General features: G+C 27.4%; 53 protein-coding genes and 1 riboswitch (1 of these 54 running past the window's edge). Of the genes, 37 read left to right on the forward strand and 16 right to left on the reverse strand.

Features of this window, described 5'->3' with window-relative positions; genetic code table 11:
• Together AC1XWJ_RS05445 and AC1XWJ_RS05450 are read right to left on the reverse strand one after the other, a co-directional pair.
• Positions 1-1,977, reverse strand: a 1,977-nt coding sequence (locus tag AC1XWJ_RS05445) for a YSIRK-type signal peptide-containing protein (RefSeq protein WP_483334874.1), incomplete at its 3' end; no start/stop codon positions are given.
• Between the two features lie 211 nt (positions 1,978-2,188).
• Entirely contained in the window at positions 2,189-3,229 is a 1,041-nt protein-coding gene (locus tag AC1XWJ_RS05450; RefSeq protein ID WP_483334875.1) for a LacI family DNA-binding transcriptional regulator, read from the reverse strand.
• Between the two features lie 314 nt (positions 3,230-3,543).
• Here AC1XWJ_RS05450 and AC1XWJ_RS05455 point away from each other — a divergent pair, with 314 nt between their 5' ends.
• On the forward strand, positions 3,544-4,500 hold the full coding sequence (locus AC1XWJ_RS05455; protein WP_483334876.1) for an L-lactate dehydrogenase: 957 nt from the start codon (positions 3,544-3,546) through the stop codon (positions 4,498-4,500).
• Positions 4,501-4,761: 261 nt separating this feature from the next.
• Here the strand turns inward: AC1XWJ_RS05455 and AC1XWJ_RS05460 are convergent, their stop codons facing one another.
• From AC1XWJ_RS05460 to dnaA, 3 genes are all read right to left on the reverse strand, one after another.
• Positions 4,762-5,961 carry an MFS transporter gene (locus AC1XWJ_RS05460; protein WP_483334877.1) on the reverse strand — a complete coding sequence of 400 codons (1,200 nt, stop codon included), beginning with the start codon at positions 5,959-5,961 and terminating at the stop codon, positions 4,762-4,764.
• Positions 5,962-5,993: 32 nt separating this feature from the next.
• Positions 5,994-7,133 (reverse strand): DNA polymerase III subunit beta, encoded by a 1,140-nt coding sequence (gene dnaN, locus AC1XWJ_RS05465; RefSeq protein WP_483334878.1) that lies wholly within the window; start codon positions 7,131-7,133, stop codon positions 5,994-5,996.
• A gap of 154 nt (positions 7,134-7,287) precedes the next feature.
• A complete protein-coding gene (gene dnaA, locus AC1XWJ_RS05470) occupies positions 7,288-8,769 on the reverse strand; it encodes a chromosomal replication initiator protein DnaA (protein ID WP_483334879.1) in 1,482 nt (493 codons plus the stop codon).
• A 671-nt stretch (positions 8,770-9,440) separates the two neighbouring features.
• On the opposite strand from dnaA, the gene rpmH reads away from it, so the two are divergent.
• The 10 genes from rpmH (at position 9,441) to AC1XWJ_RS05520 (ending at position 18,430) form a co-directional block, all read left to right on the forward strand.
• Positions 9,441-9,575: a 50S ribosomal protein L34 gene (gene rpmH / locus AC1XWJ_RS05475; protein WP_003144116.1), complete on the forward strand. Its 135-nt coding sequence runs from the start codon at positions 9,441-9,443 to the stop codon at positions 9,573-9,575.
• Between the two features lie 107 nt (positions 9,576-9,682).
• The gene (gene rnpA, locus AC1XWJ_RS05480) at positions 9,683-10,027 is read left to right on the forward strand and encodes a ribonuclease P protein component (protein ID WP_483334880.1); all 345 of its coding nucleotides are present in this window, start codon (positions 9,683-9,685) and stop codon (positions 10,025-10,027) included.
• Positions 10,027-10,803, forward strand: coding sequence for an RNA-binding cell elongation regulator Jag/EloR (gene jag, locus AC1XWJ_RS05485; protein WP_483334881.1), 777 nt, complete (start codon positions 10,027-10,029; stop codon positions 10,801-10,803). Before rnpA ends, jag begins: the two co-directional genes overlap by 1 nt.
• Positions 10,804-10,811: 8 nt before the next feature.
• The gene (locus AC1XWJ_RS05490; protein WP_483334882.1) at positions 10,812-11,180 is read left to right on the forward strand and encodes a response regulator; all 369 of its coding nucleotides are present in this window, start codon (positions 10,812-10,814) and stop codon (positions 11,178-11,180) included.
• Between the two features lie 91 nt (positions 11,181-11,271).
• Positions 11,272-12,654, forward strand: a complete 1,383-nt coding sequence (gene mnmE / locus AC1XWJ_RS05495; protein ID WP_483334883.1) for a tRNA uridine-5-carboxymethylaminomethyl(34) synthesis GTPase MnmE — start codon at positions 11,272-11,274, stop codon at positions 12,652-12,654.
• 42 nt (positions 12,655-12,696) lie between these two features.
• Complete coding sequence (locus AC1XWJ_RS05500; protein WP_483334884.1) at positions 12,697-13,365, forward strand: response regulator transcription factor; 669 nt, start codon at positions 12,697-12,699, stop codon at positions 13,363-13,365.
• Positions 13,362-14,363 carry an ATP-binding protein gene (locus tag AC1XWJ_RS05505; protein WP_483334885.1) on the forward strand — a complete coding sequence of 334 codons (1,002 nt, stop codon included), beginning with the start codon at positions 13,362-13,364 and terminating at the stop codon, positions 14,361-14,363. Before AC1XWJ_RS05500 ends, AC1XWJ_RS05505 begins: the two co-directional genes overlap by 4 nt.
• A gap of 214 nt (positions 14,364-14,577) precedes the next feature.
• Positions 14,578-15,342: an ABC transporter ATP-binding protein gene (locus AC1XWJ_RS05510; RefSeq protein ID WP_483334886.1), complete on the forward strand. Its 765-nt coding sequence runs from the start codon at positions 14,578-14,580 to the stop codon at positions 15,340-15,342.
• Positions 15,335-17,359: an FtsX-like permease family protein gene (locus AC1XWJ_RS05515; protein WP_483334887.1), complete on the forward strand. Its 2,025-nt coding sequence runs from the start codon at positions 15,335-15,337 to the stop codon at positions 17,357-17,359. Before AC1XWJ_RS05510 ends, AC1XWJ_RS05515 begins: the two co-directional genes overlap by 8 nt.
• A 138-nt stretch (positions 17,360-17,497) precedes the next feature.
• The gene (locus tag AC1XWJ_RS05520; RefSeq protein ID WP_483334888.1) at positions 17,498-18,430 is read left to right on the forward strand and encodes an NAD(P)H-dependent flavin oxidoreductase; all 933 of its coding nucleotides are present in this window, start codon (positions 17,498-17,500) and stop codon (positions 18,428-18,430) included.
• Positions 18,431-18,811: 381 nt separating this feature from the next.
• On the opposite strand, the gene AC1XWJ_RS05525 is transcribed toward AC1XWJ_RS05520, so the two are convergent.
• On the reverse strand, positions 18,812-18,958 hold the full coding sequence (locus tag AC1XWJ_RS05525) for a hypothetical protein (RefSeq protein ID WP_483334889.1): 147 nt from the start codon (positions 18,956-18,958) through the stop codon (positions 18,812-18,814).
• A 259-nt stretch (positions 18,959-19,217) separates the two neighbouring features.
• Between AC1XWJ_RS05525 and AC1XWJ_RS05530 the strand changes: the two genes are divergently transcribed.
• Positions 19,218-19,592: a MarR family winged helix-turn-helix transcriptional regulator gene (locus AC1XWJ_RS05530; protein WP_483334890.1), complete on the forward strand. Its 375-nt coding sequence runs from the start codon at positions 19,218-19,220 to the stop codon at positions 19,590-19,592.
• 58 nt (positions 19,593-19,650) lie between these two features.
• The gene (locus AC1XWJ_RS05535) at positions 19,651-21,072 is read left to right on the forward strand and encodes a cation:dicarboxylate symporter family transporter (protein ID WP_483334891.1); all 1,422 of its coding nucleotides are present in this window, start codon (positions 19,651-19,653) and stop codon (positions 21,070-21,072) included.
• A gap of 176 nt (positions 21,073-21,248) precedes the next feature.
• On the opposite strand, the gene AC1XWJ_RS05540 is transcribed toward AC1XWJ_RS05535, so the two are convergent.
• Positions 21,249-22,847 carry an ATP-binding cassette domain-containing protein gene (locus tag AC1XWJ_RS05540; protein ID WP_483334892.1) on the reverse strand — a complete coding sequence of 533 codons (1,599 nt, stop codon included), beginning with the start codon at positions 22,845-22,847 and terminating at the stop codon, positions 21,249-21,251.
• Positions 22,834-24,570, reverse strand: coding sequence for an ABC transporter ATP-binding protein/permease (locus AC1XWJ_RS05545; protein WP_483334893.1), 1,737 nt, complete (start codon positions 24,568-24,570; stop codon positions 22,834-22,836). Before AC1XWJ_RS05545 ends, AC1XWJ_RS05540 begins: the two co-directional genes overlap by 14 nt.
• Before the next feature lie 266 nt (positions 24,571-24,836).
• On the opposite strand from AC1XWJ_RS05545, the gene AC1XWJ_RS05550 reads away from it, so the two are divergent.
• The 4 genes from AC1XWJ_RS05550 (at position 24,837) to AC1XWJ_RS05565 (ending at position 27,593) form a co-directional block, all read left to right on the forward strand.
• Positions 24,837-25,292 carry a low molecular weight protein-tyrosine-phosphatase gene (locus AC1XWJ_RS05550; protein ID WP_483334894.1) on the forward strand — a complete coding sequence of 152 codons (456 nt, stop codon included), beginning with the start codon at positions 24,837-24,839 and terminating at the stop codon, positions 25,290-25,292.
• 53 nt (positions 25,293-25,345) lie between these two features.
• Positions 25,346-25,696 (forward strand): hypothetical protein, encoded by a 351-nt coding sequence (locus tag AC1XWJ_RS05555; protein ID WP_483334895.1) that lies wholly within the window; start codon positions 25,346-25,348, stop codon positions 25,694-25,696.
• Positions 25,697-25,972: 276 nt separating this feature from the next.
• The gene (locus AC1XWJ_RS05560) at positions 25,973-26,452 is read left to right on the forward strand and encodes a hypothetical protein (RefSeq protein ID WP_483334896.1); all 480 of its coding nucleotides are present in this window, start codon (positions 25,973-25,975) and stop codon (positions 26,450-26,452) included.
• Between the two features lie 487 nt (positions 26,453-26,939).
• Positions 26,940-27,593 carry a hypothetical protein gene (locus tag AC1XWJ_RS05565; protein ID WP_483334897.1) on the forward strand — a complete coding sequence of 218 codons (654 nt, stop codon included), beginning with the start codon at positions 26,940-26,942 and terminating at the stop codon, positions 27,591-27,593.
• Between the two features lie 266 nt (positions 27,594-27,859).
• Here AC1XWJ_RS05565 and yidD read toward each other — a convergent pair whose 3' ends face one another.
• Positions 27,860-28,144 carry a membrane protein insertion efficiency factor YidD gene (gene yidD / locus AC1XWJ_RS05570; protein ID WP_483334898.1) on the reverse strand — a complete coding sequence of 95 codons (285 nt, stop codon included), beginning with the start codon at positions 28,142-28,144 and terminating at the stop codon, positions 27,860-27,862.
• A gap of 157 nt (positions 28,145-28,301) precedes the next feature.
• Here yidD and AC1XWJ_RS05575 point away from each other — a divergent pair, with 157 nt between their 5' ends.
• Entirely contained in the window at positions 28,302-28,736 is a 435-nt protein-coding gene (locus AC1XWJ_RS05575; protein WP_483334899.1) for a Dps family protein, read from the forward strand.
• A gap of 61 nt (positions 28,737-28,797) precedes the next feature.
• On the opposite strand, the gene AC1XWJ_RS05580 is transcribed toward AC1XWJ_RS05575, so the two are convergent.
• Positions 28,798-29,085: a PspC domain-containing protein gene (locus AC1XWJ_RS05580; protein ID WP_483334900.1), complete on the reverse strand. Its 288-nt coding sequence runs from the start codon at positions 29,083-29,085 to the stop codon at positions 28,798-28,800.
• Between the two features lie 254 nt (positions 29,086-29,339).
• Here AC1XWJ_RS05580 and AC1XWJ_RS05585 point away from each other — a divergent pair, with 254 nt between their 5' ends.
• Positions 29,340-30,029: a YdjY domain-containing protein gene (locus AC1XWJ_RS05585; RefSeq protein WP_483334901.1), complete on the forward strand. Its 690-nt coding sequence runs from the start codon at positions 29,340-29,342 to the stop codon at positions 30,027-30,029.
• Positions 30,030-30,039: 10 nt separating this feature from the next.
• On the forward strand, positions 30,040-31,224 hold the full coding sequence (locus tag AC1XWJ_RS05590; protein ID WP_483334902.1) for a TVP38/TMEM64 family protein: 1,185 nt from the start codon (positions 30,040-30,042) through the stop codon (positions 31,222-31,224).
• An 87-nt stretch (positions 31,225-31,311) separates the two neighbouring features.
• Here the strand turns inward: AC1XWJ_RS05590 and AC1XWJ_RS05595 are convergent, their stop codons facing one another.
• Entirely contained in the window at positions 31,312-32,640 is a 1,329-nt protein-coding gene (locus AC1XWJ_RS05595; protein WP_483334903.1) for an MATE family efflux transporter, read from the reverse strand.
• A gap of 210 nt (positions 32,641-32,850) precedes the next feature.
• Here AC1XWJ_RS05595 and AC1XWJ_RS05600 point away from each other — a divergent pair, with 210 nt between their 5' ends.
• Positions 32,851-33,333, forward strand: coding sequence for a DUF4064 domain-containing protein (locus AC1XWJ_RS05600; protein WP_483334904.1), 483 nt, complete (start codon positions 32,851-32,853; stop codon positions 33,331-33,333).
• Positions 33,334-33,375: 42 nt separating this feature from the next.
• Here AC1XWJ_RS05600 and AC1XWJ_RS05605 read toward each other — a convergent pair whose 3' ends face one another.
• Positions 33,376-33,921 carry an ECF transporter S component gene (locus tag AC1XWJ_RS05605; protein WP_483335014.1) on the reverse strand — a complete coding sequence of 182 codons (546 nt, stop codon included), beginning with the start codon at positions 33,919-33,921 and terminating at the stop codon, positions 33,376-33,378.
• 124 nt (positions 33,922-34,045) lie between these two features.
• Positions 34,046-34,158: riboswitch (FMN riboswitch) on the reverse strand.
• A 134-nt stretch (positions 34,159-34,292) separates the two neighbouring features.
• Here AC1XWJ_RS05605 and AC1XWJ_RS05610 point away from each other — a divergent pair.
• The 5 genes from AC1XWJ_RS05610 (at position 34,293) to AC1XWJ_RS05630 (ending at position 38,623) form a co-directional block, all read left to right on the forward strand.
• Positions 34,293-36,068 (forward strand): glycerophosphoryl diester phosphodiesterase membrane domain-containing protein, encoded by a 1,776-nt coding sequence (locus tag AC1XWJ_RS05610; RefSeq protein ID WP_483334905.1) that lies wholly within the window; start codon positions 34,293-34,295, stop codon positions 36,066-36,068.
• A 170-nt stretch (positions 36,069-36,238) separates the two neighbouring features.
• Positions 36,239-36,466, forward strand: coding sequence for a hypothetical protein (locus tag AC1XWJ_RS05615; RefSeq protein ID WP_483334906.1), 228 nt, complete (start codon positions 36,239-36,241; stop codon positions 36,464-36,466).
• A gap of 81 nt (positions 36,467-36,547) precedes the next feature.
• A complete protein-coding gene (locus AC1XWJ_RS05620; protein WP_483334907.1) occupies positions 36,548-37,489 on the forward strand; it encodes an SAM-dependent methyltransferase in 942 nt (313 codons plus the stop codon).
• The gene (gene mnmM / locus AC1XWJ_RS05625) at positions 37,482-38,042 is read left to right on the forward strand and encodes a tRNA 5-(aminomethyl)-2-thiouridylate-methyltransferase MnmM (protein WP_483334908.1); all 561 of its coding nucleotides are present in this window, start codon (positions 37,482-37,484) and stop codon (positions 38,040-38,042) included. Before AC1XWJ_RS05620 ends, mnmM begins: the two co-directional genes overlap by 8 nt.
• On the forward strand, positions 38,042-38,623 hold the full coding sequence (locus AC1XWJ_RS05630) for a CYTH domain-containing protein (protein WP_483334909.1): 582 nt from the start codon (positions 38,042-38,044) through the stop codon (positions 38,621-38,623). The genes mnmM and AC1XWJ_RS05630 overlap by 1 nt, the downstream gene beginning before the upstream one ends.
• Before the next feature lie 69 nt (positions 38,624-38,692).
• Here the strand turns inward: AC1XWJ_RS05630 and AC1XWJ_RS05635 are convergent, their stop codons facing one another.
• Both AC1XWJ_RS05635 and AC1XWJ_RS05640 read right to left on the reverse strand, forming a co-directional pair.
• Positions 38,693-39,478, reverse strand: a complete 786-nt coding sequence (locus AC1XWJ_RS05635; RefSeq protein ID WP_483334910.1) for a ribonuclease H1 domain-containing protein — start codon at positions 39,476-39,478, stop codon at positions 38,693-38,695.
• 11 nt (positions 39,479-39,489) lie between these two features.
• Complete coding sequence (locus tag AC1XWJ_RS05640; protein ID WP_483334911.1) at positions 39,490-40,614, reverse strand: nucleotidyltransferase family protein; 1,125 nt, start codon at positions 40,612-40,614, stop codon at positions 39,490-39,492.
• Positions 40,615-40,878: 264 nt separating this feature from the next.
• Between AC1XWJ_RS05640 and AC1XWJ_RS05645 the strand changes: the two genes are divergently transcribed.
• The 10 genes from AC1XWJ_RS05645 (at position 40,879) to AC1XWJ_RS05690 (ending at position 52,328) form a co-directional block, all read left to right on the forward strand.
• Positions 40,879-42,069, forward strand: coding sequence for a CAP domain-containing protein (locus tag AC1XWJ_RS05645; RefSeq protein ID WP_483334912.1), 1,191 nt, complete (start codon positions 40,879-40,881; stop codon positions 42,067-42,069).
• 334 nt (positions 42,070-42,403) lie between these two features.
• Positions 42,404-43,108 (forward strand): response regulator YycF, encoded by a 705-nt coding sequence (gene yycF / locus AC1XWJ_RS05650; RefSeq protein ID WP_483334913.1) that lies wholly within the window; start codon positions 42,404-42,406, stop codon positions 43,106-43,108.
• A gap of 3 nt (positions 43,109-43,111) precedes the next feature.
• Positions 43,112-44,983, forward strand: a complete 1,872-nt coding sequence (locus AC1XWJ_RS05655) for an ATP-binding protein (protein WP_483334914.1) — start codon at positions 43,112-43,114, stop codon at positions 44,981-44,983.
• A 9-nt stretch (positions 44,984-44,992) separates the two neighbouring features.
• Complete coding sequence (gene yycH, locus AC1XWJ_RS05660) at positions 44,993-46,336, forward strand: two-component system activity regulator YycH (protein ID WP_483334915.1); 1,344 nt, start codon at positions 44,993-44,995, stop codon at positions 46,334-46,336.
• Positions 46,336-47,118: a two-component system regulatory protein YycI gene (gene yycI / locus AC1XWJ_RS05665; RefSeq protein ID WP_483334916.1), complete on the forward strand. Its 783-nt coding sequence runs from the start codon at positions 46,336-46,338 to the stop codon at positions 47,116-47,118. Before yycH ends, yycI begins: the two co-directional genes overlap by 1 nt.
• 232 nt (positions 47,119-47,350) lie before the next feature.
• Positions 47,351-48,133, forward strand: coding sequence for an MBL fold metallo-hydrolase (locus AC1XWJ_RS05670; protein ID WP_483334917.1), 783 nt, complete (start codon positions 47,351-47,353; stop codon positions 48,131-48,133).
• A gap of 384 nt (positions 48,134-48,517) precedes the next feature.
• Positions 48,518-49,513 carry an ABC transporter ATP-binding protein gene (locus AC1XWJ_RS05675; protein WP_483334918.1) on the forward strand — a complete coding sequence of 332 codons (996 nt, stop codon included), beginning with the start codon at positions 48,518-48,520 and terminating at the stop codon, positions 49,511-49,513.
• Complete coding sequence (locus AC1XWJ_RS05680; protein ID WP_483334919.1) at positions 49,513-50,445, forward strand: ATP-binding cassette domain-containing protein; 933 nt, start codon at positions 49,513-49,515, stop codon at positions 50,443-50,445. The genes AC1XWJ_RS05675 and AC1XWJ_RS05680 overlap by 1 nt, the downstream gene beginning before the upstream one ends.
• Positions 50,445-51,410 (forward strand): oligopeptide ABC transporter permease, encoded by a 966-nt coding sequence (gene opp4B / locus AC1XWJ_RS05685; RefSeq protein ID WP_483334920.1) that lies wholly within the window; start codon positions 50,445-50,447, stop codon positions 51,408-51,410. The genes AC1XWJ_RS05680 and opp4B overlap by 1 nt, the downstream gene beginning before the upstream one ends.
• 12 nt (positions 51,411-51,422) lie before the next feature.
• On the forward strand, positions 51,423-52,328 hold the full coding sequence (locus AC1XWJ_RS05690) for an ABC transporter permease (RefSeq protein WP_483334921.1): 906 nt from the start codon (positions 51,423-51,425) through the stop codon (positions 52,326-52,328).
• Positions 52,329-52,514: 186 nt separating this feature from the next.
• Here AC1XWJ_RS05690 and AC1XWJ_RS05695 read toward each other — a convergent pair whose 3' ends face one another.
• Both AC1XWJ_RS05695 and AC1XWJ_RS05700 read right to left on the reverse strand, forming a co-directional pair.
• Positions 52,515-52,874 carry a hypothetical protein gene (locus AC1XWJ_RS05695; protein WP_483334922.1) on the reverse strand — a complete coding sequence of 120 codons (360 nt, stop codon included), beginning with the start codon at positions 52,872-52,874 and terminating at the stop codon, positions 52,515-52,517.
• 437 nt (positions 52,875-53,311) lie between these two features.
• Entirely contained in the window at positions 53,312-53,467 is a 156-nt protein-coding gene (locus AC1XWJ_RS05700) for a hypothetical protein (protein WP_483334923.1), read from the reverse strand.
• A gap of 763 nt (positions 53,468-54,230) precedes the next feature.
• On the opposite strand from AC1XWJ_RS05700, the gene AC1XWJ_RS05705 reads away from it, so the two are divergent.
• Positions 54,231-57,671, forward strand: the 5' end (the start) of a protein-coding gene (locus AC1XWJ_RS05705; RefSeq protein ID WP_483334924.1) for a DUF1542 domain-containing protein. The gene runs 4,566 nt beyond the window's last position; the window shows 3,441 of its 8,007 coding nt (coding positions 1-3,441); it begins with the start codon at positions 54,231-54,233; its stop codon lies beyond the right edge, outside the window.

Genomic DNA, 57,671 nt, shown 5'->3' on the forward strand with positions numbered 1-57,671 from the left:
TAATCCAACCATTCCTGTATAAGTTGTTGAATTTGTTTTATAACCTGTATTAGACAGTTTCTTCTCTATTTTTTCTGGTTTATCTTTCTCTATATCTGCTTCCTTCAGTTCTTCTGATTTTTCCTCTAATTTTGGTTCTGGCTCCGGCTTTGGATTAATATCCTTATCCTTAGGTGCACATTCACAACTACATTCAATAGTTTCAGTTATTGTTGTAGTAGGTAATTTTATATCTTTAAATTTCCACGTTCCTTCAAATGTGTAAGAAGTTTTGTACGGATTATTTTTTAAATTCTCAGACGTTTCAAATGTCTTAGAAATAACTAATGCCATTGCTGTACGTGCAGGAATATCAGCTAAATCTACAATTACTTGTTTTCCTAAAATTGTTATTTTATCCAAAATATTAACTCCAGTAATTGTTCCATAATTAGAATAATATTTTTCTCCTGTTACTGCTGGATAATAACGATCAGTTAGCCATCCACTTGCATCAGATATGTCTGCTTTTGTTACCTCATAAGGTAAATTGATAATCCACTTACCATTTTCTGCTGCATAATCTAGTGCCAATACCGGACGCCAATATTGAGTTGTTGTTCCATTTGAAGTTGTTTGCCAATGTTGAATTTCAGCATTGGCTGGTCCTTCAATTGCAGAACCTTCCTTAATATTGGTATGATTATTTTGATTAGCAACTTTAACTAAATAACCATTGTTAGAATAATCTGGTAAGGTTGGATCCATAACTGACTCCGCATTAATTTTGAAGTTACTAGTTATCTCTTTTGTTGTAATTATCCTATCACAACCACATTGATCTGGATTAATACGAATAATTTCAGTCGTTGTTTTTATTTCATATTCATAACCATTTTTTGTTATTATCTCTTCTCCAGCAGCTGTTACATCTCCAGTTTTAATAACATCATCTGATTTTGAAGTCCAAGTTGATGAACTATTTATGCCAGCTTCTCTTTTATCTTCTTTATTCAATAAATCTGCAGTTTGTGTACTTGACGGTAAAACAATTCCTTTATCAAAAACGAAAGCCCCTTTTAATTTAGCAACTGGTCCAGCCTTATGCTCAACTTCTCCTAAAGAAACTTTATCACGAAGAAATTGAAGTGAAAAAGCTGTACGAGCAGGAAGAGTTCCTAAATCAATTTCAAAAGTTTTATTATCATTTGAAATTACAGGTGCTTTAAAATATATTATTCTTTCGCTTGATTTGTTTAATTCTAAAATTTCTTCATCTGTTTTATCTTTTACAAAATAAACAAGATAATCATAATTTGATTTTCCATTAATATTATTATAATAACGATTAATTAACCAATCTGTTGCATCTTGACCAAAAGTATATCCTTCTACTGGCAAAGTTAAAATTAATTTCGCATTTTCTATAGCATAGTTTGTTCCAAAATTAACACGATAAGTATCATTTACTCCAAATTTTGGATTCCATTCTAAATCTACTGGACCGTATTGTTCTGCATAAGTTGGATTGCTGTGATCGTGATCTTTATTTTCAGGACTCTTAACTTTTTTTATAATTGAACCGTCAGGTGCTATTTCAGCAATAGCTTCAAAATCATAACTTATCTTAGTTGTTTCTGTCGTCTTAGTAACAGTTTTGATGCAATCTTCATCTGTTTCTTCTTTAGAAATTTCAATTGCTTTACTTGATGTTTGTGTTTCTTTTTCCTCAAAATAAATCATTCCATTTGTAGTAGAAGATGTTTCATTTATTACTTTAGATTCTTCATCTTTTTGTATTTTTGACTCTAAAGTAACTATCGTATTAGTATTATCTTCTGATGCAATAGATTCTATACTAGTATTTCCTATTTCATTAGCTAGAACATCATTTTCTTCTCCTATACCTAAAACTACCAAAGTACCTATAAAAACAGATCCAACCGCAATTTTAGTTTTCCTAATTGACCATTTTTGTTTTTTATTTTCTTTCATCATTTATATCTCCAATAATTATTAAAAATTTACTAAATTAAAACTTTTTTTTATAATAATATTTATATGATGCTAAATACTGATATATTATTAATAAAAAATATTACTAACCTTGTTAAGTGTATCATTTTATTATTCTTGTGTAAATTATTCTATCTTCAACATTTTTTGTTTTCTAAAATAAAAAAGCTAGAGTCTAACTCTAGCTAAATAATTATTTTGTTGTTTGTCTATGAATTATTCTATGTGGTAAATAAAGTTTCTTTCCTTCTGATTGTAAAGATGAAATTTCTGTTTCTTCATATTCTTCACCTTTACTTTTTGCCTTTTCTATATCTATTACTTTTGTTAAAGTTCTCATAGAAACTGCTCCTATATCAAATATAGGTTGGAATATAGAAGATATTTTTGGTCTAGCCATATCTAACAATTTAGTATTTTCAAATGAAAGTATTTCTAAATCTTTTGGTACTTCTAATCCCATGTCTTGTGCTTGATGTAATATTGACAATGCTACCTCATCAAACATAGTAATTACGACTTCAGCTTTGTTCATTTTTATCTTTTTATACACACCTGTACTTTCCTTATAAGTTTTATATCCATCTACTATTAAACTAGAATCAAATTCAACTTTATATTCATTCAATGCTTTTTTATATCCACTTATAATTCTTTGTGCTTTTTGTGACTCATAAGAACTAATTACTAACGATACTCTTTTTATTCCCTTTTCTAAAAATTCTTTAGTTGCATCATAACCAGCTGTTTCATAATTAATATTTATTGAATAATAACGATCTCCAATATCTATATTGCTTGATAATACTAATGGAATATCCATTCCTTCTAAATAATTTCTTGTACTTTCAGTCATAGAATGTCCTAAATATATAATTCCATCTACTTGTTTACTCATAAATGAGTTGAATATATCTCTTTCTATATCTTTATCATTACAAGAATTTGCTAATATAACATTGTAGTTATACATGTTAGCAACTGATTCTATTCCGCTTACTGTTTCAGCAGATGCCAAATCTGAAATATCAGGTAATACTATTCCAATTGTCGTAGTTTTTTTACTAGCTAATCCTCTTGCTACTGCATTAGGCGTATACTTCAATCTCTTTATCACTTCTTGTACTTTGACTCTTGTAGCTTCTTTTACATTAGGATTATTATTTACAACTCTTGATACTGTGGCCATAGATACTTTAGCTTCTCTTGCTACATCATAAATAGTTATAGTCATAAAGTTCACTCCTTATCTCTTAGTTTAAAACCTTTACATGTTTTTATTTTATCAAAAATATTATTTAAAGTCTAGTATTTTATTTCAAAATATTTATTATTATCTTTTATTTAAATACTTATTTAAAGCTAAAGATAATGATTTCAAAATTACATTTTTTATATAATTAAATTATAATTTTTATATTTTATTAGTAGAAAAAGAAAAATTTTTGATTTCGCTTTCTTTTCAAAAAAAAATATGATATAATTCTTTTTAGTAATAATTTCGTTACTAAAATAAAAATTAAATATAATTACATGGAGGATTTTTCTATGAAAGCAAAAAACAGAAAAGTTGTTTTAATCGGTGCCGGGATGGTAGGTATGAGTTTTGCATACCAACTTTATTCAAGTGGTTTATGTGAAGAGTTAGGTTTGATTGATTTCTTCGCAGAAAAAGCTGAAGGTGAAGCAATGGACTTAAATCACGCAGGAGCTTTAGTACCACCTATTAAAGTTACTTCTGGTGGATATGAACAATGTTCTGATGCTGATGTTATAGTTATCTGTGGAGGGCTTCCTCAAAAACCAGGTGAAACTCGTCTAGACTTAGTTGACAAAAACATGAAAGTTGTTAAAGAAATGTCTGACCAAATAGTTGCATCTGGATTTGATGGAATTATAGTTATAGCATCTAATCCAGTAGACGTATTAACAAACGCTCTACAAAAATTCACTGGATTCCCTAAAAACAGAATTATCGGTTCTGGAACAACTCTTGATACATCAAGATTCCGTTATATGTTAGGAGAAGTTTTAGATGTAGCACCTAACAGTGTTAGAGGATATATTCTAGGAGAGCACGGAGATACTCAATTCGCTGCTTGGAGTAATGTTTATGTTTATGGAAAACAATTCGATAAATTCTTAGCATCTACTGACAAATATACTGCAGCTGATTTTGAACAAATCGAAGAAAGAGTTATGCGTGCAGCATACGAAGTAATCAATCGTAAACGTGCTACTTACTATGCTATCGGTATTTCACTATTCACTATTGTTAAAGCAATTTTACGTGATGAAAATACTGAACTTGCCGTAAGTGGTTATTGTGAAGGTCAATATGGCGTAGAAGATTTATATATCGGTGTTCCAGCTATAATTGGTAGAGAAGGTGTTCGTGAAATAGTAGAAATGGACTTATCATCTGAAGAATTAGCAAAAATGAAACATTCAGCAGATGTTCTAAAAAATACATTAAACGACGCTTACGCTGCTTTAGAAGTTTAAAAAATTAATAAAAAATAATTAAACTGTTGATAATAATATCAACAGTTTTTTCTTTACTAAATAATAAAACTACTATATTCAAATAAATATTAAATTCTATTTTAAAAATTATAATTTTTAAAACTATGTATTTGTTTTATTTATGAGAAATATAGAACTATATAATATTATGAAATAAAAAAACAAGGAGATAACATCACTCCTTGTTTAACATATAATTCTTATTTTCTTCAAATATTACTAATATTGTTAACAAAATATTTAATCATTTTTATCTTCTATAATATTTCCTTCACGACTACAATGTATCATAGCGAAAAATAAAATTCCTACTGTTATCAACAAAATATACATTGCACTATTCCAACTTGAGATATCTTTTATATATCCTAATAACGGAGGAAATATTGCTGCAAGAATATATCCACCTGATTGTGCTACTCCAGATACTTGAGATGCCTCAACTGAGTTTCTAGTTTTTACTGAGAATAGATACATTACATAAGAGAATGATCCTCCTCCTGCTAAGGCAAATAAAATCATTATTATTACCATAATAAACATATTATTATTTACATATAACAATCCTACTAAAGAAATAAAATAACTTAAAACTATAAATACAGGTATAATTAATTTATTTTTTATTTTATCTGCTAATATAGGCATCAAAAATGTTGCAGGAAATTGTGCAAACTGACTTATCGAAAGTAATAATCCTGCTTCAGCATTAGAAAAACCTTTATCTACCATAATTTGCCCAAACCAAGATACACTACTATAATATAATGCAGATTGTAATCCCATAGAAATAGTTACAGTGTATAATTTTGGACTTCTAAAAATATTAGTTTTTTTTGAATTATTACCCTTATCTCCTAATACCTTGTTATTATTTTTTGCTAGATAAAAATAAATTACAATACAACAAAGTGCTACAATAATCCATATATTCAGCGATAGTGCTAAACTAAAAGTTTCTCCAAAAATATTAGAACTAGCTATAGGATAACTTACTGCTGCTGATATAGAAGCTGTTACCGTCATAATTACAGAGAAAAATCCCGTCATTACTCCTAATTTTGTTGGATAATATTTTTTTACTACTGCTGGTAACAGCACATTTCCTAATGCTATACCTACCCCTATTATAAAAGTTGTAATAAATAATACATATACATTTATATAAAATCTAAATAATAAACCTAATGTTATAATTATAGTAGAATAAAATAATGTTTTTTCTAAACCATATTTATTAGAAAATTTTGATGCTAGCGGGCTTATTACTGCAAATGCTACTAAAGGTATTGTAGTTATTAAACCTGCTAAAGTATTATTGATATTTAAAATATCTTTTACTATCCCTATTATAGATCCTATTCCTGTTATTGGTGTTCTAAGGATAGATCCCAACAAAATTATAGCTAACAATATAATCCATTGATTTTTTTTTGTCATAGTTCTTCCTTTCTATAATTTTACAATTCTATTTAATAAGTTCTAACAGGTAATAAAACTTCTAATATATCTCTATGATAATCACTAGGTTGCATAATAAATGCAGTTAATTCACCAGAAAATTTCACAATCACATTTTCTGAATTTATAGCTGATATAGCTTCTTTCAAAAATTTTGCAGAAACAGCTATTTCAAATTTACCTTCTTCATTATACGTTTCTGCGAAAAAGTCCTCTTCTGCAGTTCCTAATTCTTTAGAATATGCGTATAAATTAACTACTCCGTCATTAATAGCTAATTTAACTATATCATTTTTTTCATCTTTACTTACTAATGATACCCTATCGACTGCGTGATACATCTCTTTACTGTTAGCTACTACTGTACACTCAAAAATTGAAGGTACTAATTTCTCAGTATTAGGATATTTTCCACTAATTAATATAGCTGAATAAATAATATTTCTATAAACAAAAACTATTCTATTTTCTTCATAATAAATTTCTAAATCTTCATCTTTATTCTCTATAATTTTTTGAATTGATTGTAGAGATTTCCTAGGAATTATTATATTAAAATTTTGAGAATCTTCTATATTGTCTAATAATAATCTTCTTTTACTTAATCTATGAGAATCTGTCGCAGTAGCTGTTAAAAATTTATTTTCTAATACAACATTAACTCCTTCTAATATAGGACGTTGATCATTTACAGCAGTACAAAATAAAGTTTCTTTTATAATATCATTAAATAATTTAGTACTAATTGTAAATTTATTTTCTTTTTCAATTATAGGAAACTCTGGATATTCATCTATATCATATCCTTGTATGTTAAATTCACTTTTTCCTGATTTTATTTTAATAGTTGATCCATTACTTTCTATTTCTATAATTTCAGTAGGAGCTTTTCTTATAATATCCAAAAAGTAGTTAGTAGGAGCCACTAATTCCCCTTCTTCTAAAATTGTTATTACTTCTTTATCTTCATTAACAGCTTCTAAAGAATACTCCATAAATACCATAGAATCACTACCTTTTAAAATCATTTTATCCTTATATAATTCTATTTTTATACCTTTTTGAGCTTCACTTACTGTATTTTGAACTATTATTTTAGAAACAGTATTTAATGCCTCTAAAAAATTTCTTTTTATAATATTAAATTTCATTAATTTTCTCCTTTATAATATATATAATAATAATAATATAGTAGTAATAAGCTTTGTAAAAACTGTGGAAAACTAATTTTAAGCCTATTATACTTAATAAAATTTATTAACATTCTTGTGGAAAAACTTGTTAAAAAATGTTTATTTCTTTTGATTATATATTTTTTATTTTATTTTTTATATTTTCTATATCAGCTGCAACTTCTTCGTTTTCTTTTTTCAAAGTCATTATTTTATTGTTGGCATAAAAAATAGAAGAATGATCTTTTTTGAAAATATTACCTATTGCAGGTAAAGATAAATCTGTTAGTTCACGACAAAGATAGATAGCTATTTGTCTAGCATTAGCTATTTCTTTATTTCTTTTAGCAGAGTATATATCGTCAACAGAAATATTATAAAAACTAGCGACAGTATTAATAATATTGTCAGGTTTTATAGTTTTCTTTGTAGTATTAATACGTTTTTTTACTATTCGCTCGACCATTTCCATTGTAATTTTTTCGTTTTTTGGAACCATAAATTTAAGTTCTTTAACAATACCTTCTAATTCACGAATATTTCTATTAGTATTTTGATGAATATGCCCAGAAATATATGCAACTATTGATTCATCGATAGAAATATTAGCTTCTTTGCATTTTAATTTAAGAATTGTTGCTATAGTTTCATATTCAGGTGGTGTTATATCAGCAGTAACTCCAGATTCAAATCTAGAAACTAATCGATCCTCAATACCATCTAATAAATGAGGAGGTCTATCACTTATCAAAACTATTTGTTTTTGATTTTCTTGTAGTTCATTAAAAACGTGGAAAAAGTTTTTTAATGTTTCTTGCTTACCAGATAGAAATTGAATATCGTCAATTAATAAAGCATCAACATTGCGATAAATCTTGTTAAATTCTTCATTAGAAAAATTTGATTTAGAACCTGGCTGAATTAAACGCATAAAATCATTTAAAAATTTTTCAGAAGAAATGCATTTTATTTTAAATTCAGGATGATGTTCTTCTAATTCGTTTCCTATAGCGTGAAGTAAGTGAGTTTTTCCTAAACCTACTCCTCCATAAATGAAAGCAGGTGAACTTTCACCAGGATAAGATGCAACAGTTCTTGCCAAAGTAACAGCATACTGATTACCTTCTCCTACAATAAAATTATCAAAAGTAAAATTTTTGTTTAAAGAAGGATTATTTTTAGAAGAAGTGAGTTGTACTTTTTGAACAGGTTGTTTATAATCTTCTAATGAAAAAGATTGCTTTTGAAAGAAGTTTTGTGATCCTGAAGGTTTATCCTTTGCTAAAAAATTATTCATAATAAGTTGTTCTGCAGAATTACTATTTTCTTCTGTCTTTCTAGTATCTACTACAACTTTCTCTTCATCGATAAAGTTATAATAAATATTAAAGTCAACGTTCATTAATTTTTTGACGATAGCTTTGAACTTTTCATCATAAAAATTCTTGAAAAGATCAGACATAAAAGAATTACTACTTATAATAGTAATAGTTTTTGTTTTTAAGTCAACATTATCTATATAACTTTTAGAAAGCCAATCTTCATATACTTCAGGAGATAATTCATCTTTAATATTCTTTAGGATATGTTCCCAAATAAAATTAGTATTACTCATAATACCCTCCTAATAAATAAAATGTAAAATTATTAAAGAACTAAATAAAAAATAAAAAAGTTTTTAACAACTTGTGGAAAACTTTTTTAAAATTGTTAATTTCTTCTATAATTTTATCTGTTATATTTGTTATTATAAAAGTAATTTTTTAAAAATCGTTTAAATTTTACAAAGTTTTTCAAACATATAAACAAGCTAGTTAAATAAGTTTTAATATTTTTTAACAAGTTTCCAAAAGTTGTGGAAAACTTTTTTGTGGAAAATGTTTATTTTTGTGGAAAACTTTTTAAAACTTTAAAAAAACTTGTGAAACTTTTTTTGTTTTTCCATAAGATTTTAATAATAAAAATCATTATCTGTGGAAAACATATAAACTAAATATATAAAAATATTTAATAGTATCTGTATGATTATATCATAGTATAATAAAAAAAAAAAGAAAAACATAAACAAAAGAAGTTTAGTATTTCTAAACATACTATTAAAATTTGTTATTAAAACAGTGTTTTTATTTTTATAATATTAGTATTTTATAATAATAAATTTTGGCTACTCTATCATACAAAATTTTCATAATAACTTTGTTAGAATACTTGCTTTTTTTTTTATAGTGTGATAATATTTTATAGTTATTACATCTATCTTTATAAAAATACTCGAGGAGGAATAAAATGAAACGTACGTATCAACCTAATAAAAGAAAACATTCAAAAGTTCACGGATTTAGAGCTCGTATGAGTACTAAAAATGGAAGAAATGTTTTAGCAAGACGTAGAGCTAAAGGTAGAAAAGTTCTATCAGCATAAAAATATATTTAAAGAAGGTTTTAATTATGTTAAAACCTTCTTTTATTTTTGTTGTAATTATATTGAGAAACTGATAAAATATATTAATATAATAGAAAGGTATGTAAATGAAAAAGAAATATCGAATAAAAAAAGAAGACGATTTTCATAGAATTATAAAAGAAAAAAAATCTTTTGCTAACAGACATTTCGTAATGTATTATAGTGCTAACAAAGACAATCATATTAAATTGGGTATTTCTGTTAGTAAGAAATTAGGAAAAGCACATATAAGAAATAAATTAAAAAGATATGTACGAGAATGCATTAATAAAAATAAAGATAAAATAAAATCTTATGATATAATTATTATTGTAAGAAAATCTGCTGTTGATATAGAATTTTTAGAATTTAGTAAGTCTATAAATCATTTATTAACAAAAACAAAATTATATAAAAAGAGGTGTAAATAGTGAAAGTTTATACATATAAAGAAAAAAGTGTTGATTTAGCAATACAAAAAGGGTTAAAAGAGTTAGGTTTAACAGAAGAACAAGTAAAAATAGAAGTAGAAGAAGCAGGTAGTTCAGGAATATTAGGTCTATTTAAAAAGGAAGCTATCGTAAAATTAACGCCATTAGATATAGATTATAAAGAAAATGTAGAAAATACAAGTAAAACTGTTGAAACAGAAGTAATAGAATTAAAAAAAGAAGAAAAAAATGAAGTTAAAGATAATGAAATTTCCCCTACTCCTGTGGAAAAATTAATAGAAAAAAAAGAAGATAATATAGTAGCAAATAAAGAAAAAATATTAAATTATATGACAAAAATAGTACATTCTATGGGATTTGATACAGCTAATCTTCAATTTATAGATGAAGGAAACAAAAATTATACTATAAAAATATTAGATGTAGAAAATACTAGTCTTCTAATAGGAAAAAGAGGAAATACCTTAAATAGTTTGCAAGTTTTAGCTAATAATTATGGTAAGAAATTTAGTAAAAAATATTTTAGAATAAATATTGACTGTGATGATTATCGAGATAATAGAAAAGAAACATTAGAAGAATTAGCACTTAATATGGCAAAAAAATCTAAAAAATTAGGTAAACCTATTGAATTAGAGCCTATGACTAGTTTTGAGAGAAAAATTATTCATAATGCTCTTAGTAATATAAAAAATGTAGAAACAGAATCAAAAGGAAAAGAACCTTATAGATACTTAGTTATAACGGCAAAATAGGAGTTATTATGAAGAAAATATTAATAATTGAGGATAGCCCATTTTATATCAATAGAGCAAAGGAATTAGTAGAAGAACTAGGATTTAAACCTTTGTTGGCTTATAATGGAAAATCTGGAGTGGAAAGTTACGACAAGGAAATTCCAAATTATGTTATAATGGATATTTGTATGCCTATTATGGACGGTTTAGAAGCTACAAAAATCATAAGTAATAAATATCCTAATTCTAAAATAATTATATGCAGTAGTGTTGGGCATGTTCCAATTTATCGACAAAAAGCGATAAAAAATGGAGCTAAATCGTTTTTGCCTAAGGATTTTATAAAAGAAGAATTAGAACAAGTTTTGGAAGAATTGGATCTTTATAATAATTAAATAAAAAACAGAGCAATATGTATGAGGTGGAAATATTTTTGAAATTATCTATTTTCATCTCTTTATTTTATATAAGAAAGAGAGAAGTAATATGAGTGAAACGATAGCAGCAATATCAACAGCTTTAGGAGAAGGTGCAATAGGAATTGTTAGATTAAGTGGAGATGATGCTTTTTCAATAGCTGATAAAATAGTAAAGCTGTATAAAAATAAAACTGTTAGTAATGTAGATAGTCATACTATAAACTATGGACATATAGTAGACCCAACAAATAATGAAAAAATAGAAGAAGTAATGGTTGTTAAAATGGCATCTCCTAGAACATATACTTGTGAAGATGTGGTTGAGATTAATTGTCACGGAGGACTTATAACTATTCAAAAAATATTAAGTTTATGTTTGGATAACGGCGCAAGATTAGCAGAACCAGGAGAATTTACAAAAAGAGCATTTTTAAATGGAAGAATTGACCTTTCACAAGCAGAAGCAGTAATTGATTTTATTAAAAGTAAAACAGAAGAAGCTAGTATGTTAGCTAACAATCAAATGCAAGGAAGATTATCAAAACTAATAAAAAAATTAAGAGAAGAAATATTAGATATTTTGGCAGTAGTAGAAGTAAATATAGATTATCCAGAATATGATGATTTAGAAATAGAAACTACAAAAACAATTTTAGAAAAATCAAAAAGTATAAAAAATAGTTTAGAAAATTTATTAGATACATCAAAACAAGGAAAAATAATTAAAGAAGGACTAAATACGGCAATAATAGGAAGACCTAATGTAGGTAAAAGTTCCTTATTAAATAATCTGTTACAGGAAAATAAGGCAATAGTAACAGATATAGCAGGAACTACAAGGGATGTTTTGGAAGAATATGTTAATATAAAAGGAGTTCCGATAAAGCTTATAGATACAGCAGGAATAAGAGAAACTAATGATATAGTAGAACAAATAGGTGTAGAAAGAAGTAAGAAAGAATTAGAACACGCAGATCTAGTATTATTTTTATTAAATAGTAGTGAACAATTAACCGAAAAAGATAGAGAACTAATAAAACTTACAGAAAATAAACAAACTATAGTAATTTTGAATAAATTGGATTTAGAAACTAAAATTGATATAGAAGAAGTAAGAGAATTAGCGTATAATCACCCTATTATCAAAACTTCTATGACAACTTACGAAGGTATAGAATTGTTAGAAAAAAATATTCGAGATATGTTCTTTGATGGAAAAGCCAAACCTAAAGATGCAACTTATTTATCTAATACAAGGCAAGTTAATTTAATAAAAAGAGCATTAGATAGTTTAAATGAGGCTATAAGTGCAGCAGAGTTAGGCTTAGAAGTAGATATGGTATTAATAGATTATACAAATACATTCAACTTATTAGGAGAAGTTATTGGTGAAAATAGTAGTGATGAATTAATAAATGAATTATTTAGTCGTTTTTGTTTAGGAAAATAATAGTAGTTACACGTGAAACAAAAAAATATAAGGGATAGAATTATGTATAAGATATTAATTGTAGAAGATGATTACACTATTGCAAATGGTATTAAAGATTATTTAATAAAATGGAATTTTCAAACAAAAATTATTGAAAATTTCAATAATGTTATTGAAGAATTTATAGAGTTTAAGCCAGATTTAGTATTAATGGATATAAATTTACCACATTATGATGGTTACTATTACTGTGAAGAAATAAGAAAATTAGCAAAGACACCTATTATTTTTATATCTTCTGCTTCTGATGATATGAATATAGTAATGGCAGTAACAGTAGGTGCTGATGATTTTATAGTTAAACCATTTAAATTAGTAATATTAAAAGCTAAAATTGATGCTATTTTGAGAAGAGTTTATAATTTTAATACAGAACACAATTTAGTAGTATATAAAGATGTTATTTTTGATAATTTGAAAGATACTGTAAGTTATCAAGGACAAAGTATAGAATTAACCAAAAATGAAAGTAAAATATTAGAATTACTATTTGAACATAGAGAAAACATAGTGTCAAGAGAAGATTTAATGAGATATTTATGGGAATCAGATACTTTTGTTGATGAAAATACATTGTCAGTTAATATAAATAGATTAAGAAAAAAATTAGAAACGCTAGGACTTATTGATTTTATTATCACAAAAAAAGGTAGAGGTTATATGATATGATAAAATTACTTTTAGATTATATAAAGAGTAATAGATATTTTCTATTGACATTGCTAACTATTGTATTTTTTACAACATATATTCCAATTACTTTATATCAAATAGATTTTGAAAAAATTTTATACCCACTCTTTTTATCGTTAATAATAAGTTTTATATATATTTATTTTGATATTAGAAAATATATATCCAAATATCAACAACTAAAAATTTTTGCAAAAAATAAAATGATAGATATTTCTGAAATAAATGAAAATAATAATATAATAGAAAAATCATACACAGATATAATTAAAAAATTAAAAGAAGAAAATATAAAAATAATTAATGACAATAGAAAAGAATTAACAGATTTAACAGATTACTATACTATGTGGGTTCATCAAATAAAAATTCCAATAGCCGCATTAAGTTTCTTAATTGAAAGTAATATTGATCAAAAAAATAAATTAGAAATAGAACTTTTTAAAATAGAACAATATGTAAATATGGTACTTAGTTATTTACGTTTAGATAGTGAAAAGACTGATTTTTTAGCTGAACAAATCAATATAGATTCTATGCTAAAAACAGTTATAAAGAAACAGTCGTTAATTTTTATCGAAAAGAAAATTACTTTGGATTATAAAAAAACAGACTTAAAAATTTTGAGTGATAAAAAATGGCTAGAGTTTGTATTGGAACAAATATTAAGTAATGCTTTGAAATACAGTGATATTAATGGTAAAATTAGTATTTATACAGAAGAAAATTCTATTTATATAAAAGATGAAGGTATAGGGATTAGTAGCGATAATTTACCGAGAATTTTTGATAAAGGATATACAGGATTTAATGGGAGAAAAAATAAAAAATCTAGTGGATTGGGACTTTACTTGACGAAAAAAGTATTGGATAAATTAGGACAACAAATAGAAATAGAATCAGAGTTGAATAAAGGAACAACTGTAAAAATTACTATTGAGGATAAAAGTGTCATAAAAGAAGGTACTAACTAACAGTTGTCAAAATAAAAAATTAAAATAAGTGATTTATTGTGTAGCTAGTAGTTACTTGTAGGATAGTGTCTTAACTATCCTTTTTTTATTAATCTTACAAAAATGTAAGATTAAAATACAAATAGTAAGAAAAATATATAGCTAGCCTTTTATAATTTTTATAAAATATAAATATAAAGTTATTTAATAAAAAAAACAGATAAAGGAGAAAATAATGATACTAGAGGTAAAAAATTTAAAAAAAGTATATACGAATAAACTAGGGGGTAATAGTACGACAGCTTTAAAAGACGTTAATTTTAGTATAAATGAAGAAGAATATGTAGCTATAATGGGAGAAAGTGGTAGTGGTAAAACTACATTACTAAATATTATAGCAACATTTGATAAAGGAACTAGTGGGGAAGTAAATTTAAAAGGTTTAAATTTAAATTCATTAAAAGATAAAGATTTAGCAGAATTTAGAAGAGATAATTTAGGTTTTGTATTTCAAGACTTTAATTTATTAGATAACTTCTCAGTAAAAGATAATATAGTATTACCATTAGTTTTGGCGAAGAAAAATCATAAAGAAATGTTAAGAAAAGCAGAAATGTTATCAAAATCATTAGGAATATCAAAATTATTGGATAAATACCCTTATCAAATATCAGGGGGTCAAAAACAAAGGGTAGCAGTGGCAAGAGCATTGATTACTAATCCAAAACTACTTTTGGCAGATGAGCCAACAGGAGCACTTGACTCGAAATCTACGGATCAACTTTTAGATATTTTTGATAATATTAATAAAGCTGGACAAACTATTATAATGGTTACCCACTCTGTCAAGACAGCAAGTAGAGCAAATAGAGTTTTATTTATAAAAGACGGTGTAGTTTTCCACGAAATTTATAAAGGTAATAGTTCTAATAATGAAATGTACCAAAAAATAACAGATGCATTAACACTAGTTCAAGCAGGTGGTGATATTAATGAATAGATTTTTCTACAGTAAATTTGCTCTAAAAAATATAAAAACCAACAAAAAATTAACACTACCTTATATTATATCTTCGGTATTTTCGATAGCTATATTTTATATTTTGGCATCTTTGGCTACTAGTAGTAATTTAGATAATATTGGTACTGGAGCTGGAGCAACAAAACAACTACTAAGCTATGCTATGTTCGTAGTTGGAATATTTATTTTAATATTTATGTTTTATAGTTATAGCTTTTTGATCAAGAATAGAATTAGTGAGCTTGGTCTTTATGCTGTCTTAGGTATGACAAAAAAACAAATAGCTAAGATAGTAGTAGCAGAAAATATTATAATAGCATCTATTACAATATTCTTTGGAATTTTATTAGGTGTAATTTTTGACAAATTTGCATATTTATTTTTAATAAAGTTGATGGGAGCAGGAGTTAAATTAGGTTTTTCTATATCAGCTAAGGCGATAATAATAACGACTATATTCTTTGCAGGGATATATACGCTTACTGTAATTAATTCTTTAATAAAGGTTCAACGACTTAATATTATTAAAATGCTAAAATCAAATAGTGTTGGAGAAAAAGAACCGAAATCTAGATGGTTACTATCTTTAATAGGGGTTATTTTTATAGGATATGGATATTATACGTCAGTAACTATAAAAACGCCTTTATCTGCCTTAGTAAACTTTTTCTATGCAGTTGTTGCTGTAATAATAGGAACATATTTGGTCTTTATAGCAGTATCAATTTTCATTTTAAAAATATTAAAAAACAATAAAAAATTTTATTATAAAACAAAAAATTTTATAAGTATTTCAAATATGATTTACAGAATGAAACGAAATGCGGTAGGATTAGCTAATATTTGTATTTTATCAACAATGATATTAGTAACTTTGGGGTCAACAACTAGTCTATATTTCGGAAAAGAAAATCTAGCTAATACTGCGTATCCAAGAGATGTTAAAATAGAAGCATTAAGATATGAAGCAAGCTCATTTGTTGACTTACAAAATAATATTGACAATATTTTGCAAAAAGAAGGGGTTACTAAAAAAGATGTTGTTGCTTATAGAAATATAGATTCAGCAGCACAAAAAGTAGATAATGGCATAGTATTAGAGAAGTATATGTCGAGTTTGTCAGATAGTGTAACAGTAACAATAATACCGCTAACTGACTATAATAAACTGTACAATACTAATATAACATTAAAAGATGACGAAATATTGTTAAAAAATGCACGTTCAGAAGAAAAAATATCACAATTCAAAATTAACAATAAACAATTTAATGTAAAAGATGAAACAAAAATAGATAACTTACAACCAAATGCTCAAGATATAACAGATTCATATTATATAATTGTAAAGGATATAAAAACAATTACTGATTTGACAAAAAATAATGAAGAAGCCAACGATAATCAAGAAAACGATCCTCTTAGCCAAGAAAATAGATTAGATTACTATTACGCATTTAACGTAGATAATAGTAAAAATAAAGCAGAAATAGAAAAAAATATAGTAAATAAGGTACAAGAATTTAATATACAAAACACTGAAAAAAATACGTATGTTGTTAGTTCTAGTAAATCACAAGAAACATCTGATATAAATGAATTTATGGCATCATTCTTGTTTATAGGTATATTCATCAGTTTAATATTTATAGTATCTCAAGTAATGATAATGTATTATAAACAAATTTCAGAAGGATATGAAGATAGAGAAAAATTTGAAATTATGCAAAAAGTAGGTTTGGATGAAGTTGATATAAAAAAATCAATTCGTTCACAAATTTTAATGATTTTCTTCTCGCCACTTTTAGTTGCTACTGTCCACGTAACGATGGCATATCCATTTATCGAAAAAATATTAAAATTGTTTGGATTAAATAACAATAGTATATTTATAACGACGATGCTTGGGACATTTGTAATCTTTTCAATATTCTACATTATAGTTTACACAATCACTTCAAAAGTTTATTATGATATAATTAGATATAAAAACTAAATTAATTAAGATAAGAGTTGATTTCTATATTATTTAGAAATTAACTCTTTAATTTTTTAATATATAATTATAGAAAAGTTTGAATACATTTTCAAAAATTGATATAATAAGGTTATATAGTATAAGGAGGTTACATCAATGGGTGTAGTAGAAAATTTATTAGGTATAAAATATCCGCTATTTCAAGGTGGTATGACTATGATAGCGGATCATAAATTAGTGAGTGCAGTTTCAAATGCAGGAGGACTAGGAATTTTGGCATCTGCAGGACTTTCTAAAGATGAGTTACGTAATGAAATAAGGAAAACAAAAGAACTAACTAAAAATCCTTTTGCTGTTAATTTAATGTTAATGAACAAAAATATCCCAGAACTTATTGATGTCATAATAGAAGAAGGAGTAAAAATAGTATCTACCGGTGCAGGAACACCAAAACCTTATATGGAGAAATTAAAAGAACATAATATAAAGGTTATCGCTGTAATTCCAAATGTAAAAGTTGCGAAAAAAATGGAGGATATAGGGGTAGATATTGTAGTTGCCGAAGGAGGAGAATCAGGAGGACATGTAGGAGAAACGACTACAATGTCTTTAGTGCCACAAATAGTTGATGCAGTTAATATTCCTGTAATAGCTGCGGGAGGAATTGCTGATGGTCGAGGTATAGCGGCAGCATTTGCATTAGGAGCCAAAGGAGTACAACTAGGAACGCTATTTTTAGCGACAGAAGAATGCTCAATCCCTACTACGCTAAAACAAGCTATATTGGACACTGTTGATACATCAACAACAGTAGTAGGTCGTCAAAAAGGAATACCTTTCCGCAGTATAAAAAATGAAACACTTAAAAAATATTATGATTTAGAAATTGGCGAAGGAACAAAAGAAGAATTAGATAAATTAAAAAATGATGCTTTATACCAAGCTATAATTGATGGAAATATAGAAGATGGATTAGTAATGGCAGGTCAAATATCAGGGCTAATAAAAGAAGTAAGACCTGTAAAAGAAACAATAGAAACATTATTTAGTGAATATAATGAAGTAATAAAAGGATTAAGAGAGATTTAGATAATATTTCTTAATAAAAAAGATAACTAATATAACTATATTTACTATTATGCACTAAAATTTTTCACGTGGAACGTAGAAAATTAAGCAGACAATTTATTTGTAAGTACTATAGGTGTATATAGTTTTTGATGTATAGTTGCAAATATATATCAAGTAAATGTCTAGAAGGAGGTAAAAAAGATGAATGATTTTTTATTTATAACCACAGGACAAGCAATATTAATTATATAAATATTGTCAATGCTTTTATAGTTATTTATTTAGGAATTAGCTTTATAATGAAAGGTTTAAAAAAATAGAATATAAAAAAGCGGGAGATGAGAAAAAACATCTACCCGCATTATTTATTATATAAAGAAAAAGCTTTATATAAAGATATTAGAAAGGTACAGATTTAATAAGTGAAAAAATTCCTGTTAAGCCATCTACAAATTCTCCGAAAAGTATTATATATCCAACTATCATTAGCGATGTTGGTAATTTTTTACCATTTATATACCACGCAGTTTCTATATTTTCTCTCATATATCCCCCTATTATAAAAAGTTAATTATATAACAATTATAAAATACATTTTATATTATTATATATGTAATTTAATTGTTTTGTTAATGAAAATGTTAAAGAATATTATATAACAAAATTCAAGTATAGTATTATGAACATAACAACAATAACATTATTATATTTATTGGAAAAAATGAAAATAATAGTTGCTTTTTCAATATTGGTATGATAATATATATGCACATACATATATTTTTGTAATAGGAAGGTCAGTATTATGGCAGTAGACGATTGTATAACTAGATGGTTAAATTTAACACAACAAATTAATAATACGGAAGTTTTGCTTGAAGAAAGATTAGCAGAAGAAAAATTAACATTAAAAGAGTTTTATGTTTTGTATTTTTTGGATAAAAGCGAAAATAAAAGAATGAGACTGCAAAATCTTGAACAATTAGTAGGACTAAGTCAAAGTGCAATGTCGAGAATGATTGTAAGAATGGAACAAAGTAGTTGTTGTGAATATATAAAACGTACACGTTGTAAAAAAGATGGGCGTGGAGTATGTATTACAATTACAGAAAAAGGTTCAGACAAATTACAACAAGTTTTACCTAAAGTATCTAATTTATTACAAAATAGTGTTTACTAGAAGATAAATTTTAATAAAAATATATGTATGGACATACATAAGAATGGAGGATATATTTATGGTGGATACACCTTTTTTTACCAATTTTTTGAAGGTTAGTAATTTATTCACAATTGGTAGTATTTTTGTTTTGATAATTTTAATATTGTTTTTACGTTGTATGAAAACAAGGAAATATAGCTTTTCAAAGCGTATGATGGTAGCATTAGTTGCAGGGTTAATCTTAGGTATTGGTATTGATTTAATAGGAAATTCTTTCGGAGAATTGTATACCAACTACGCTAAATCGGAAATAGTTGCTTGGTACTCATTGTTAGGATCAGGAGTTCTTAGATTAATTCAATTATTAGCCGTACCTATTGTGTTTTTATCTATTATAGATGTAGTTATAGGTGTTGAAGGCAATAATTTAAAATCATTAACAGGAAAAACGTTTTTTATGTTGTTAGGTACAACAGCAATATCAGCATTAGTTGCAGTTATGGTTCTTTATATATTTCCACTAGATGCTTCTAGCTTTGCAGGAGAAATTTCTAAAAATACTGCTACTCGTATGGAAACAATATCAGCTCAAAGTTTCCCGCAGTTCTTTTTGGATTTGATACCTAATAATGTATTAAGTGTTATGACAACTAACAATAGTATTGTATCAGTAGTTATTATTGGAATATTAGTAGCAACTGCAATTAGATTTTTGAATAGAAAAAATCCGGAGCAAGTTAAACCAGTAGTTGATATTTTACGTTCTTCTAAAGTAGTTGTTAGTAGTGTTTTGATGAATGTATTGAAATGGATGCCGTACGGTATCGTAGCTTTAGTATCGAGTACAATTATTCGTAATGGACTGTCTGTAATATCTAGTACATTAGGATTTATAGTTAATTTGTATATAGCAGTAGTAATAATGTTATTCGTTTATGTTATTATATTACTTGTTAATGGTTTAAATCCTATTAAATTTTATAAAAATGCGTATAGCACGATGATTTTTGCTTTTTCTTCTCGTTCAAGTGTAGGAACTTTACCTTATACGATCAAAACTTTAGAGGAGAAGATGGGAGTTTCATCACAAACAGCCAACTTTGTTGCGACGATGGGAACTACTGTTGGTATGAATGGATGTGCAGGAATATTTCCAGCAATGCTAGGAGTGTTGTTAGCAGCAGCTTCTGGACAAACAATTAACTTTTCATTTATCGTTCTATTAGTTATTGTAGTTACGGTAGGATCTGTAGGTATTGCTGGAGTGCCGGGAACTGCTACAGTAGCAGCTACTGTAACTCTAAATGGTTTAGGTTTAGGAAACTATATGAATAACATTGGAGCAATATTTGGAGTTGATCCTATCGTTGATATGGGAAGAACTATGCTGAATGTTACGGGATCAATGATGAGTGCTGTAATTGTTGATAAATGGGAAGGAAGATTAGATATAAATACTTATAATAGTACCGCAGAAACTATTATTGAAATTGAATAGATTTTTAACAAAGTATTATTTTTATCTGACACATTATAATATTAATTAAGAATTAGTTTCTATATATTATAGAGATTAATTCTTTTTTGTAAATAATTACTTTTCTAATATAATCGGAAAATTTTTAAAATAGAAAATCCCTATCGGTTTTTTGACAACTTTTAGGGACTTTCTATTTAAACGTCAATAATTTTATCACAGACAGATAATGTTGATTTATTATGGGATATTATAAATATAATTTTGTCTTTTTTTATGCTATTTAGAGTTTTTAATAACTCTAATTCATTAAAAATATCAATATTTGCAGTAGCTTCATCAAGTATCATTATTTTTGAATTACTATATAGTGATCTAGCAGTAGATAACCTTTGTTTTTGTCCAGAAGATACATTGGAACTACGTTCATTAATGACAGTATTCTCTCTTTCGGATAACCTATTTACAAAATTTGTAAGATTAGTGCGAGCCAAACTGTATTTAAGTCCGTCTGTATCTGTATGTTTGTCAAATAATGTAATATTATTATTTATTGTTGTGTTGAATAGATAACTGTCTTGCATAATTATTGAAGTATTATTTCTAAAGTAAGATTCGTTAATGTTATTAATATCTATATTGTCAATAAAAATTGTATTATTATCAGTAGGAAGTAATTTCATAATTAGTTTTGCAAGAGTAGATTTACCACTACCACTCTCCCCTCTAATACCGATAATTTGTTCTTTATTAGCAGTGAAAGATAAGTTATTAATAACTCTTTTATTCTCATAATAGAAATTCAGATTTTTAACAGTTAATTTGTTAAAAGAAATATTAGTTGCACCACTCTTAGTTTGCTCAGGTAAGTTCATAAGTTCTAAATATCTTTTGCCAGCGGCCATAGTTTGACTTAATGTTGCTGCTAAATTTCCCATATAAAGTATAGGTGTAAAGGATACAATATACATAGCTGTAAGAGAAATAACTAAATTTTTATTTTCTAAATAATAATTAGCAAAGAAGATAAATATTATAATACTAGTATTGTAAATTAATAAATTTAAAAATGTTATGTTAAATTGAAATCTAGATTTTTCATACGAAGAAGATATCAATTTGTCAGTTTCGTGTGTTAGTTTTTTTGTAACAGTTGCTTTATTATTATATTGAATGGTTTCGAATATTGCGTAAGTTTCGTCAATAGAATTGTTATTTATATTTTTCAAATTTTCTCTATATTTATCGCCATAATATTGTCCTTTATCTTTAAACAATAACGGAACAATTATCCCAATAACTATATACAATACAAAAATGATAATAGAAAGTTTCACGTTAAACATTGCGACAAAGATTGTTATTACAAATGTTTGCACTAAATTTATAAAAAATGGTGTTATAGTATGAGCATAAAAAACTTCTAGTAGTTCAATATCAGTAGTTATTAATGTCATATAGTCACCAGAGTTATTTTTTAGAAAGTTATGAGCAGACATATTTTTGAATTTATTCATAACTTTAAGACGTAGAACATGCAATATTTTAAAAGCAACATAGTGATTAAGAAGTTGCTCCATATAACTAAATAATCCTTTGGCAATAGCTAATAATAAAGGAACTGACAATAGCCATATATTGCTAATTTTAGAATTTGTAAAAATATAAGCTAATAAAAATGTAAATATTACTACTGTTAAATGACCTAAACTACCAAAAAGAGTCGCAAACATTAATTGTTTTTTTAGATTTTTTGCAATAGTAACTAAATCTTTTAAATTTTTAAGAGATATCATAGTGAACCTCCTTATTTAAAAAAGTATTTTTTAAATTTTGCTGTTTTGATAGTAATTCATAGTACAATCCTTTGTTATTTTGTAAGTCATTATGATTACCATTTTCTATTATTTCTCCATTTTTTATAACGTATATTAGATTACAATCTGCAATACTTTCTAAGTCGTGAGATATTATAATAATAATTTTGTCATTTTTTATTGAGTCAAAGGCATCAAGAACACATTTTTTACTGTAATCATCTATATTTGATACTGCTTCATCTAAAATATAGATGTAGCTATCTTTGAGAATAGCTTTTGCTGCAAGTAGACGTTGTCGTTGCCCTCCTGATAAGTTAATTCCACCCATTTCTACTTTGTAATCAAGGCCTCCGTTATTAAGAACGAAATTTTTAAGATTTACTTTTTCTAAAGCTGATAACATATCTTCTTCTGAAATTTCTGGTTTTATCAAGAGATGACTTCTAATTGTTCCCTCGCTAAGATAGCTATCGCTAGTTATCACGGTCATAAGCTCCATTAATTTAGAAAAAGGTATTTTATATATAGGAATATTATTATAGAGAACAGCTCCATTCGTTGCTTTATTAAGTCCCATAATTAACTTAATTATAGTAGATTTACCACTACCACTCTCCCCTACTAATGCAAATTTTTGAGAGTTTTTAAAAGTTAAGTTAATATTTTTCAAAATATTGTGCTTATTATCGTAAGAATAGTCTACATTGTTAAATATTATATCGCCACTAGGATCTAAATTAATGGTTGTATCTTTGTCTATTTCTTGATAATCCAAAAGTTTGTAGATATTTTCTAACTCGATATTTGCTTTCATTGAAATATGGAATAATCCACCTAATGCACGCATAGGACGAAAACATTCAAAACTAGCAACGAGTACAAAGATAATAAGCGTATTATTATCCAAAGAAAATATGGCTATTAATGTCATCACGAAGATAGAAATATATGTTATAGCATCCATTAAATTAATAGAGTTAAGTTGATGCCTTAATAATTGCATAGTTGATTTTCGGTATGTTGAGCTAACTTTGTCTATTTCTTGGGAAATATTATTTTCCTTGCCATATATTTTTGCGACCGAAAAACCATTTAATCTATCAAAAAATAAATCAGCTAAGCTAAGAAAATCCGAAAAATTCTGTTTATTTGTTTGTTTTGATTTTTTAATTATTATCATTATTGATAAAGGTATAAGAGGATATAATATTATCATAGCAATAGCGAGCCAAATACTTATTTTACCAAAGATTACTAAGGATATAACGGTTATAAACATAGTCGCAAATATTTGAGGAATAAATTTATTAAAATACAACTCAATATTAATTATAGACGAAGAATTTATAACGACTAAATTACTAGTAGAAATTGCTTCAGTAAAATTTAGCGATAGTTTTTCTATTTTATTAAAAATATTATTGCGTAATGAATTTCTAACTTTTTTAGCAACTTGATGGCTCAACTTATTATCGAAATATAATGCGCCGTAATAAACAACAGTTGTTATAAATAATTTAATAAAAAAAGAAAAAGCAAAAGTATTATTTATATTATTGCTAATTACTTCAAAAAGTAAGTCAACAAAGTTATATGCAAAATATAAAGTACATAGAAATATTAAAATTTTACAAATAGCTATTAAATAAATTTCATATCTTATATTAAAAATAGCTAAGGATCTTTTATCAATTTTCATAAAAACCTCCTTCACATTAATTGATAATTATTATCATTAAATAATTATACATTATTTTTTTATTACTATGTGTAATTATTAATATATTTTTTCGGGAAATTTTAATTGATGTCAATCTTTCGTCATAAAAATAGAGAATATTAATAAAATTAGAATTTATTAATAATATACGAAATGTCGAAGAAAATCTTAAAATTTATTAAGATAGAAATTTTTAAATAATCATTATATAATAGCTAAATAGAATATTAATAAGGAGAAAAATTATGGTAAAAGTATTATTCGTTTGTCTTGGAAATATTTGTCGCTCCCCTATGGCAGAAGCGGTTTTTCGTAAGATGGTAAAAGATGCAGGATTGGAGGATAAGATACAAATAGACTCTGCAGCAACAAGTACATGGGAACAAGGGAATCCAGTTCATAAAGGAACTAGACTTAGATTAGCAAAAGAAAATATATCGGTAGATGGAATGTACTCTAGGACGCTAGAAGACAAAGATTTGAATAATGATTATATAGTTGCTATGGACGAAAGTAATATCCTTAATATCCAAAAATTTCTAAAAGGACGTTACAGAGGAGAATTAAAAATGCTGTTAGAATATGCAGGAGAACAAAGAGAAATAGCAGATCCTTGGTATACCGGAAACTTTGATGCAACTTATGATGATGTAGTAAAAGGATGTTTAGGTCTATTGGCTAAAGTCAAAGAAACTTTATAAAAACATATGCTAACTATTTTATGTTAGTAAGTAGTATATTGAGGTAAGTTATATTGAAAGAAAATAAGATAGCCGCTCTTAATTTTTTAATTTTTATAATTTCTTGGTCATTTATTTTTTGGTTAGGTTCAGATAAGCCAGTTCCAGCACAATTTTGGAAAATAATATTATTAACTTTTGTTGTTGGTCTATTGCAAGCAGTAGTTTTAAAATATTACCTATTAAAAAGAGGAACTATGCATTATATTGCTATACATAGTTTAGGTTTAATTTTAATCGGTTCAGGATTTTTTAATTACTTTAAAAATTCTCTGTATATAATATTAATATTATTTTTAATAGGAGCTATTTTTGGGGTATATCAAAAAATTTTAATAAATATTTTGTCAAAAATTATAAAATAAAGTACTTATAACAATTATAAGTACTTTATTTGTTTATCTTCTTGCTATCTTTAGTTTAGAAAATATATAATTTAATTTTGCCTAACATTACTATTGTATCACATTTTTATCTTTTTCTTTAGAAAATGTATTTAGGTGTTTTTCTTATTGGTTTCATCTTATTTTCATGGTAAGGTTAAAGTGTAAAGGCTAAGATAAATTTATCTTTATAATTTTTATATGTAGTTGCAAATACATATTGTTTAGTTTTATTTATAATAACGGGAGGATTATATTATGAAAATCAAAAATTTAAAATTTGCTAGTGCTTTTTTAGCTACTAGTTTGGTAGTTACGCCTATTTATAGTATTCTTCAAAATAACCAAAATATCGCTAAAGCTTATGAAAGTAATCAAGAAATATCTTCTTATCCTGCTGAGCCTATTTATGAAGAAGATAGATATGATGGGTGGGCTGGAAGTAACGGAATGATAGCGCACGATTATTTAACAAGAGAACAATGTGTCGATTATATAACAAATAGTACACCATCAAATTTTTGGGGAGTGGCAGGACTTTCAAGTATATTTTTTAAAGGAATAAAATCAGCAGGAATATCTATAACATCAGTTTTATTGCCTAATTTTCATTTAAAATTATGGCATGTTTGTAAAGAAGCTGCTCGACAAGGGAAAGGAGTATTTATCCGATACATAGGAGTAAAAACTATGGATGGGAAAGGTGTGTTAAAATACCCTATATATCAAATTATGTAAAATGAAAAATAAAATAATAAATTTTTACGAAAAATATTATTATGTATATAATATAATTGTTTTTGTGTTATTCAGCTATAGGATACAAAAAGATAGAGATAACGATTTTAATAAAAATACAATATATACAATAATTACAATAATATTAATATCTACATCAATAAACTACATATACTATTTGATAAATAAAAAAAATAAAAATAAAAGTTACAAATTAAATTTGATAAATCTATACTTAAACGGAATACTTTTATTTTTGTTAATATTGTATAATGATTCATTATATAATTATTATATGGGAGTTGCAGTTATATCAATATTAATAAACATACCATTTGAAACAAAATAAAAAGTAGAATTTAATCATATTCTAAACTGTCCCTAAAAAAGTTAGACAGAAAAAATCTAACATTGAGGGGCATTTTAGGATTACTTCAAAATATGTATAGTTTATTTTTTACTTTAACTAATAAGAGGGAGATTTAATATGAAAAAAATAATACTAATTATATCGGCAATTATAGTAGTAACTATTGTATATACGTCAATAGGGTATTATAACGATATAAAAACTAAAGAAAAGATAAAACAAAACTTAACATCCAACGTATCAAAAGCTCAAGAGTATCAAGATTTTTTTACAAAATCATATTTTGAACAAAGCAACAAAATAATATTAACTCAAGAAAATATAAATAATGAATTGAATAAATCTGTAGAAAATAAAAATTATATTATTGGAGAAAATGGAGATCTTAGTAAAGAAAGTGTAAAAGAATATTTTAACAATAACAATATTAAATTAACAACCAAACTTTATTTAGAAAATCTATTAGAAATTTCTTTAGAAACTATACTCGATGAAAATAATAATATAAAAATTAGATATTATTCAATTAAAACAAATGAAAAAACAGAAATTGTTGATACTAATATAGAATTAAGTGAAAAAGATAAAGCATTTGATTTAAATGAAAAAAGTCTAAATCAAATAATAGGTTATATAAAATTAGATATATCTAACCTTGATGAAGATTTTAAAAAAATAATTCAAGAATATGCTAAGATTCATAATCAACAATTAATTTTAGATGAAAATATAATGCAAGTATATATAAGAACATTAACAAATGAATTATAAAATAAAAAACTACTGTTTGGGAAGTTGCTTAAATATATTTACTCCCCTAATTATGTTAATTAATATTATAAATCAGAAAGAAGGATATTATAATTAATTTAAAAAATTAATGGTATTGTATGTAGTTTAATTATAATAATATATCCAATAATAGAAATACACATAAATAATAAATTAACTCCATACTATTTGTGTATAATTTTTATAAATTATTATTTATTTACTTAGGTTAAAGTTTATATATAAATAAATTAATAAAAAGACGATTAATTATCGTCTTTTTTAATTTTCTTCATTGTGTTTTTTAATTTATTTTTCTTAAAAATATCTTCTTTAAAGAGAGGTACGTTGTCAAAATATTCTCCTCGATAAAAAGGGTGGCATTTTAGTAATCTTTTTATTGTTAAGTATGTTCCTAAGAAAAAGCCAAATTTCTCATAACTTTCTAATGAGTATTGAGAGCAAGTAGGAGAGAATCTACATCGTGGTTTGGTATAGGGTGAAATATACTTTCTATAACCATTTATTAGAAATATAATTATTTTTGACATACTCCCCTCACCTTTCGATTTGTAATATAATTAAGATTATATAATAAATAAGTATAAAATTCTATAATGAAGTCATTATAAAACTTGAGTTCTAAAGTTTGACATTTAATAAAATAAGAGAGTATAATGTAGTTATAAAATAGATAGGAGAATTTTTATGACAAAACAACACGAACAATTAAATAAATTAGTTGCAAACTTAACGGTATTATATACAAAATTACATAGTTTTCACTGGTATGTAAAAGGAACTTCATTCTATACTTTACATTCAGTGTTTGAGAAATATTATGATAATACAACAGAAAGTTTAGACGAAGTAGCAGAAAGATTTTTGGCTATTGGAGGACGTCCAGTGTCAACTCTTAAAGGAGCTTTAGCTATCGCTACTATCGAAGAAGCAACAGAAAAAGAAACTACACAAGAAATGGTGCAATCTGTTCTTGCTGACTTTAATTTATTAATAGGAGATTTATCAGAACTTATGGAATCTTCAGAAGAAGTTAGTGATCAAGGAACTGCTGATATGGCACTTGGAATCAAAACAGAATTAGAAAAAAATGTTTGGATGTTAAAAGCATACTTAGCATAATAATTATTAAGGCTACTGAAATACTTATTTCAGTAGCCTTTTTTTGTCTATAATAATTCTGTTATATTTCTCGTGAATTTACGTCAATATAGTCATCAAAATATTTAGGTGAATTAGAATTTACTTTTCTTGGCATAACAAGAGATAGTAGTATATAAACTAATAATGTTCCTGTTAATGATATAGGGATAGAGATTATCCACGCTAATCTTACGATGGTAGGATTTATATTAAATTTTTCTGCAATACCGCTACATACTCCGCTAATATACCCTCTGTCTGATTTATACAATCCAATAACTGCAAACAATGTTGATAATACAAGTTTAATTTTTTCAAAAACTTTCATACTATATCCTCCTTTTAAGAATATAAGTTTTAATTATTTACATTATACCAAAATAAGTTAAAATATACATAAAAATAGTTTTTTATAGTCAAATTATAGTTTGTATAATAACAGATTTGATGTGAATATTATGTTACAGTTGATGAAAAGAAACGATTACTAAAATTTACATAAAATTAATAAATAGTATTGTATTAGTTCAGTTTTGTTGATATAATGTAGTTGGAAATAAAATATATAAGGAGGTTAAATATATGAAACTTTTTAAAATTGTACCTTTAGCTATAGTTTCAGTATTAACGTTAACTGCAGTAGGTTGTAGTTCACAAGATTCATCTACATCTAGTAGTGAACAATCATCGCCTGATCAAGTAATGGGAGTTTCATTATCCAATCCTATAAAAGTGGATAAAGAAAAAGGGACTATTACAGTATTATCACAAGTCAATGGAAAATACTTTAATCAGACGACAAGACACGCTTCAGTAGAGCAAAGTGGAAGTAACGGAGCTAAATCAGTTCTGACTGCCTTTGCCAAACCTGAAGAATTTTATAATGCTCTTAACGAAATTGGAGCAGCGGAAGGAGGTAATATGACACCAGCCAACGCTGCTAATACACACGTTGAGGGAACTCCTATAAAAATGGAAGTTACTTGGAACGGAGCTGATAAAGTTTATGATGTTAATGACATTATAAAAGACAGCAATGGTAAGAAGATTGCTTTCCGTTTTGGAGGAAATAAAGATAGAGCAAATGAGAAAAATACTGGTTGTTTAACTTGTTTAGATAGCTGTCCGGTAGGAATCATTTCTAATGAAACTTATACTTACGGAGCAGTAGAAAACACAGGAGAAGTTAAATTTACTGGAAATTCTGATTTGCTTCCAGAGGATGGAACATACGTAGCTACTATTTATAGTATAGATAAAGATAGACTGTAGAGGTAATATTATGAAAAGGTTAAGAGTATTATTTTATTACTTATCTACAGGTTTAGCGATAGGGTACTTCCTATCTCTATTACTAACTTTTCATACTAAATATGAGATGATGATAAGCCTTGCGCTTATGATTTATATCTTTATAGGGTTTGGGATAATGTTAGGAATAGCTTATGATAGAATAGCTTATAAGTATCTGTTTTTCGGTATAGAGGCACTTACCCTACTAATAGCCTTAGTTACTGGAAGACTTATGCAAATAATGTATATAACTAAAGAAGCATTCTTGATAAATATGCCTGCCAAAAAGTTAGTAGTACCATTTCTTATTGTAGTTGGTATCATAAATTTAATAAATATTTATATAATAGCTACATTAAGTAAATATCAAAAAGTTTATACTAAGGAAGAATTAAAAGCTCTTAAAGAAAAAGAAGTGAAATTAAAAGATCTTAGAGAAACTCTATCAGAAGAAGAAGTAGCAAAAAGAAAACAAGTGCGAAAAAAACAGCAAATTATAGCATTAATATTAATCGCAATCTCCCTAATTATTTATTTTGCTGTACCTAGTGTAAAAAACAACTTGAATCACGCTTTCGCTACAATTTCTCAATTAGATACAAAAGTAGTTATTGAGTATTTAAGATCTTACGGAGCTTGGGCTGCGGTAGTATCTTTTATTCTAATGATATTACAATCTATTGCTGCCCCTATTCCAGCTTTCCTTATAACATTATCTAATGCAGCTATCTTTGGCTGGGTTTGGGGAGCTGTACTTTCTTGGTCATCTGCTATGGTAGGAGCTGCCGTATGTTTCTTCCTAGCTCGTGCTTTAGGACGTGGTCCTGTTGAGAAACTTACGAGTAAGGGAGCTATGGAGTCTGTAGATGTATTTTTTGAAAGGTATGGTAGATCAACTATACTTATTTGTCGTTTGTTGCCTTTCGTCTCATTTGACTTTGTTAGTTATGGAGCAGGACTTACGAATATGAAATTCTGGTCATTCTTTATAGCGACAGGTATAGGGCAACTTCCTGCAACGATAGTTTATTCTTATGTAGGTGGAACATTAACTGGAGGAGCACAAAAATTGTTCTTAGGATTAATGTCATTGTTCGCCCTATCAATAGTTATTGGTATTATGAAAAAAGTTTACAACGATAAACATAAAAATATAGAAACTACAGAAAAATAAAAAATAGTAGAACTTAACTGTAACCCCTAGTTAAGTTCTACTTCTTTTTTGATTAACAAAAAATTTTGAAAAAGTTTATTGATTGTATTATAACTTACGTCTATTCTTAGTTAAGTAGTAATAGGCAAAAATCAATACAATTCCTGTAACTGTCCAAGTAATTGAATCAGAAAAACATATAGCTAAGAATCCGTATGTGTCAGTAAATATTATTACTACTAAAACACGCATTACAAGTTCTACAATACCAGCGAACATTGCAGCTATTGGGAAGCCATATCCTTGCAGAGCATTTCGATAAACTATCAACAGACCTAAAATAGGATATGCCCACATTACTGAGTTGAAATATGTCTGTGATGCGTTAATAAAGTCTAAATTTTCTTCTCTTGTAAATAATCTGGCAATAGGTTCTCCTAAATAATATACAAATATTATTGTAAATATGCTAAGTGCAATAGTAAGAGTAGCACTCAACTTCATAGCTTTATCAATTCTATTGAACTTTAATGCGCCATAATTTTGGCTAATAAAGATAGAAAGAGCTGATCCTAAAGCTACGAAAACATAGACAATAATTTGCTGTATTCTACTTGCTACACTGAAACCAGCAATATGATTAGTAGAAAAATCGTTCAAAAACGTTTGAACAACGATAATCCCAATTCCCGTAAAAGAGAATTGCATTCCCATAGGAATACCTTGTTTAATTAATTTATTTATATAGTTTTTATCCACATTATTTTCATCTTTGTTAATAGTTAATTCTGGATATTTTCTTTTTATATAAAAATAACAACTTGTTGCAGCTATAATTTGACTAATAACTGTAGCACAACCAGTTCCGATAATTCCAAGATTAAATATAGCGACAAAAATATAAGCTATAGTTATATTAGATATTACTGATATTGCCAAAAATATTAAAGGAGCAAAGCTATTTCCTATACTACGTAATACACCGGCAAATAAGTTATAAAACAAGTTAGCAATACATCCTAAATAAAGAACGAATAAAAAATTGTGCGTCATATCGAATAAATGCTCGGGAGTATTTATAATTTTAAGAACATATCCATTAGTTAGAGATAATACAACTGTAAATATTAATCCTATAATTATACAAAGAACAATGGAATTATAAAGGTATTGTCTAAACTTAACTAGATTATGTTCTCCAAAACTTTTTGCCATATTAATACTAAAGCCTTGAGTTATACCTATTAAAAAACCTATAACAACAAAATTAATAGGAGAAGCAATACCTACGGAAGCAATAGCATGTTCTCCGACATACTGACCTAAAATAATTGAATCAGCAATTAAGTATAAATTTTGGAGCATGCCACCTATAAATATAAAAATAGCGAAACTCAAAATTTGAGATAAAATAGGTCCTTTTGTCATATCTTTCATATAGCTACCTCCATAATTTTTTCAAAATACTAATTAATTTTAAAACAAATTATCTTTAAAATCAATAGTAGTAAAGATTATAATAAAAATAAAATTTATTAACATATAGAAAATATTTTCAAAAAATTTTGGTATAGTGTATCATTATTTTATGTAAATATAAAAATTTGTGATATAATTTTGTTATAAATTTTTTATAAGGAGAATATTATGAAACCATTTAATAGAACAGTAGAAAAAGTTTTAGCGTGGATTGCTAATGTGTTGCTAATATTTGTTTCGATTTTGTTAGGAATTCTTAAATTTTCTGGTTTTACCAATGAACTAATAAAAAGTCCGGATTTTTATAATTCATTCAAAAAGACTATTAATGAACAAGGACAATATTATACAGATGCAGAACTAAAAAATGGATTAAATATAGTTGTAGGAGTAATAGATGCTTATACAATACTTGTAATAGTAATTACTATATTAGCTATAATTGCAACTTTTGTTATGAAGAAGAGAATATTATCGGGTGTGATGTTTTTATTAATATCAATTGTAGTGTTTGTTATTTCAGCAAGTGTGGCAATATTTATTTACTTACCTCAATTTATAGTAGCAATAATGCTATTTGTAAGAAAAGATCCTAATAAAGATAACATTGATGACAACAGTAATCAAGTTGATACGATTGAATATGTATAAAATAAAACGCAAGAAAATTTTTTCTTGCGTTTTTATATTTGATTAGTTTTTGTTAAATTTTTGTAATAAGCTAGGTGGTAAATTTTTGACTATAATATTTTTTGTAATTAAAAATAATATTGTGGCGAAAATTCCTTTTATAATATTAAATGGAATAATCCCATAAGTAATTAGTAATTTTAGGTTGTTAGTTAGATCGCTAAGATTAATTATATATCCATACATGGGCAATAAGATGTAATAATTAACAATCGACATAGCAAATGTAATAGAAATTGTTGCAATAATACTACCTACTACAAATTTGTAAAATTCTTTTTTATAGCACATAGCTATACAAGATATAAAGATTATCTCTACTATAATATTAGCTATACTTCCTGTCGGTTCGTGTGAAATTAATAAGAAATGTAGGAAGTTTTTTAGAATAGAAATAACGATAGTTTCTCTATATCCTAATATTAAAAGCCCTATAAATAGAGGTATCATTGATAAATCTAACTTTAAAAAAGGTGGCAAAAAAGGAATAGCCACAGCTATTAAAGATAGAATAAGAGAGATAACAGCAAGTAATGCAGTTAGAATTATAGAATGTGTATTTTTTTTTTATACATTTGTACTCCTTCTCTATCTTCTAAAGGTACAAAAAAACCGTGAAAAAACACGGGGTAAAAGAATGTATTACAAAGTTGAGGTCTTATAACCCCAATATGTTTATCTTCTCCCATCCAGACTATACTGTCGGTTTTGGAATTTCACCAAATCAGCTTGCGCTCACGGACTATAACCGCCGGTTAGGAATTTCACCTGACCCCGAAGATAATGTTAATTTTATATTAAGGTAAGTATATAGCGTGTGAAAATAAAAGTCAAGTGAAATGGTAAATGAATAAAGTATTTTATACTTTCTTATGTTATAATAGTTATTTAATTAACTATAATTTTGTAAAGGAGAAGAAATGAAGCATACTACATTACAGTTGTTTAAAGAAGTTTGGCAAAATATTTATAAAAATAAATATAACTATATAACTACTGCACTATTTTTGCAATTTTTTATAGTATTTGGAGGGGTGTTAATATTATCATCAATATTTGAATTAATATTAGCAACTACTAATCAAACTAATTTAACACAAGAATCTATTTTGAATATTTTACTTGATCCATGGGGATTTATTCTAAGTTTAATTTATATTTTTATGTTAGCATTTTTGATGTTTATAGAATTTTCTGTTTTAACAATAAATGTTTATGGAAGTTCTATGGGTCAAAGGTATTCTACACGAGATTTTGTTAAAAATGCTGCAAAAAAATCAAAAATGTTGGTAGGTCCACAAATAATATTTTTCTTGCTTTATTTTATAAGTATGGTTCCTGTTGCTAATTTGGGATTAGGTTCAATTCTTACTCAAGATTTGTACATACCTAAGTTTATAACTGGGGAACTTATGAAGACTACTAGTGGCTTAATAATATATGCAATATTAATTTTGTTATTATTATATTTTAATTTGCGATTATTTTTTGTTCTACCTTTAACGATGATTAACGACAAAAATATTTTGGAAAATATTAAGAAAAGTTGGCAGTTGACGAAAAAAAATAAATTAAAATTAATAGGTGTTATATCGCTATTTGAGTTAATATTTGTTGCTATTGCAGTAGTTATAATAGTTATCCTACTGTTAATTTTTGTTAGCTTGGATAGTGATGGAAATAATTTATTGCTACAATCGTTGTTCTTTACTTTGTTAAAAGGTATTATGTTCTCTTTTGCAGCATTATCAAAAATTGTAATTATAGCTACATTAGTTACTATTATTAAACATTATGATGAAGTAGGAGAGTCTTTTAAATCAACAGAAGTAGCTAATTACAAGAAAGTTGAAAAAAAGAAATCAAAAATATTAGTGGCGTTCTCTATAATAGCTATAGCAGTTGTTTTTGCTGTTAATACTTTTACTATATATGCTAATGAACTTAATGAGAATACTCTTATAATAGGTCATAGAGGTTATGTGAAGTATGGAGTAGAAAATTCCATAGAGTCGTTAGAAGCGGCGAAGAAAGCAAATGCAAATTATGTAGAGGTTGATATATTGTTGACAAAGGACAATAAATTTGTTGTGATGCACGATTATAATTTGAAAAGATTGGCAAGTGTCAATAAGAAAGTTGCAGATATGACTTATGATGAAGTAGTAGGATTATCTATTAAGTCAGGAGAGTTTGAAAGTAAGATACCGTCATTTGAAGAGTTTGTTGCTAAAGCAAAAGAATTAGATATTAAATTGTTAGTTGAACTTAAGCCTCACGGGCAAGAGCCTAACAACTATGCTGATTTGGTAATAGATAAATTGAAAGAATTACAAGTAGATAAAGATTACAAAGTTATGTCTTTAGACTTAAAAGTTATAAAAGAGATAGAAGAAAAAGTTCCCGAATTTAATACAGGTTATGTAATACCACTTCAATTAGGTAGCTTCTCAGAAAAAAATGTAGACTTCTATGTAATAGAAGATTTCTCTTTTAGCCAAGAAAAGTTATTAGAAGCTAAAAATAATGGTAAAGAATTGTATGTTTGGACAATTAATGATAAAGATACTATTATAAAATATTTACACAGTGGAGTTGACGGTATTATAACTGATGAAATAGAAGATGTGCAAAATGAAAAACAAATTTCTAAAGAAAATAACAACTATTTCCATAGAGTAATGAATATGATATAAAATTACGCCTTAGTAAGAGTAAATTCTTACTGAGGCTTTTTTATTATAATTTTGTTGAAAGTGCGTTCTTAATTGAATAGAGAAGATTGATGTGGTATATTTAAGATGATTTATATGTTGAATGTATATTTAAATTATTTTTACTTAATATTGGTATAGGAGTATAGTGTATGAATAAGAAAAAACTTATAATAAATAATTTTATACAAGTAACAATATTTATAGTAGTTTTAATTATAGCTGATATTATTTATATAAAATATAGCTTAAAGATACCATTCACTACGTATCATATCAAAACGTTAATAGAAAGTATAATTCTAACTTATCTGCTTGTAATTATAATAACAGTAGCTAAGATTATTGCATATAATATAAAAGAGAGGAATAAGAAATAGTTATCTTTGTTTACACGTGAAACAAAGACAAACTATAAAATTTATAGTACAATTTTGATATTAAATTAGAAGGAGAAAATTATGATATACATAGTAGGCTTAGGTCCGAATAATAGTTCGAATATTAAGGAAGATATAAGACAGACAATTATAGCTAACAAAGATAAGTTTATTTTGGCTAGAACTAAGGAACATCCAGCTATAAGTTTTTTGGATGATAATAATATTGATTATGAAACGTGCGATAGATTCTATGAGCAAAGTGAGGATTTTTTGTCTACTTATCAAACTATCGTTGACTATATATTACAGAAGAGTAAAATTCAAGATGTAATATATTTAGTTCCCGGACATCCTATGGTGGCGGAACTTACGACAAAGTTACTTTTAGAAATGTGCGAAGATGTACAAATTATTGGTGGAGAAAGTTTTTTGGATAGTTGTTTTAATGCAGCAAAATTTGACCCAGTCGAAGGGTTTACTCTAGTAGATGCCACTAATTTAGCATCTTTCAAAAATATTGATCCAACTAAACATTTATTAATTACACAATGCTATGATGATATTACAGCTGCAGATATTTCTGTAGAGCTTGATAGATATTATCCGTTCTCACATATTGTTACCGTAATGGAACAGGTTGGCTGTAATGATGAAAATATTTATACATCATCATTGGCAGAACTTTCTGCAAATGTTGGAGAGGAAATAAATAATTTGAGAACTATCTATGTTCCTCCGTTCAAAGAAGCGGTAGATTACAATTTGAATAACTATTTACCTAAATATGATGATGAGAACTATGATTTAGATGAGAGAAATTATTTATACAAAATAGATGACGCCGTTAATGATATGCTAGTGGCTATTAGATCTGTTGATCCTAACGTTAATGAAATTGTAACTAATAATTTTGCAAAAATTTTAAAAAATATGCTAGATTACTCGATGAATGCTACAGTCGGATATGCGGAATTAGAAGATATAATTAAGAAATTAAAGGAAATAACTAATAATGGATAAAGTATTAGCTTTTGCTAAAAAAGTTTTGAAAGAAAAAATTGACAAAAATAGTATAGTAGTAGATGCAACTTGTGGAAATGGTAATGATACATTATTTTTGGCTAAGACAAGTGCTAAAAGTGTCGTAGCATTCGATATTCAGGATGTAGCAATAAGTAATACAAAAAAATTATTAATTGAGAATAGTGCTTATGAAAAAGTCAATTTGATCTTGGATTCACACGAAAACTTTGATAAATATATATCCGAAAAAATTCGATGTGTAATTTTTAATTTAGGGTATTTACCGAATGCTAATCACAATATAACAACTTTAGGAGAGATTACTAAGAAAACTTTAGAAAAAATGTTACGTAGGTTAGAAGTTGGTGGACGAATAGCCGTCGTTATTTATTGGGGGCATAAAGAGGGATCAGAAGAAAAAGATATATTAATGCCTTACTTTGTTAGTCTAGATCAAAAATATGTAGAAGTTTTGGAGTATAGATTTATTAATCAAAAAAATAACGCCCCCTACTTAGTAGTTTTGGAGAAATTAAAGGAAATTGAATAATGAGAGAGATAGAATTAGAATTTAAGCAATTACTTACTGCGTCTGAATATAAAGCGATAATGGAGCATTTTAATCTGCAAAATAAAGATATAATAAACAATAAAAATTTTTATTATGATACAAAAAATAATGATTTAAAGAATAACGATGCTGCTTTGCGAATACGTCATACAGACTTTAGTAGAGAAATGACCTTAAAAATTAAAGAAGATAAAGGTAATTTAGAAATAAATATTAATATTGATGATAATATTCCTAATAGAATTGATATTAATAACTTACCAAAAGAGATAAAAGAATTTTTAGAAAAATGGAATATAACTAGCGAATTGCAGTTAATACAAAAAATAGTAACAGAAAGAAGAGAATTACAATTAAATACAGGGTTATTGGTGCTAGATAAAACATATTTCCTAGGGAATGTTGTGGACTATGAGTTGGAATTTGAAGTTTCCGATTATAATATAGGGCGAATAGAATATGAACAGATATTAGAAAAATTTAATATTGCTGAAAAAGCAGCCAAACCTAAAATTGCTAGAGCCTTTGAATATAGTAAAAATAAAAAATCAGCACAATAATATTACAGAGTATTGATAAATAAAAGACCGAAAATTTTCGGTCTTTTATATATTTAGAACAACGTATTGTTAATTTCTATTTTTTAATTTTTCTATTAAGATTCTATCTTCTTCATCTCCAAAGTAAAAGTCATCAGTTATTTCAATGCTATTTATGTTGGAAGAATCTTGTTTTATAACTTGTTCAATATTTGTGGATTTTTGGTAACTATTTTGTTTTAAATTGTTGTTATTAAATTCGATAATCGCATCTTTAGCTAATTTATCGACCATATCATTTAATTTATTACCACTGTGGGCTTTTACTTTGACAAAACAAACATTTATTTTTCTCATGATATTTTGTGCAAAAGTAGCGTATTCTTTGGTATAGTCTAAGTTAGCTTTCCAGTCACCAGTTGCCCAATCTGCAATTCCTCTGTAATCATAGTAGATAGCTATATCAGATAAATGGTTTTTTAGTGCATAATTTAACACAAATTTTGCAGCTTCTAGCTCCCCTGCTACATTGTGCAAACTTGCTATATTTGAATTGTTATTAGCGAAGTTATAATATTCTTTTTGATTATTGTGAACTATTACTATACCAGAGCCGTACACTTTTGTTTTGCTATCGTAACTACCGTCAATAAAAGCGTATGTTTTATATGCTATTTCTTCATTTTTAGTTGTGTTGCTTTCTGTTATAGGTTGTTTATTTTCATCTTGTTCTAGTAAGTAGTTTTCGGCATCTTCATAGTTGTTAAAGCTTTTGTATTTTGCGTTAGAATAGCCAGAAACCTGAGCTTGACATTCCGCCCAAGTTTTAAATATTCCAGTTTTTCGTCCGTTTTTAACAGCATAAAATTTGGTCATATAGTAATCTCCTAAATTAAGTTTATATTTTCTTTGAATATATCTTGTTGATTGTTCATATTTGTATAAATTCTACTAACTTTTATATCGTGTTGAAAAAATTTAGCATTATCTTTTTTTAATTTTTGATGTAAGTTAATGTGAGCTTTACGATTAATTTCACGAATAATAGAAGTCTTATCTTTCTTTACTGCCAAAACTCTAACGTGATTAATAGGTTCGTTTATTTCGGTAGCTGTTGTATTTGTCAAGATATGCAGAAGAATACGTTGTATTCTTTTCTTTGTATAACGTTTTGTAGCTATTAAGTCAACGAGTTCATTATAATTTTTGGCTTGTAGATTATAGCTATAGATCCTATTTTCTAATCCTTCGGATATGTCGTAAATTTTTGATAATCCTACGACACCTAAATTAATAATATTATACTTAATTAAATTATAGAAATTATCTTCGCTTAAACAATTTAATTTTATGGCATTAAGCATTGAAGAAGAAATGTATTTTTTTACTATTTCTGAATTGAAATTATTTCTTATCGTTGTAGCACTCAAAAATTCACTATTTGTTATGCTGTTGTCAGTTAGTTTTTGTCCTTTTCTTTTAACTGGAATTAGTGTTATATCTCTTTGAGAATTTCTAATCGCTTTGTAATAACTGTATGCCAATGTAAAATTAGGGGTATTGTTAGGAATATTAAACAACTTTTGCATTATTTTTGGATAGCTCATTCCTGTTTTTAGTAAAGATTTTATTTTTAATTTTATGTTTGGAGTCTGCTCATAATTATATATTTCGTCGAAATAGCTAATATCTTCTTCTGTACCAAATATTAAATGAGTGATACCACAACGAACAAGGATGTCAATACTTTTTTGTGCGAAATCATCACTATAAGCCACAGATGCTCTATAAGGTAGAGCTATAATTAAATCAGCACCTGATTTTATTGCTTCTCTTGCTCTTGTATAACCATCAATTATTGCCACTTCGCCACGTTGAGTAAAAAATTCACTCATAACTACAACTATATCTCCGGATAATTTTTTATCTTGTATATAATTTTTTGCGCAGTCAATTAAGTACTTATGACCAGTGTGAAATGGATTAAATTCTGCAACGATACCTATTCTCAAAACGTTACTCCTTAATATTATTAGTAATATTTTACATTATACCACAATATAGAGTTAAGTAAATTTTTAACACATTAATATCTTGTAAATATATATTATGTGACAATTATTAAATATATATTTCAATTGTGTTACAACTATTGAATTGCTAGGAAACCTTATTTATAATTGTACTTAGGTATTTATATTGAGTAAAAATTTAGATTAAAATTACGCAGATTAAAAACAATAAATTTGTGGAATAAATTGAGAGGTATAGCATTTATGAAAAGAACATTAAAAATAACAAGTGGATTATTAGCGAGTACAATTTTATTATCAGGATATAACGGAGAAAAAGTTACAGTAGCAACTGAAATTGCTAAAGTAAATGTAGAAACTGGAAACCAAAATGTTAAAGCACAATTAACAGAGAAAGATGGGAAAAATTATGTAGTAGTTACAGCTACTAAAGATGTTAATAATCTGTCTGTTAGAGCAAAAGCTAGCAACAACCAAACATTTGTGTTCAAGCAAGTCTCTCTAAAAGCAGGAGAAAGTGTTTCTTTTGAACTAGAAATAGTTGCAGAACAAGCTGAGAAACAAAAACAATTACCAAAAACTTCTGTTGTAAGAGAAACATTGAAGTTAAACGGAATGATTAAAGGTTATAACGTAGAAACTACTATTAGTTACGATATAGAGAAGCCAGAAGTAGTAGAACCTAATGGATCAGCAACACAAGGAGGAGATGTTGCTCCAGAAGCTCCAGTATCTGAAGAACCTAAATCAGAAGAAACAGATAATGCAGTGGCTAATAATGAAAATGGAGAACAAGTTGAAGAAGAGCCAAAAGAAGAAGCTCCAGTTGTAGCAGAACCAAAAGAAGAAGTACAACCAGTAGAAACTCCACAACCAGAAGTTAAAGAAGAACCAAAACAAGAAACTAACAAAGTTGCTGAAACAGTAGATGTAAACAAAGTTAATAATGTACAACCAACAAATAATGTTTTAAGAACGGCACGCCCTACTGTTCAAGTAACAAATCCAGCAGTTTCGCAACCACAAGCTACTGTACAAGGAAATGAAGAAAGTGCAGAGGCTGCAAAAGTATTACAGCAATTAAATGCACACCGTGCTGCTAACGGATTGCCTGCATTAGCTGTTAACAACTCTTTACTTGCAGGGGCGGAAGTTCGTGCTAATGAATTTGCTACAAAAGTAAAATCTGGAATTCCTTCAGGAATGGCATTGCATGCTAGACTTGATGGATCATCATGGATTACAGCCTTTACTGGACTTGGAGCAAGAGGTGAGAACCTAGCTTATAGTATGAATGGAGCTCAAGGAATGATGAATTTCTGGAAGACATCAGCTAGCCATAATGCAGCTATGTTAAATCCAAACTTTACTTCAGTAGCAATAAAAGTTTTAAAAGTAGGAAATCAATATTACGGAGTACAAATATTCGCTTAATTTCTTATTCATAATATAGTAAAAATTCGGTAGTCTTTTTATAGGACTTCCGAATTTTTTTGTAAATGTGATATGTGTGTTGTTAATAGTATTACAATATTTAATGTAAAAGATATATCTTTATATAGAAAATGTTATCGAATAATATTGTGAAGTGAAAATACTTATTAAATAGTTTAATATATTGTATAAATAGTATATAAATACAGTATTAGTGGAAAAATATACAAAAAAATGGTATATTAAACGTAACTTATTGAAAACTATTTGAAAACTGTAATGTTTAAGTAGTTTTGATTAAATTTTTGATACTTAATATAGGAAGGAAGTAACTATGACGCTTTATAAAATATTAGTAGTTGATGATGAGGAGCCTATAGCAAAAATTTTGGATTTTAATTTAAAAAAAGAAGGCTATGAAGTGATAATGGCTCATGATGGTGAAAAAGCAGTAGAACTAGCTTTTAGTGAAGAACCTGATTTGATATTGTTAGATTTAATGTTACCGAAAAAAGATGGTATGGAAGTATGTCGAGAAATAAGACATAAGATGGATGTTCCTATTATTATGCTAACAGCAAAGAATAGTGAGATAGATAAAGTTTTAGGTTTGGAATTTGGAGCTGATGACTATGTAACAAAGCCTTTCTCTACTAGAGAATTAATGGCAAGGGTAAAAGTCAATTTGAGAAGAATAACCAAAAAGGTAGAGGAAAAAGAGGAGACACCTAATAATGATCTTAAAATAAGAGATATAGTAATATATCCTGAGGCATATACTATAAAAAAACACGGAGAACAAATAGAGCTTACTAGAAGAGAGTTTGATTTGTTTTATTATTTAGCTAAGCATAAAGGACAAGTTTTAACTAGAGAAAATTTGTTGCAGACAGTTTGGGGCTATGATTATTTTGGGGATGTTCGTACTGTGGATGTTACAGTAAGACGCCTTAGAGAAAAGATAGAGGATGATGCTTCTAATCCACTTTATATAATGACAAGACGTGGAGTTGGTTATTTTATGGGAGAGGAAGAGTAGAATATGGCTCTTAGTTTTAAGCAAAATAAGAGATTTTTTACGTCTATTCGCTTTAAGTTTTTAGTTGTATATGTTTTAGTAAATATAATTTCTTTACAGTTAATAGGTTTATATTTTACAACGCAGCTAAAAACTAAAAACGTAACAAATTTCCAAAATACTATAGTTGAACAAGAAAAAAAACTAAACTATAATGCCATGGAAGAATTGACTAAAAATCCTTTAGATGACAAAGAAAAACAACAAATAGAAAGTAATATAAGAAAGATAGTTAGTGAATTTTCTACTACAAAATTACTGATGGTTAATGTAGTAGACAAAGATTTAAAAATAATAGCTTCATCTACTACAAATAGTAGTGAAAATTACTTAGGTAAAAGATCTGTTGATCCGATAGTAAGTCAAGTAATCAAAACAGGAGAAAGTGCTAGTAAAGAACAGATAGACGAAAATCAGAGAATATATTGGGTTTATTCTAGTCCGATAAAAAGCGGAGATGAAGTAGTTGGTGCAACCTATATAATGAGTGATATAGGTAGTGTTTATTCTGATATAGATGATGTATCTAATATATTTATAATAGGTACTTTATTTTCTATGGTAGCAACAGTATTTATTGGTTTCTTTGCGTCAAAAACTATTACTAATTCTATTGAAAAAATGAGTTCGCAAGTTAAGGAAATGGCTGACGGAAACTATGAAGAGATTAAGGGAATAAATACTAAAGACGAAATTGGAGATTTAGCAATAGCCTTTAATAAAATTTCTAAACAGATAAAGGAAGAACAACGTATTACAGAATCAGAAAGAAGAAAACTTTCTACTATTATCAATAGTATGATGGACGGAATAATTGCTACTGATAGTAACGGAAGAATAGTGCTTATTAATGATAGTGCAAAACAGATGCTTTATGGAAGTGGTAGAGATATATACATCGGTAAAAACTGTTTAGAAATATTAAATATTACTGATTATAACACTATAGAAGAGATACTAGAAGTAGAAAATAGCTTGTTAGTTTCTATATCAGATAATAACGAAGAATTGTTATATAGAATAGAGTTTAATGGTATTATAGCAGATAATTTAGATAGTAAATCTTTCTCAACATTTAAATCAGAAGGTTATATAATCGTTATTTATGATGTAACTGATCAGGAACGTCAAGAAAAAGAAAGGCGAGATTTTGTTTCAACAGTATCTCACGAATTACGAACGCCGCTAACGACAATGAGTAGTTATGTTGAAGCGCTAGAAGATGGTGTCATAAATGATAAGAATTTAGCGCCAGTATTTATAGATACCATTCAAAAAGAAACTACCCGTATGATACGTATGGTTGAAGAGCTGATGCAACTCGGAAAAATGGATATAAAAGAAGAACATTATGACAAGGAACTTATTGATATAAACAAACTAATTGAAAGAATAGTAGATAGATTCCAAATTACACATACAGATAAAATATTTGCACTTTATTTACCAAGCGATCCTGTATTTGTAGAAGGTGATCAGGATAAATTAATTCAAGTGTTTGACAATATCATTAACAACGCAGTGAAATATTCTCCAAACGGAAAAAATATTACAGTTAGAGTTCGCCAAAACTACAATCAAAACAGAGTAAGTATTTCTATAAAAGATGAGGGGATAGGTATTCCTTTAGCCCATATAGACAAAATATTTAATAGATTTTATCGTGTTGATAAGAGTAGACAACGTAGTATGGGAGGAACAGGTTTAGGGCTAGCTTTATCGAAATATATAATAGAAGCACATAAAGGTAGAATTTGGGCTCAAAGTAGAGAAGGCTATGGAACTATAATATTTGTAATGCTACCGTCGGAAAATCTTACAGATGATTGGGAGTAAGGAGGAACTATGGAAAAAAGAAAAGAAACGATAAAAACTATTTTATTATTACTTTTGGTAATAAGTAGTATAGTTCTTACATTATCTATAGTTAGAAGTAAATCGGATTATGAGTTATTAGGATTAACAAACAATAAACAAGAAATTCAAGAAAAAGAAAAATTAAAAAATAATAGTTTAAATCTTCTTTCTCCTAATATTATAATTAAAGAACACAATGGTAATAGGGAGGAGCCTGCAGCAGAAAATGCAATTATAAAGACATCAAATGTTCAAGGTGTAAAAAATGTAAATGGTATAAAAGCAATAATGAAGGCAATAGTAGATTCAGAAATTTCAGCTACGAGAATTAGAACCAAAAGTATAAACGATATTTTGGATAAAAGTAATACATATTATAGTTTACATTATAACTATTTGGTAGATACGATATCATCACAATTTATATATTCTGGAGAATACAATCAATCTAATAGTATATCTTTTGATACAGTTCTAATATCAGATAGTACAAAAAATATAATATATTTATATAAGAAAAATTCAGATACTTATATGCAAATAGAATTTGAACGAGATATTTATGATTACATAGAAACTATTTTTAATAACCATAGTTCATTCTATTCTAAATATACTATAAATAATGACCGTACAATTTACTTAAAAGATACAATTAGTGATTATTATAGTGATGAGTATAGTGTCAAAACTGTTGATATAAACAGTGTAGCACAAAACATATTTGCGACGAATAGTGATATAAAAGTAAGTAATGTAGATAATGATACAAAAGAAGCTACAGATGGATACTCTATATTGAGAGAGAAAGCCACGGAAATAACATATATCAATCCTTCTAACGTTATACGAACAAATAACGATATTGCGAAAGATGAATTAGATGTGCATTCGATATCATCAAGTTTCTTAGTGATAGGGTATCTACCAGATTTATCCTACACGCCTACATCTATAAAAAACAATAAGATAGAATATAGTGAAGTTTATCAAGAAGGTTTAGTATTTTCTAACGATATAATTAGTAATCTTAGTGCCCAAGTAAATAAAGAAAGCGTTTATACCATAAGTTATCCGAAAATATTAAGAGATACGCAAATATCTTCAACAAAGATGAAAGTATTTTCTGTTGAAAATACGGACGCGGTGCTAAATTACGTCTATAGTAATCTTGATTTGTCTTTAGTAGAAGATATTGGATTAGGATATGATAAGAAATACGATAAAGAAAATAGTAGATTAATCTATACTCCAACTTGGTATATAAAGTATAATGGAAAATATCTACAACTAAATGATATTAAAGATAAAGTTAAGAAGGGAGAAATATAATGGAATGGAGTAAAATCAAAACATTATTTATCTATCTTTTCTTAATTTTGAATATAATTTTAGTATCTATTTACGGATATACTATGTACAAAAATAAGGCAGAAGTTTACAAAGAGAAAGATGCAATAATCAAATCTCTTCAAAGCAATAATATAACGATAGTTGAGCCAACAATAAAAAAAGATTCACTAGGTTATGTCAATGCTACTGTAAAAACAATAACATCACCCGTTGATATAAAAGGAGAGCATAGCTATGAAACTGTTACTCAAAATGATATTATAAAATTATCTGTTACGACAGAAAAAGTTATAGCTAATGTGAATAGAGATAACTATAAAGAGTTACTAAATTCATTTTTGAACACAGAAGTTACTAAAACAAGTTATTATGCCTTTGATAATTATGATGAAAGCAAGAAACTTATAACCTATCGTCAAGTAATAGATGGTCTAAAGGTTTATGATAATAACAATGCAGTTGTTCAATTTAAAGTAGAGTCTAACGGAGATGTAGTAAGTTTTACGCAGACTGCTTTAGATGAATTTAAGCAAGAAAATATTAACATTATAGCTAATTATAGACAAGCAGTTTATAAATTGTATCACGAAAACTATATCCCAAATAATAGTGAGGTAATTTCGGAGATAGGATATTACAGTTATGTTTCACAGTTAACTAATCAAGTATTAATACCAACTTGGAAGGTAGAAGTTAAAACTGATGGAAAAACAAATGTTTATTATGTAGATGCATTTAACACAAAAATACTTAATAAATAAAAGTATAGTAATTTTTTACTACATATATTATTAAAATTATAGCGACAAGTAGACACTAAAATGTTTTCTTGTCGCTATAATATTTGTAGTAAATAATTTTAGTTATTATAAAAAAATGGTATAATACAAGAAAAATTTTTAATAATGTATATTTTATATATAAATTAGTAGTAATTAAAAAAGTAAAAAGTGATATAATATTATATTAAGATAAAAAATAAGGAGGTTATAGGTGAAAGTTTCTATTTTGGCAAGTAGCAGTAGTGGAAATAGTATATATATAGAAGATGGAGAATTTAGTTGTCTTGTTGATGCAGGACTAACAGGGAAAAAAATAATAGAGAATCTTAACAAGATTGATAGAGATATTAAAGATATTAAACATATTTTTGTTACTCATGAGCATATTGATCATATAAAAGGTGTAGGAGTGCTGGCGCGTAAGTATAATATACCAGTTTTTGCAAATAAATTAACGTGGGATAATATGAGTATAGGAGATATAAAGACAGATTTAAAATTTCATTTTGAAAAAGATGAAGTTCGTGATATACAAGGAGTTACTGTGAGTAGTTTTGGTGTTAGCCATGATGCAGCTAATCCACAATTTTATACATTTGAAAGAATGGGGAGAAAGGTTAGTATTTTGACAGATACAGGATATGTATCCGACAAGATGATTGATAATATAAAAAACTCTAATACGCTAATATATGAAAGTAATCACGAAGAAAATATTTTGCTTAGTTGTTCATATCCTTGGAAAACGAAGCAACGTATTTTATCAGATCAAGGACATTTATCCAATACAGACTCTGCTAACTATTTGACGAGAATAATAGGTGATAGTACGAAAAATATCTTTTTGGCTCATTTGAGTAAAGAAAATAACACAAAAGAATTAGCGGCTATGACAACTAGAAATATACTTGGTGAATATGGTTTTGACTGTGAAGAAAATTTAAAAATTTTGGATACTGATCCAGACGAACCGACAAAAATAATTAGCGTGTAAGAAAATATAACATAATTTTGAGTTGAAACATTATTTATGTTAGTATAAATTTAGCCTAAATAATTATTTTAAATATTATAAATATTTTTTGAAGTTATAGTGATGAATTTAGTATGCTCTGTTATGAGGAGTTTTATAGTAAAGATATTTACTAGTAAAAATTCATCGCTATTCTTTTGTACTGTCTATTAATTATATTTTACAATAAATAAGTTAAATTTTTATACAAAGCAAATTGTTTTTCAAATAATCAGAAAATTTAGTTATAATTTACCAATTTTCTATTGCAATTTTGCAAAAAATCTTATAATATATATACTATGTAAATTTAATTGTTAGTATATTAGGATTATAGACTTTAATACTCATGAAAGGGGTCATTTAGTGAAAAAGTTATTAGAAATAAAAAATTTGGAAACAGCATTTAGAATAAAAGATGACTATTTTAATGCAGTTGACAATGTTAGTTTGGATTTGCATAGTAATGAAGTTCTTGCGATAGTAGGAGAAAGTGGATGTGGTAAATCTACATTGGCGACTACTGTCATGGGATTACATAATGAAAATCTAACACTTTCTAAAGGAGAAGTTATTTATAACGGAAAGAATTTGTTAGATATGACAGAAGAAGAATTAAATAGTATAAGAAGTAAAGAGATAGGAATGATTTTCCAAGATCCTTTATCTTCTTTAAATCCACTGCAAAGAATAGGAACACAAATAGAAGAAGCACTTATCTATCATACAGAGTTAAATAAAGAAGAAAGACAAAATCGTGTTATCGAGTTACTTACACAAGTAGGAATACCTTATCCAGAACGTTGTGCAAAACAATATCCTCACGAATTATCTGGAGGAATGAGACAACGTGTTATGATAGCCATAGCTCTATCTTGTAAACCGAAAATAATAATTGCAGATGAGCCAACAACAGCACTAGATGTTACTATTCAAGCACAAATTTTAGATTTATTGAAACAACTACAGGCAGAAATGCAAGCAGGAGTTATATTAATAACACACGACTTAGGTGTTGTAGCAGAAATGGCCAATCGAGTAGCTGTTCTTTATGCAGGAGAAGTTGTGGAACTTGGAACTGCTGAACAAATATTTAAAAATCCAAAGCATCCTTATACAAGAAGTTTATTGCGTAGTATTCCACAATTTGATGATGACAGCAATGATGACTTGTATGCAATAGAAGGGATGGTACCATCACTGAAGAATTTAGACCGAAAAGGTTGTAGATTTGCACCTCGTGTACCACAACTAAAAGAAGATGATCACGAAGATAATCCTACTTTACACGAGGTAGAGGAAGGACACTTTGTAAGATGTACTTGTTACAAACACTTTAAATTTGAGGAGGACGCTGAGTAATGTTGAAAATTGAAAACTTAAAAGTTCACTATCCAATACGTGGCGGATTCTTTAACACTATACAAAGTTATGTACACGCAGTAGATGGTGTAGATATAGAAATAGAACCTGGAAAAACTTACGGGTTAATAGGAGAAAGTGGTAGTGGTAAAACTACAGTAGGAAAAGTAGTCTTAGGATTAGAAAATGCTACGTCTGGTAGTATAGTTTATAAAGGCGAAGAAGTTACTAAAAAAGCTAATAGAAAAAAATTAAATTATAACAAAGATGTTCAGATGATTTTCCAAGATGCTATGTCTAGTTTGAATCCTAGAAAAAGAATAATAGATATAATATCAGAACCTATTAAAAATTTTGATAAATTGTCAGAAGAAGATACTCGCAAACGAGTTATAGAACTTTTGTCGATAGTTGGTATGGGAGAGGATGTTCTTTATAAGTATCCTTTTGAATTTTCTGGAGGGCAAAGACAACGTATAGGAGTTGCGCGTGCTATAGCTTGTAACCCACGCCTTATAGTAGCGGATGAGCCGGTATCAGCACTTGACCTTTCGGTACAAGCCCAAGTTCTTAACTTTATGAAAAAAATTCAAAGAGATTTCAATATAAGTTATTTATTTATTTCTCACGATTTGGGAGTAGTAAAACATATGTGTGATTACATATACATTATGTATCGTGGACGTATAGTAGAAAGAGGGACAAGAGAAGATATTTATACAAACCCTCAGCATATTTATACGAAAAGATTAATTGCAGCTATTCCTAGCACGAACTTGGATAAAGCTAAAGAAAATATTAAAATTCGTAAAGCAGTAGAAGAAGAGTACGAAAAACACTACTCAGATTATTTTGATTCAGAAGGAAAAGTGTACGCCTTGAAGAAATTAACGGATACACACTATGTTGCTATGAAAGGAGGAGAAGAATAATGTGGAAAGTAGTTTTAAAACGTTTTTTAATTATGATTCCTCAATTATTTATTCTTAGTATTTTAGTTTTTGGAATGGCAAAACTAATGCCTGGGGATCCTTTCAGTGGATTAGCAGAAAATCCTAAAATTTCTCAAGACCAAATTGAACAAATAAGAATAGCTAAAGGTTTTTATGATCCTTGGTATCAACAATATTTAACTTGGCTTAAAGATTTTGTTCATGGAGATTTTGGACTAAGTTATGTTACAGGTAAGTCGGTTAGTACATTAATAGGAGAAAGAATTTTTAATACTTTAAATCTTTCTTTATTAACAGCATTCTTGACATATTTAATAGCTATACCTTTAGGTATGTATGCAGGACGATACAATAACTCAAAATTAGATAAAGCAATTAACTTATACACATTCATAGCTTTATCTATTCCAAATTTCGTTTTATACTTAGTAATGATTTTATTATTTGGCTTTACTTTGGGATGGTTCCCAACTAGTGGTTCGGTAGATTTAGGAATTGAGCCGGGTACTTTTGCATATTTCTTAAATAAATTGCATCACTTAATTTTACCTGCAACTACGATGGCACTACTAGGAACAGTTGGAACTATTCAATACTTACGAAATGAAGTTATTGAAGCAAAACAAAGTGATTATGTAAAAACTGCTCGTAGTAAAGGAGTTCCTATAAATAAAGTTTATTCAAAACATATTTTTAGAAACTCAATTTTACCGATTGCGGCATTCTTTGGATTTACGATAACAGGTCTTTTCGCCGGTGGTATCTTTGTTGAAACAATTTTTGGATATCCTGGAATGGGAGAGTTATTCTATAAATCAATAACAGATCGTGATTATAGTGTTGTTACAACGTTAATGTTGTTCTCTGGGGTACTTACTTTAGTTGGAAGTGCATTGTCAGATATTATTATGGCAATAGTAGACCCAAGAATTAAGTTAGATTAGGAGGATTATAAAATGACAGAACAAAAAAATAATAAAGCTGTAACTAATTATCCTTCGGCATTTTCGGTTGTAGCTCGTGAGTTTAAAAAAGATAAAGTTGCTATGACTGCATTTATTGTATTAGCATCTATTATAACGTTTGTAATATTGTTTAATATTTATATTAGTGTAACAGGGATAAGAGCAGAGTATCATGAGGTAAATATCTTAAATAGATTTTTACTACCTGGAGAAGATGGTTATTTATTAGGAACTGATGCAGGAGGACATTCTGTATTTGGATGGTTAATGATGGGTATTGCTAATTCAATGCTAATCTCTTTAGTAGTAACTGCTATAATTATATCATTTGGTACATTAGTCGGATTAGTGATTTCTTACTATGGTGGTAAGATAGATAATATGGTTATGCGAGTTGTCGACTTCTTAACTATATTACCGTATCTTATGATTATAATAGTATTTGTTAGTATTTTTAGAGGATATGGCGTAATTAGTTTTATTTTGATGCTATCTGCACTATCTTGGATGAGTATAACTCGTTTGGTACGTAGTAAAGCATTATCGGAATCACGTCGTGATTATGTCCTAGCTTCAAAAACTATGGGAACAAGTGATCTTACAATTATGTTTAAAGGCATATTACCTAATATAGCATCTATAATTATAGTAGAAGCAACGTTACTTTTGGTTATAAATATGGGAACAGAAGTAGCCTTGACATATTTAGGATTTGGTCTTCCGGCAGGAACACCTAGTATAGGTACATTGTTATCTTATGCGAAAGATGCTGATATTTTAGTTAATAAAATGTATATTTGGTTACCGGCAGCATTGTCTATTCTGGTATTAGCGTTGTGTATTAACTATATAGGACAAGCATTGCGTAGAGCATTAGATGCACGCCAAAGATTGTAGTATATAATATAAGTAACTAATAATAATTTATAATAAAGTATCAAAAAAGCAGTAGAATTTAGTTTTTACTGCTTTTTTGATATTAACGTAACTTACTTAGTTTTTTTCTTAGGATATTATATAATACTCCTAAAACTGTAAGTATGCCTAACGTACCTAAATCGGCTATTTTTTGACCTGTATTAGTTAATTTAGTGTTAGTTTTTTACTTGAGTTGTTAGATTCTTGATTGTTACTGTCTGAACTTTTTTGAGATAAAGTATTGTTTTTTTCAGGTTGATTATCTCCTAAAGTATGGTTATTATTTTGATTATTTATTCCTGTATTGTCATTAGAATTACTTGAGTTATCAGAATTTAACTTATTATTTTTGTTATTAGATGTATTTTGGTTATCATCTACGTTATTAATTTTGTAAAATAGTTCTTTTGCTTTTTGTAAATTGTTGTCATTATTTTCTAGAAGTGTGGGGTTATTGGTGATCCAAGCTGTTGATAATTTTTTTAGTTCTAACAATGGTTCAAAGTTGGTGATTTTGTTCCCCATTGCTTGAAATCTTGTTAGATTAGGCATATTTTTTATGATGTTAATATCTTCAACACTATGATTAGAGATATAGTTCTTCTAATTTTATCAAATTTTTTAACGACTCTATATTAGTAATAGTGCTATATTTCTCTCTAGCGTTAAATTCATTTTCGATGTGTAAAGTTCTTAGATTTGTAAGTTTTTCTAGCGGGGGGTACATCGCTTATATGATTATAGTCTACATCAAGATATTCTAATTTACTCATATCTTTTGCAAATTCTAAAGAGTTTATATTTGAAGCGGCATTAAGTTTATAAGGGTTCTAAAGATGTAGGTCTTGAACGATATAAGTTTATTTCTTCTAAATTTGTAAGATTTTCTAAAGGAGATAAGTCAGTAATTGCATCTGTTCCATTTGTACTAGCATTTCTAAAATCAATTACTTTTAAATTTTTTATATTTCTAAGGGACTTATATCTGTAAAAGATTGATTTACCATACTTAAAATTTCTAGATTTTCTGCGTGTTCAAGTCCTAATAATGATTTTACCTTAACTCCATATTCAGAGTTGTTGTGAACTTGGCATATTTCTGGAGATATATAATGCATTCTCCTCATTTTTCTTTAACTCCATATTCAGAGTTGTTGTGAACTTGGCATATTTCTGGAGATATATAATGCATTCTCCTCATTTTTCTTTTTGTTATGCTTGAATTTTGTTCTCTATGATATAATTCGTTAACTCCTCTTCTTAGGTTAGGATCTTCGATAGTTATTATTTCGTTATCGTCATTTTTGTTAGGGATTTTTTCGTCTGGAATTAGATATTTACTGTAATCTATATTACTATTAATAGAGTCAACAGTATTAACTTCTTGCCATTTACAATCATTTGGTGTGATTATGTACTAATAAGTATCCAAGCAGATAGAACGGCTAATGTAATTTTTGTTTTTTTTTCATAGTTAAGTTCTCCTTATTGTCTTTTATAATAATTATATACCTTAAGAGTCTTAATTGCAAAATCTTACATAATATATAATTTTTATTATAGGGAAATAATATATACCTTTAATATCACTAATAATTATTTTTTCGCACGTTAACTATTTAACTGTTAAATAATTTTTATATGTGTATTTTAGGAAATATATTTTATTTGTAATTTATAATTAAAATAACTATAAATTTAGAGTATCTATTTTGAGAGGTAATAGTAAATAATAAAATATCTTTAGATTATTATAAAATTTTAATATAAATAAGTTTATAAAATTGACAATGTGAAGTTATCTAGATATAATCTTAGTTGTATACAATGGAAGAGTATTGTCTTTTACAAAGTTTTATAGCATATTTTAAGGAGAATTTTATGATTAATTTTTTAAAAAATAAGAAGAGAAAGCAACGATTTTCATTAAGGAAGTATCACTTTGGGGTAGCTAGTGTTCTTATTGGAACGTTTATATCTTTAGTGGCATCTTCAAATTCTACTGCTCAAGCAACATCAATACGTGATAATGAGTTAACTTTATCATATAATAAAGAACAAGATAAAGAATCTAAAGTTAATGATAGAGAAATTAATAAAAAAATAATTATTTCTGAGCCAGAAAAGACAACAGTAGTAGATTTATTAAATTTAACCTCTTTTGAGAAATCATCGATAGAAGCTGCAATTAGAAAAGCTAATCCAGAATTACCTATAGAATCAATAATAACAGTAGGAAATGATGGGACAGCTATAATAAAATATTCAGATTCTATTACGGGTGTATTGTCGCCAGAAAAAACAGTAGTTAAAGAGTTAAAACTGTCAGAGATTATAAATTCTAGTATAAGTGAAAAAGAAACAAACATTATTAAAAAAGAAGAGGTACCAGAGAATAATAGTAGAAGTAGTATTACAGAGATTAGGTCATCATTTCGTTCAAATAATGTTAACACAGCGATAGAAGATTCATCTCAAAATTATAAAAAATATTTAGGAACAGGAGCAGCACGTCTTGCAAAACAAATTGTATTTTTAGATTTTAGTGATACTACTGCACTTTCTAATATAGGTAGTGGTAATACTCTTCAAGTAGGAACAAAATTTGTAAAAGAAGTTATGCCAGGATATGAAGTAACACTAGAGGTTACAAAGTTACGCCCTTTCAATTCTACTGATTTATATAGGAATCGTGGAGGTGCTAACTATAAAGTAAATGGAAAAAATTACAACAATAATACAAATGCAGAGGCAAATATTATCTTAACTACTCAAGGAAGATATTCATCTGCTAAATCTTCTGGGTTAGATACTAGAGGTAAAACTGTTATTGAAGCTCAGAATAATGGAGATAATGTAGGTGTTGAATTCAAAGTTTCTGCAAAATTAAATGGAAAAGTTGTTCCAGCCAATGTTGTTTTAATGACAGGGGAAGAACCTACAGAATCAGAATTAGAAATATATACTACAGATGGTGAAGATTTTGAGTTATTAACAGAACTTACAAATAGTAATACCAGAAGTTCATATACTGTAAATAGTTATGATGATTATTTTCCTGATAGTGCTAGAAAAAAAACTACTAATTGGTTTGGTACTACTTGGAGCGAAGATCCAGGATGGCATACCAAAAATAACAGTGGACAGAATATTGATGGTTTAGGTACGAAAATTTTTGGACCTATTAAATCATCAATTTCAGAAAGGCAATCGGTTCCAGTAGTGTTAACACGTAATGCTAGTAATATAGGTGTTTATCTAAATTCTAGAGGTAAGCAAGGTGCTATGTTAGGTTTTGCTATTTTTGACGAGGGAGATGCTACTGATTCATATGGAAATGCAACTCATTCAATTTCTAAAGGTAATGCTGGAGATCAGCAACAGCCATATTTAGGAAAAGTAGCTCCTGATATTGATATTATATCTAATAATTCATCTATTACACCTTGGGAACAAGATGATAAATCTGGTGTAGCAGACGAGGGAACTAGGCAACTTTTGGGGGACGATGTTACAGTAGATAAAGACGGTAATAATACTAATGGTAATTATTCTCTAAAAAAAGCAGATGAGTCTACTTATGAATTTACTGTTATTGCAAGTAATAACGGTTCTGCAAATGCTTATGCACGTGCTTTTATTGATTTTGATGGAGATGGGACTTTCAATACAGATGCTGAGGCTTCTAATATAGCTTTAGTAACTGGAAATAATCAAAAAATTAAATTTACATTTCATGATATTCCCCAAAATGTAGATTTAACTAAATTAACTTTAGGTGGTCGTGTAAGAATTGCCCTGGATAAGGCTGATATTGAGAATCCTACTGGTCTTGCTTATTCTGGAGAAGTTGAAGATTTTCAGATTCAACAAACAATTCCGCCTAGAGGGAGCAAGAAAGAAACTATTGGCTATAAAGGGCAACAACAATCTGCAATAGTTGTCTTCAATGCTTATGGTAAACGTATGTATGATGTTAATACGAACAATTATTTAGATAGTAACAAGACCTATAAATTTGTAGTTAATGGGAATGAAGTAAATGATAATAAATTAATTATTGCTAATGAAGGTGTTTATCAATTAAATAATACTACAGGTGAAATTACATTTGTACCAGTTTCAGACTTTGTTGGTAAAGCAACGGGAGTAGTTATTAGAGCTTGGGATACAAATGGAGTAAGTACAGGATGGACAGCAGATGAAAATTCTGGATTAGTAAATACTAATACAGTTTATGGTAAAACAATGGATGCATCTTATATTCCAGAAGTTATTATACCAAGAGTTCTAACAGATAATAAACAAACAACAGGTAAACAATATCAAATTCAAAATACAACTATTTTGTTTAAGCAAGATAATAGTAATGATAACAGCACAGTTAGTGAAAATATTACACCTACAAACATAAATAAAATATATTTAATTGATCCAGCTACTAATAACAAAGTTTCTGAATTAACAGTAGCAGGGAAAGGAAAATATGTATTAAATCAGTTAACAGGAGATGTAACTTTTAGTCCGGAATTAACATTTGTTGGGAACCATACAATTTCTATAGGTTTAGATTGGCAAGTTGGAGCAGATAATTTAGGAAATCCAGTAGTACGTACGGCAGTAGCAACATATACAACAATAGTAACTGTAGATGATGAAAAACCAACAGTATCTTCAATTGATAATATAACAGTAGAAAAAGATAACCAAGTTAATATTTCAGTTGTATCAAACGATAATATTAGAGTTGATACAGTGAATGTTGTAGGATTACCTACTGGATTAGTATATGATGATGAGACAAAAACAATAAAAGGAATAGCAAGCACACCAGGAAACTATATTATTACTATCTCTGCAACAGATATAGCGAGTAATGTATCGGATCCTGTAACGTTTAATATTAGCGTAGTTGTAAAAAAGGAGCTTAGAGAAAAAGTAGGTAATAACGATCAAGTTCATAGCAGCATTGATTACGTTAAAGCAGATAAAGATAAAAAAGATAAGTATGATAAAGTTATTTCTGAAGGAAGAAATGTTTTAAATAATCCTAATGCAAATCAAGATGAGGTTAATGAAGCTTTAAATAAGATTAATAATGCTTTAGTAGGTTTAAATGGTTCTGAAAATAATGCTAGAGAAATTGCCTTAAATAACGAGAAATCTAGTGCAAAATCAGAAATAGATAAAGCTGTAGAAGACAAAAAATCAGCAATCGACACGTCAAATATGACAGCTGAAGAAAAAGAAAAAGCTAAGTCAGAAGTAGATAAAGAAGCAGACAAGGCAAAACAAGCAATCGACAATGCGACAACAGATGCC

This window comes from Gemelliphila sp. 1F1 (genome assembly GCF_056897515.1).

Coding starts and splice junctions, on each gene's coding strand:
- AC1XWJ_RS05610 (WP_483334905.1), top strand. CDS start 34,293: ATGAAGCATACTACATTACAGTTGTTTAAAGAAGTTTGGCAAAATATT.
- AC1XWJ_RS05460 (WP_483334877.1), bottom strand. CDS start 5,961: ATGACAAAAAAAAATCAATGGATTATATTGTTAGCTATAATTTTGTTG.
- AC1XWJ_RS05630 (WP_483334909.1), top strand. CDS start 38,042: ATGAGAGAGATAGAATTAGAATTTAAGCAATTACTTACTGCGTCTGAA.
- AC1XWJ_RS05490 (WP_483334882.1), top strand. CDS start 10,812: ATGAAGAAAATATTAATAATTGAGGATAGCCCATTTTATATCAATAGA.
- AC1XWJ_RS05525 (WP_483334889.1), bottom strand. CDS start 18,958: ATGAGAGAAAATATAGAAACTGCGTGGTATATAAATGGTAAAAAATTA.
- AC1XWJ_RS05690 (WP_483334921.1), top strand. CDS start 51,423: ATGACAGAACAAAAAAATAATAAAGCTGTAACTAATTATCCTTCGGCA.
- mnmE (WP_483334883.1), top strand. CDS start 11,272: ATGAGTGAAACGATAGCAGCAATATCAACAGCTTTAGGAGAAGGTGCA.
- AC1XWJ_RS05450 (WP_483334875.1), bottom strand. CDS start 3,229: ATGACTATAACTATTTATGATGTAGCAAGAGAAGCTAAAGTATCTATG.
- AC1XWJ_RS05620 (WP_483334907.1), top strand. CDS start 36,548: ATGATATACATAGTAGGCTTAGGTCCGAATAATAGTTCGAATATTAAG.
- AC1XWJ_RS05615 (WP_483334906.1), top strand. CDS start 36,239: ATGAATAAGAAAAAACTTATAATAAATAATTTTATACAAGTAACAATA.
- yycI (WP_483334916.1), top strand. CDS start 46,336: ATGGAATGGAGTAAAATCAAAACATTATTTATCTATCTTTTCTTAATT.
- AC1XWJ_RS05680 (WP_483334919.1), top strand. CDS start 49,513: ATGTTGAAAATTGAAAACTTAAAAGTTCACTATCCAATACGTGGCGGA.
- AC1XWJ_RS05500 (WP_483334884.1), top strand. CDS start 12,697: ATGTATAAGATATTAATTGTAGAAGATGATTACACTATTGCAAATGGT.
- yycF (WP_483334913.1), top strand. CDS start 42,404: ATGACGCTTTATAAAATATTAGTAGTTGATGATGAGGAGCCTATAGCA.
- AC1XWJ_RS05590 (WP_483334902.1), top strand. CDS start 30,040: ATGAAAAGGTTAAGAGTATTATTTTATTACTTATCTACAGGTTTAGCG.
- AC1XWJ_RS05700 (WP_483334923.1), bottom strand. CDS start 53,467: ATGCATTATATATCTCCAGAAATATGCCAAGTTCACAACAACTCTGAA.
- yycH (WP_483334915.1), top strand. CDS start 44,993: ATGGAAAAAAGAAAAGAAACGATAAAAACTATTTTATTATTACTTTTG.
- AC1XWJ_RS05545 (WP_483334893.1), bottom strand. CDS start 24,570: ATGAAAATTGATAAAAGATCCTTAGCTATTTTTAATATAAGATATGAA.
- dnaA (WP_483334879.1), bottom strand. CDS start 8,769: ATGAGTAATACTAATTTTATTTGGGAACATATCCTAAAGAATATTAAA.
- AC1XWJ_RS05695 (WP_483334922.1), bottom strand. CDS start 52,874: ATGGGGAACAAAATCACCAACTTTGAACCATTGTTAGAACTAAAAAAA.
- AC1XWJ_RS05655 (WP_483334914.1), top strand. CDS start 43,112: ATGGCTCTTAGTTTTAAGCAAAATAAGAGATTTTTTACGTCTATTCGC.
- yidD (WP_483334898.1), bottom strand. CDS start 28,144: ATGTCAAAAATAATTATATTTCTAATAAATGGTTATAGAAAGTATATT.
- rpmH (WP_003144116.1), top strand. CDS start 9,441: ATGAAACGTACGTATCAACCTAATAAAAGAAAACATTCAAAAGTTCAC.
- AC1XWJ_RS05580 (WP_483334900.1), bottom strand. CDS start 29,085: ATGAAAGTTTTTGAAAAAATTAAACTTGTATTATCAACATTGTTTGCA.
- AC1XWJ_RS05575 (WP_483334899.1), top strand. CDS start 28,302: ATGACAAAACAACACGAACAATTAAATAAATTAGTTGCAAACTTAACG.
- AC1XWJ_RS05645 (WP_483334912.1), top strand. CDS start 40,879: ATGAAAAGAACATTAAAAATAACAAGTGGATTATTAGCGAGTACAATT.
- AC1XWJ_RS05505 (WP_483334885.1), top strand. CDS start 13,362: ATGATAAAATTACTTTTAGATTATATAAAGAGTAATAGATATTTTCTA.
- AC1XWJ_RS05560 (WP_483334896.1), top strand. CDS start 25,973: ATGAAAATCAAAAATTTAAAATTTGCTAGTGCTTTTTTAGCTACTAGT.
- dnaN (WP_483334878.1), bottom strand. CDS start 7,133: ATGAAATTTAATATTATAAAAAGAAATTTTTTAGAGGCATTAAATACT.
- AC1XWJ_RS05510 (WP_483334886.1), top strand. CDS start 14,578: ATGATACTAGAGGTAAAAAATTTAAAAAAAGTATATACGAATAAACTA.
- AC1XWJ_RS05515 (WP_483334887.1), top strand. CDS start 15,335: ATGAATAGATTTTTCTACAGTAAATTTGCTCTAAAAAATATAAAAACC.
- mnmM (WP_483334908.1), top strand. CDS start 37,482: ATGGATAAAGTATTAGCTTTTGCTAAAAAAGTTTTGAAAGAAAAAATT.
- AC1XWJ_RS05565 (WP_483334897.1), top strand. CDS start 26,940: ATGAAAAAAATAATACTAATTATATCGGCAATTATAGTAGTAACTATT.
- AC1XWJ_RS05550 (WP_483334894.1), top strand. CDS start 24,837: ATGGTAAAAGTATTATTCGTTTGTCTTGGAAATATTTGTCGCTCCCCT.
- rnpA (WP_483334880.1), top strand. CDS start 9,683: ATGAAAAAGAAATATCGAATAAAAAAAGAAGACGATTTTCATAGAATT.
- AC1XWJ_RS05540 (WP_483334892.1), bottom strand. CDS start 22,847: ATGATATCTCTTAAAAATTTAAAAGATTTAGTTACTATTGCAAAAAAT.
- AC1XWJ_RS05530 (WP_483334890.1), top strand. CDS start 19,218: ATGGCAGTAGACGATTGTATAACTAGATGGTTAAATTTAACACAACAA.
- AC1XWJ_RS05520 (WP_483334888.1), top strand. CDS start 17,498: ATGGGTGTAGTAGAAAATTTATTAGGTATAAAATATCCGCTATTTCAA.
- AC1XWJ_RS05535 (WP_483334891.1), top strand. CDS start 19,651: ATGGTGGATACACCTTTTTTTACCAATTTTTTGAAGGTTAGTAATTTA.
- AC1XWJ_RS05600 (WP_483334904.1), top strand. CDS start 32,851: ATGAAACCATTTAATAGAACAGTAGAAAAAGTTTTAGCGTGGATTGCT.
- AC1XWJ_RS05635 (WP_483334910.1), bottom strand. CDS start 39,478: ATGACCAAATTTTATGCTGTTAAAAACGGACGAAAAACTGGAATATTT.
- opp4B (WP_483334920.1), top strand. CDS start 50,445: ATGTGGAAAGTAGTTTTAAAACGTTTTTTAATTATGATTCCTCAATTA.
- AC1XWJ_RS05595 (WP_483334903.1), bottom strand. CDS start 32,640: ATGAAAGATATGACAAAAGGACCTATTTTATCTCAAATTTTGAGTTTC.
- AC1XWJ_RS05585 (WP_483334901.1), top strand. CDS start 29,340: ATGAAACTTTTTAAAATTGTACCTTTAGCTATAGTTTCAGTATTAACG.
- AC1XWJ_RS05455 (WP_483334876.1), top strand. CDS start 3,544: ATGAAAGCAAAAAACAGAAAAGTTGTTTTAATCGGTGCCGGGATGGTA.